This window comes from Parasaccharibacter sp. TMW 2.1891, assembly GCF_023337675.1.
Taxonomy (GTDB): Bacteria; Pseudomonadota; Alphaproteobacteria; order Acetobacterales; family Acetobacteraceae; genus Bombella; species Bombella apis.
The window spans coordinates 285,817-343,487 of the sequence record NZ_QORT01000002.1 but is presented as its reverse complement, the minus strand read 5'-3'; the positions used below and the strand labels follow the sequence as shown (position 1 = coordinate 343,487).

47 protein-coding genes (2 of these 47 only partly in view) are annotated in these 57,671 nt (G+C 60.6%); 24 read left to right on the top strand and 23 right to left on the bottom strand.

What is annotated here, in order from left to right; genetic code table 11:
* The 6 genes in view from DTJ15_RS07040 to rsmA are tightly spaced (at most 29 nt apart) and all read left to right on the top strand, a layout consistent with a single transcriptional unit that may run on beyond the window.
* Positions 1–253 carry the final stretch of an L-threonylcarbamoyladenylate synthase gene (locus tag DTJ15_RS07040; RefSeq protein WP_249109711.1) on the top strand. 800 nt of this gene lie to the left of the window's left edge, so the window shows 253 of its 1,053 coding nt (coding positions 801–1,053); its start codon lies beyond the left edge, outside the window; its stop codon occupies positions 251–253.
* Between the two features lies 1 nt (position 254).
* A complete protein-coding gene (locus DTJ15_RS07035) occupies positions 255–1,430 on the top strand; it encodes an LptF/LptG family permease (protein WP_249109710.1) in 1,176 nt (391 codons plus the stop codon).
* A gap of 29 nt (positions 1,431–1,459) precedes the next feature.
* Positions 1,460–2,578, top strand: coding sequence for an LPS export ABC transporter permease LptG (gene lptG, locus DTJ15_RS07030; RefSeq protein WP_081562877.1), 1,119 nt, complete (start codon positions 1,460–1,462; stop codon positions 2,576–2,578).
* Positions 2,578–4,998, top strand: a complete 2,421-nt coding sequence (locus DTJ15_RS07025) for an LPS-assembly protein LptD (protein ID WP_103765207.1) — start codon at positions 2,578–2,580, stop codon at positions 4,996–4,998. Before lptG ends, DTJ15_RS07025 begins: the two co-directional genes overlap by 1 nt.
* Positions 4,995–6,395 (top strand): peptidylprolyl isomerase, encoded by a 1,401-nt coding sequence (locus tag DTJ15_RS07020; protein ID WP_408610220.1) that lies wholly within the window; start codon positions 4,995–4,997, stop codon positions 6,393–6,395. Before DTJ15_RS07025 ends, DTJ15_RS07020 begins: the two co-directional genes overlap by 4 nt.
* The gene (rsmA, locus tag DTJ15_RS07015) at positions 6,392–7,243 is read left to right on the top strand and encodes a 16S rRNA (adenine(1518)-N(6)/adenine(1519)-N(6))-dimethyltransferase RsmA (RefSeq protein ID WP_249109709.1); all 852 of its coding nucleotides are present in this window, start codon (positions 6,392–6,394) and stop codon (positions 7,241–7,243) included. The genes DTJ15_RS07020 and rsmA overlap by 4 nt, the downstream gene beginning before the upstream one ends.
* A gap of 60 nt (positions 7,244–7,303) precedes the next feature.
* Here rsmA and DTJ15_RS07010 read toward each other — a convergent pair whose 3' ends face one another.
* From DTJ15_RS07010 to dnaG, 6 genes are all read right to left on the bottom strand, one after another.
* A complete protein-coding gene (locus DTJ15_RS07010) occupies positions 7,304–8,545 on the bottom strand; it encodes a cyclopropane-fatty-acyl-phospholipid synthase family protein (RefSeq protein ID WP_043557898.1) in 1,242 nt (413 codons plus the stop codon).
* Positions 8,546–8,778: 233 nt separating this feature from the next.
* Positions 8,779–9,399, bottom strand: coding sequence for a 50S ribosomal protein L9 (gene rplI / locus DTJ15_RS07005; RefSeq protein ID WP_043557897.1), 621 nt, complete (start codon positions 9,397–9,399; stop codon positions 8,779–8,781).
* A 10-nt stretch (positions 9,400–9,409) separates the two neighbouring features.
* Positions 9,410–9,694: a 30S ribosomal protein S18 gene (rpsR, locus tag DTJ15_RS07000; protein WP_043557896.1), complete on the bottom strand. Its 285-nt coding sequence runs from the start codon at positions 9,692–9,694 to the stop codon at positions 9,410–9,412.
* Positions 9,695–9,700: 6 nt separating this feature from the next.
* A complete protein-coding gene (gene rpsF, locus DTJ15_RS06995) occupies positions 9,701–10,150 on the bottom strand; it encodes a 30S ribosomal protein S6 (RefSeq protein WP_043557894.1) in 450 nt (149 codons plus the stop codon).
* A gap of 192 nt (positions 10,151–10,342) precedes the next feature.
* The gene (gene rpoD / locus DTJ15_RS06990; protein ID WP_043557893.1) at positions 10,343–12,286 is read right to left on the bottom strand and encodes an RNA polymerase sigma factor RpoD; all 1,944 of its coding nucleotides are present in this window, start codon (positions 12,284–12,286) and stop codon (positions 10,343–10,345) included.
* A 147-nt stretch (positions 12,287–12,433) separates the two neighbouring features.
* A complete protein-coding gene (gene dnaG, locus DTJ15_RS06985; RefSeq protein ID WP_249109708.1) occupies positions 12,434–14,287 on the bottom strand; it encodes a DNA primase in 1,854 nt (617 codons plus the stop codon).
* A gap of 127 nt (positions 14,288–14,414) precedes the next feature.
* Here dnaG and DTJ15_RS06980 point away from each other — a divergent pair, with 127 nt between their 5' ends.
* Both DTJ15_RS06980 and DTJ15_RS06975 read left to right on the top strand, forming a co-directional pair.
* Positions 14,415–15,353 (top strand): DMT family transporter, encoded by a 939-nt coding sequence (locus tag DTJ15_RS06980; RefSeq protein WP_249109707.1) that lies wholly within the window; start codon positions 14,415–14,417, stop codon positions 15,351–15,353.
* A gap of 82 nt (positions 15,354–15,435) precedes the next feature.
* The gene (locus DTJ15_RS06975) at positions 15,436–16,389 is read left to right on the top strand and encodes a DMT family transporter (RefSeq protein WP_081562871.1); all 954 of its coding nucleotides are present in this window, start codon (positions 15,436–15,438) and stop codon (positions 16,387–16,389) included.
* 67 nt (positions 16,390–16,456) lie between these two features.
* Here the strand turns inward: DTJ15_RS06975 and DTJ15_RS06970 are convergent, their stop codons facing one another.
* Positions 16,457–16,909 (bottom strand): GatB/YqeY domain-containing protein, encoded by a 453-nt coding sequence (locus DTJ15_RS06970; RefSeq protein ID WP_043557888.1) that lies wholly within the window; start codon positions 16,907–16,909, stop codon positions 16,457–16,459.
* 260 nt (positions 16,910–17,169) lie between these two features.
* On the opposite strand from DTJ15_RS06970, the gene carA reads away from it, so the two are divergent.
* The 4 genes from carA (at position 17,170) to DTJ15_RS06950 (ending at position 23,640) form a co-directional block, all read left to right on the top strand.
* On the top strand, positions 17,170–18,549 hold the full coding sequence (gene carA / locus DTJ15_RS06965; RefSeq protein ID WP_043557887.1) for a glutamine-hydrolyzing carbamoyl-phosphate synthase small subunit: 1,380 nt from the start codon (positions 17,170–17,172) through the stop codon (positions 18,547–18,549).
* 3 nt (positions 18,550–18,552) lie between these two features.
* The gene (gene carB / locus DTJ15_RS06960; protein ID WP_081562870.1) at positions 18,553–21,807 is read left to right on the top strand and encodes a carbamoyl-phosphate synthase large subunit; all 3,255 of its coding nucleotides are present in this window, start codon (positions 18,553–18,555) and stop codon (positions 21,805–21,807) included.
* Between the two features lie 139 nt (positions 21,808–21,946).
* Positions 21,947–22,420: a transcription elongation factor GreA gene (gene greA, locus DTJ15_RS06955; RefSeq protein WP_043557883.1), complete on the top strand. Its 474-nt coding sequence runs from the start codon at positions 21,947–21,949 to the stop codon at positions 22,418–22,420.
* Positions 22,420–23,640 carry a threonine ammonia-lyase gene (locus DTJ15_RS06950; RefSeq protein ID WP_043557881.1) on the top strand — a complete coding sequence of 407 codons (1,221 nt, stop codon included), beginning with the start codon at positions 22,420–22,422 and terminating at the stop codon, positions 23,638–23,640. The genes greA and DTJ15_RS06950 overlap by 1 nt, the downstream gene beginning before the upstream one ends.
* Positions 23,641–23,713: 73 nt before the next feature.
* Here DTJ15_RS06950 and msrB read toward each other — a convergent pair whose 3' ends face one another.
* A complete protein-coding gene (gene msrB / locus DTJ15_RS06945) occupies positions 23,714–24,121 on the bottom strand; it encodes a peptide-methionine (R)-S-oxide reductase MsrB (protein ID WP_043557880.1) in 408 nt (135 codons plus the stop codon).
* 203 nt (positions 24,122–24,324) lie between these two features.
* On the opposite strand from msrB, the gene DTJ15_RS06940 reads away from it, so the two are divergent.
* The 3 genes from DTJ15_RS06940 (at position 24,325) to DTJ15_RS06930 (ending at position 27,785) form a co-directional block, all read left to right on the top strand.
* Complete coding sequence (locus tag DTJ15_RS06940) at positions 24,325–25,629, top strand: murein hydrolase activator EnvC (RefSeq protein ID WP_192848455.1); 1,305 nt, start codon at positions 24,325–24,327, stop codon at positions 25,627–25,629.
* Positions 25,630–25,768: 139 nt separating this feature from the next.
* The gene (locus DTJ15_RS06935) at positions 25,769–27,283 is read left to right on the top strand and encodes a S41 family peptidase (protein ID WP_249109706.1); all 1,515 of its coding nucleotides are present in this window, start codon (positions 25,769–25,771) and stop codon (positions 27,281–27,283) included.
* Positions 27,284–27,287: 4 nt separating this feature from the next.
* Positions 27,288–27,785 (top strand): RNA pyrophosphohydrolase, encoded by a 498-nt coding sequence (locus DTJ15_RS06930; protein WP_043557878.1) that lies wholly within the window; start codon positions 27,288–27,290, stop codon positions 27,783–27,785.
* Here DTJ15_RS06930 and DTJ15_RS06925 read toward each other — a convergent pair.
* From DTJ15_RS06925 to DTJ15_RS06915, 3 genes are read right to left on the bottom strand one after another with little or no spacing between them, the layout of a single operon-like run.
* Positions 27,761–29,539: an ABC transporter ATP-binding protein gene (locus DTJ15_RS06925; protein ID WP_249109705.1), complete on the bottom strand. Its 1,779-nt coding sequence runs from the start codon at positions 29,537–29,539 to the stop codon at positions 27,761–27,763. The genes DTJ15_RS06930 and DTJ15_RS06925 overlap by 25 nt on opposite strands.
* Before the next feature lie 21 nt (positions 29,540–29,560).
* Complete coding sequence (locus tag DTJ15_RS06920) at positions 29,561–30,802, bottom strand: CCA tRNA nucleotidyltransferase (protein ID WP_249109704.1); 1,242 nt, start codon at positions 30,800–30,802, stop codon at positions 29,561–29,563.
* A complete protein-coding gene (locus DTJ15_RS06915) occupies positions 30,799–31,347 on the bottom strand; it encodes a DUF1285 domain-containing protein (RefSeq protein ID WP_249109730.1) in 549 nt (182 codons plus the stop codon). Before DTJ15_RS06915 ends, DTJ15_RS06920 begins: the two co-directional genes overlap by 4 nt.
* Before the next feature lie 233 nt (positions 31,348–31,580).
* Between DTJ15_RS06915 and DTJ15_RS06910 the strand changes: the two genes are divergently transcribed.
* From DTJ15_RS06910 to DTJ15_RS06890, 5 genes are all read left to right on the top strand, one after another.
* The gene (locus DTJ15_RS06910) at positions 31,581–32,621 is read left to right on the top strand and encodes a MoxR family ATPase (RefSeq protein ID WP_249109703.1); all 1,041 of its coding nucleotides are present in this window, start codon (positions 31,581–31,583) and stop codon (positions 32,619–32,621) included.
* Positions 32,622–32,654: 33 nt separating this feature from the next.
* Positions 32,655–33,575, top strand: a complete 921-nt coding sequence (locus DTJ15_RS06905) for a DUF58 domain-containing protein (RefSeq protein ID WP_249109701.1) — start codon at positions 32,655–32,657, stop codon at positions 33,573–33,575.
* The gene (locus DTJ15_RS06900) at positions 33,572–36,328 is read left to right on the top strand and encodes a DUF4159 domain-containing protein (protein ID WP_249109699.1); all 2,757 of its coding nucleotides are present in this window, start codon (positions 33,572–33,574) and stop codon (positions 36,326–36,328) included. The genes DTJ15_RS06905 and DTJ15_RS06900 overlap by 4 nt, the downstream gene beginning before the upstream one ends.
* Complete coding sequence (locus tag DTJ15_RS06895) at positions 36,325–38,430, top strand: glutamine amidotransferase (RefSeq protein ID WP_249109697.1); 2,106 nt, start codon at positions 36,325–36,327, stop codon at positions 38,428–38,430. Before DTJ15_RS06900 ends, DTJ15_RS06895 begins: the two co-directional genes overlap by 4 nt.
* 123 nt (positions 38,431–38,553) lie before the next feature.
* The gene (locus DTJ15_RS06890) at positions 38,554–39,255 is read left to right on the top strand and encodes an ankyrin repeat domain-containing protein (protein ID WP_249109696.1); all 702 of its coding nucleotides are present in this window, start codon (positions 38,554–38,556) and stop codon (positions 39,253–39,255) included.
* Between the two features lie 97 nt (positions 39,256–39,352).
* Here the strand turns inward: DTJ15_RS06890 and DTJ15_RS06885 are convergent, their stop codons facing one another.
* The 5 genes from DTJ15_RS06885 to DTJ15_RS06865 all read right to left on the bottom strand — a co-directional run bounded on the left by DTJ15_RS06885 (position 39,353) and on the right by DTJ15_RS06865 (position 42,535).
* Entirely contained in the window at positions 39,353–39,556 is a 204-nt protein-coding gene (locus DTJ15_RS06885; protein WP_043557871.1) for a hypothetical protein, read from the bottom strand.
* Positions 39,557–39,595: 39 nt separating this feature from the next.
* On the bottom strand, positions 39,596–40,681 hold the full coding sequence (locus DTJ15_RS06880; RefSeq protein ID WP_043557870.1) for a DNA methyltransferase: 1,086 nt from the start codon (positions 40,679–40,681) through the stop codon (positions 39,596–39,598).
* Positions 40,678–41,313 (bottom strand): ribonuclease HII, encoded by a 636-nt coding sequence (locus DTJ15_RS06875; RefSeq protein WP_249109695.1) that lies wholly within the window; start codon positions 41,311–41,313, stop codon positions 40,678–40,680. Before DTJ15_RS06875 ends, DTJ15_RS06880 begins: the two co-directional genes overlap by 4 nt.
* A 155-nt stretch (positions 41,314–41,468) precedes the next feature.
* On the bottom strand, positions 41,469–42,194 hold the full coding sequence (locus DTJ15_RS06870) for a DUF4339 domain-containing protein (protein ID WP_249109694.1): 726 nt from the start codon (positions 42,192–42,194) through the stop codon (positions 41,469–41,471).
* Between the two features lie 29 nt (positions 42,195–42,223).
* Positions 42,224–42,535, bottom strand: a complete 312-nt coding sequence (locus DTJ15_RS06865) for a CsbD family protein (protein ID WP_227449673.1) — start codon at positions 42,533–42,535, stop codon at positions 42,224–42,226.
* A 261-nt stretch (positions 42,536–42,796) separates the two neighbouring features.
* Here DTJ15_RS06865 and DTJ15_RS06860 point away from each other — a divergent pair, with 261 nt between their 5' ends.
* The 4 genes from DTJ15_RS06860 to DTJ15_RS06845 all read left to right on the top strand — a co-directional run bounded on the left by DTJ15_RS06860 (position 42,797) and on the right by DTJ15_RS06845 (position 52,510).
* Complete coding sequence (locus DTJ15_RS06860; RefSeq protein WP_103765216.1) at positions 42,797–43,993, top strand: efflux RND transporter periplasmic adaptor subunit; 1,197 nt, start codon at positions 42,797–42,799, stop codon at positions 43,991–43,993.
* Between the two features lie 55 nt (positions 43,994–44,048).
* Positions 44,049–47,237 carry an efflux RND transporter permease subunit gene (locus DTJ15_RS06855; protein ID WP_086431355.1) on the top strand — a complete coding sequence of 1,063 codons (3,189 nt, stop codon included), beginning with the start codon at positions 44,049–44,051 and terminating at the stop codon, positions 47,235–47,237.
* Positions 47,234–50,491 carry an efflux RND transporter permease subunit gene (locus tag DTJ15_RS06850; protein WP_249109693.1) on the top strand — a complete coding sequence of 1,086 codons (3,258 nt, stop codon included), beginning with the start codon at positions 47,234–47,236 and terminating at the stop codon, positions 50,489–50,491. Before DTJ15_RS06855 ends, DTJ15_RS06850 begins: the two co-directional genes overlap by 4 nt.
* A gap of 498 nt (positions 50,492–50,989) precedes the next feature.
* Positions 50,990–52,510, top strand: a complete 1,521-nt coding sequence (locus DTJ15_RS06845; RefSeq protein ID WP_043558323.1) for an efflux transporter outer membrane subunit — start codon at positions 50,990–50,992, stop codon at positions 52,508–52,510.
* Between the two features lie 342 nt (positions 52,511–52,852).
* Here the strand turns inward: DTJ15_RS06845 and rplQ are convergent, their stop codons facing one another.
* The 7 genes from rplQ to rplO form a co-directional block, all read right to left on the bottom strand.
* The gene (gene rplQ / locus DTJ15_RS06840) at positions 52,853–53,269 is read right to left on the bottom strand and encodes a 50S ribosomal protein L17 (protein ID WP_043557864.1); all 417 of its coding nucleotides are present in this window, start codon (positions 53,267–53,269) and stop codon (positions 52,853–52,855) included.
* A 44-nt stretch (positions 53,270–53,313) separates the two neighbouring features.
* The gene (locus DTJ15_RS06835) at positions 53,314–54,333 is read right to left on the bottom strand and encodes a DNA-directed RNA polymerase subunit alpha (protein ID WP_043558320.1); all 1,020 of its coding nucleotides are present in this window, start codon (positions 54,331–54,333) and stop codon (positions 53,314–53,316) included.
* 142 nt (positions 54,334–54,475) lie between these two features.
* Positions 54,476–54,868 (bottom strand): 30S ribosomal protein S11, encoded by a 393-nt coding sequence (gene rpsK / locus DTJ15_RS06830; protein WP_043557862.1) that lies wholly within the window; start codon positions 54,866–54,868, stop codon positions 54,476–54,478.
* A gap of 50 nt (positions 54,869–54,918) precedes the next feature.
* Complete coding sequence (gene rpsM, locus DTJ15_RS06825) at positions 54,919–55,296, bottom strand: 30S ribosomal protein S13 (RefSeq protein WP_043558318.1); 378 nt, start codon at positions 55,294–55,296, stop codon at positions 54,919–54,921.
* Positions 55,297–55,500: 204 nt separating this feature from the next.
* On the bottom strand, positions 55,501–56,079 hold the full coding sequence (locus DTJ15_RS06820) for an adenylate kinase (protein WP_043557861.1): 579 nt from the start codon (positions 56,077–56,079) through the stop codon (positions 55,501–55,503).
* A complete protein-coding gene (gene secY / locus DTJ15_RS06815) occupies positions 56,076–57,452 on the bottom strand; it encodes a preprotein translocase subunit SecY (protein ID WP_043557860.1) in 1,377 nt (458 codons plus the stop codon). Before secY ends, DTJ15_RS06820 begins: the two co-directional genes overlap by 4 nt.
* Before the next feature lie 94 nt (positions 57,453–57,546).
* On the bottom strand, positions 57,547–57,671 hold the final stretch of the coding sequence (gene rplO / locus DTJ15_RS06810; RefSeq protein WP_043557858.1) for a 50S ribosomal protein L15. 364 nt of this gene lie beyond the right edge of the window; only the last 125 of its 489 coding nucleotides appear in the window; its start codon lies off the right edge, out of view; it ends in the stop codon at positions 57,547–57,549.

The following is a 57,671-nucleotide window of genomic DNA, read 5'->3' as shown; positions in this document are numbered from 1 at the left end:
CTTTGGGGACACACAGGCTGAGACAGTTTCCTCCAGCCTCACCCTCAATCTCAGCCCCGATGGCAATGTGGAAGAAGCTGCCCGTCGCCTGTTTGCCAGCCTGCGCCAGCTGGACCAGTCTGCCAGTCGGCAGGGACTGGCCGGCATAGCCGTGGCTCCCCTGCCGGATGCCGGGCTGGGCCGTGCCCTGAAAGACAGGCTGAAACGGGCGGCCGCTCCCCGCCCGACGGATTCTGCCGCTCCCCCAACCTGACATGGCCCGGCTCCATGCAGGCAGGGGCGGGCGCCTCATAAAACCCGAAAGGCTCCTCCCCCTGCGGGAACGTTACATCCTCCAGCACCTGCTTCTGGGACTGGCCGCCCTGACGGGCGGAGCCACTGCCCTGATATGGCTGACCCAGTCGCTGCATTTCATCGGCATGATCGTCCAGCACGGTCTCTCCCTGCCAGCCTTCCTGCATCTGACCCTGCTGATGCTCCCCTCCTTCATCACCGTCATTCTGCCGGTGACCTGCTTCCTCGTCATTCTCTGGGTCTATCAGCGGCTGGACAGTGACCGGGAACTGACCATCCTCCAGGCTACCGGTCTGTCCCCTCTACGACTGGCCTGCCCCGGCCTGCTCTGCGCCGGTTTTGCCACTCTGACAGCTTATGGATTGAGCCTGTGGGGGGCACCTCTCGCCTATCATCACTTCCACCGGTATGAGCTGGAAATCCGCAACCGGGCGGCCGCCTTCCTGCTGGAAGAAGGGGTCTTCACCCCCATCTCGAAAGCCATGACCGTTTATGTCCGCGAACGCCGCAGCGATGACAGTTTTGGTGGTATCATGATTGAGGACAACCGGGTTCCGGCCAATCCCGTGACCATCCTTGCCGAGGATGGGCTGGCAGAGCCGCACGGCAATACGCTGCGCCTGATCCTGCATAACGGCTCCCGCCAGACACTCAACCGCCGGACCGGGGAACTGAGTACCCTGCTCTTCCAGCTTGAAACGCTGGATTTCGGCTCCCCACATGACCAGGCCCTCAGCCCGGACGTGGCGGAACTGACCATGTCCCAGCTTTTCCACCCACAGGGCGATCTGTCCCCCCATGCACGCAACAAGCTGCTCATCGAAGGCTGGACACGCCTGACCGGCCCGCTGGCCTGCCTGTCCTACGGCATGATCGGACTGCTCTGCGTGCTGCGGGGGCGTTTCAGCCGCCATGGCAACATCATCCGGCCAACAGTGGCCATCCTGAGCGTCGTGGGGCTGATGATCCTGTCCCTGATGCTCAAGAATCTGGCGGAAAGAGACCCATCACTCGTGCCCCTGCTATGGACGGAGGTTCTGCTGCCCATTACCCTCGGGGGAGGGCTTCTGCTGTGGGATGCCACCCGCCGTTACAGGCTGTCCGCCACCCCTGTTCCCTCCCCGGCCTCCCGCTAGCCCGACACGACAGAGAGCGCTGCGCCCCCATGGTCCATTCCGGTTTCTCTTTCACTCTTGCCCGTTATGTCGGCCGCCGGTTCGTCATGACAACGTGCCTGACCCTATTGGCCCTGACCGGACTGATCTCCCTGTTTGACTTCATCGACCTCCTCCGTCGGGCTGCCGCCCATCCAGAGGCTGGCCTCATGCGCGTGCTGGAAATCACCGCCCTGCATGTGCCATATTATGTGATCTATATCCTGCCCTTTGCCATATTGCTGGGGGGTGTGATCTGCTTCTCCCGTCTGGCCCGGTCTTCCGAACTTGTCGTAACCCGGGCGGCGGGAATATCCGCCTGGCAGGTTCTCACCAGCCCTGCGCTCTGTGCCGCGCTGATGGGACTTGCCGTCAGTGCCGGGCTGTCGCCCCTTTCCTCCTTCAGCTACGGGCTGGCGGCCCAGCTGGACAAGACATGGCTGCGGGGCCAGCACGACCATGACGGAACCCGTTTTTCCGATCTATGGATACGGGACCCCGGCAATCCGGCTGCCCATGGTGATGTCATTTTTCATATCGGCACACTCCAGCAGCAGGGCCGGACCCTGCGCGGGCAGGCCATCACCATCTTCCGGCTGGGTCATGACATGACACTCCAGCAGCGGATGGAAGTCTCCGAAGGTCTACTTGCGGATGGCTTGTGGAGACTCCATGGCGTTCTTGTCCTTTCGGATGGCCATCCCCCACAATGGAAAAATGACAGCCTGTTCCCCTCCGGAATCACTGCGGAAACCTTAAAACAGCGCACCCTTCCGGCTGATGCCCTGTCCCTCTGGGCATTGCCCGGAGTGATTAAACTGTTGCGTCATTCCGGTTTTTCCACGATACCTTATCGTCTCCACTTTCAAGGGCTACTGGCCCTTCCTATGCTGGCCGTCACCATGACGCTTGTTTCCGCCGGTTTTTCCATGCGCCCAGCCGGGCGGGGCGGGATCATGCGCATGCTGGGCGTTGGTGTCACCGCTGGCTTTGCCCTTTTTGCTGTCTCCAAAATAGCCGAGCAGCTGGGAAAGTCTGGAGCTCTACCCCCGTTCCCTGCTGCATGGGGTCCGGCGGGTGCCGGTTTGTGTCTTGCCGCAGCCCTGCTGCTGCACTTGGAGGATGGCTGATGCCACTGTCTGATGACTTTCCATTCCGCGCTGGAAAGCCCCGGTCACTGCTTAGCCAGGCCCTTGCAGGGACAGCCCTGGGGGCCCTGCTTCAGGTCATTCCTGCCTCTGCCCAGCCCGCTCCGCAGACCACTCCCGACAGCACGGCAGCCATGGCGGGCACAGCTCCCCGGGCAAAAGCCCCGAAGAATGCCCGCACTCTGCCCTCCAGCCCGACGACGGACAGTTCAGCAGATGGGCGTGTTTCCAGCTCAGACCCGGTGACGTATCTGGCCGACCATGAAAGCTACGATAAAACCGGGCTGCTCATTCTGGAGGGGAATGTCCGCCTCTGGCAGGGCGAGCAGACCCTCCGGGCTGATACGGTCACCTACGACCGGGCAGCAGGCATCATCAGGGCCATCCATCATGTAGCCCTGACACAGCCTGACGGGACCATCGCCTACGCTGACCATGTCGAGCTGGCCCACGGCATGAAAGATGCTGTCAGCTCCTCCATGTATGTCCGCATGCCAGATGAGGCCAAACTCTCCAGCAGCGGCATGCGCCGGAGCAACAGCCGCGTGACGGATTTCGCCAACCCCGTCTATACGGCCTGTCCCGTCTGTGCGGCTCACCCCGAGCGCTCACCCGTCTGGGACATCAAGGCCCATGGCATGACGCAGGACAAGGACAACCAGAACATAGAGTTCGACCGGGCCTGGCTGCATGTCCTTGGTGTGCCGGTCTTCTATTTTCCTTATCTGCCTGTCACGGATCCCAGCTCACAACGCCACAGTGGCCTGCTGAATTTCAATGTCAAACCCCATGACCATTATCTGGGTACGGTCTTCAGCCTGCCCTATTACTGGGTCATTGACGGACATCAGGACGCCACCTTCACACCGCTGGTCTCCACCAAATCCGGCCCGCAGCTTTCCACCATCTACCGCAACCGCCTGAACAACGGTTATATCCGTTTTGAGGGCGGGGTGGCTGATGACACCCTGCGGGGACGGCCCTTCTACAACGCCTTTGGCGAGCTCAGCAACGGCGGGAAAGAACACGGCGCACAGGCCTATATCGCCAGCCGTGGCGAGTTCAATCTCTCTCCGCACTGGCGGGTTGGCTTCAATGCCAATCGTGCCACCTCAGCCAACTACATGCGCGACTACAGCCTGCCAGGCTATGGCAACGACACGCTCAATTCCAACGCCTATCTGGAAGGCTTCGGGGTCGGCTCCTATCTCCGGCTGGATACGCAGGTCTATCAGGGGCTGAACCAGGGGCTCATCAACAACAGGGACCTGCCCTATTCCCTGCCCCGCTTCACCTATGAGTTCCAGGGAGAGCCGGACCGGCTCGGCGGGCGGCTGAGCATCCACACGACCGATTTCGTGGTCCTGCGCGAGCGTGGTGCCAACGACCAGCGTGGCGAGCTTGCCCTCCAGTGGGACCGCCCATGGACCAACCGTTGGGGACAGCAATGGGTGCTGACCGCCCGTGTTGACTCCATGCTCTACCACGCCACCCGCATGCATGAGCAGCCGCTCTATGAAAATGCAGGCTCCCATGTCCGGGGGCAGGCCCAGCCGACGGTGGCTGTCAAGGTCAGCTGGCCCTTTCTCCGCTCCTTTGCCAAAGGGCATGGCACGCAGGTTCTTGAGCCCATCGTGCAGCTGATCGCCGCCCCCAATACCGGTAATGCCCTGCACAGACAGCTCCCCAATGAAGACAGCTTCGCCTACGAATTCAACGATACGACGCTGTTTGCGCTGAACCGGTACATGGGCACCGACCGGCTTGATGGTGGCCTGCGGGCCAATGTCGGCCTGCATCAGAACTGGAGCTGGAATGGCCGCTCCATCGACATGCTGATCGGGGAGAGCTTCATCGAGCACCCCACCCGTGGTGGTCCGGCCTATCTTGCCTATTCTGGTGTCCAGCACACCTTCTCCGACCCTGTCGGACGGATCCAGATGACACCGTCGCGCTTTTTCGACCTGACAGCCCGCGGGCGCTTCAATCCCTACAGCCGGAGCTTCGATTACGGGGAAGGGCTCGTTTCTGCCGGGCTGCCTTTCCTGCGTGTGTCGGCCGGGTATGTCTATGAGCCGATAACATCATATTACTATTACTACACCCCGCATTTCAGACATCTGAACCCCACAATCCTGAACAATCCCTATCTCAGCAAGACAAGCGAGATCAGCGGGGGCGTCACGGGCCGGTGGAAACATGTCCATTTCGCCTACTACACACGGCGCAGTATTTCCCGTAAGGAATTTGTGGCGAATGGTGGGGTAATCGGCTACTCTAACGACTGTCTCACAACAAATTTCTATGTCTCCCGTCAGAACACCCGCATTGGGGGACGGCGCCCCAGACTGTCTGTCGGCTTCAGCATTTCACTCAGATCTCTCGGTACGTTCGGAAAATGATCTTGACCACGTCCTTCTGCTCCCGTCTCTCCCGCTCCACCCTTCTGCCCCTGACAGCCTGCGCCGCCCTGATGGTCGGCGGTGGCGCCGTGGCCGCCCGCCATGGGCAGGCCCCAGCCCAGAAGCAGGCAGCTGCGACCCCATCAGACCAGGCAGGTTCTCCCTCTGCCCTGACAGAAGACCAGATCATTGCGATCGTGAACGGGCAGATCCTCACACAGCGTGATGTGGAAGACCGGGCCCGGCTGTTTGCCGTTTCCACCGGGCTGCCCCTCACCCCCGAAATCATGGCACGGATGCGCAGCCAGCTCATCAACCAGCTGATTGATGAACGGCTGAAAATGCAGGAAATCCTTGGTCGGCACATCAATGTCGAGCCTGAACAGATTGCCGAGGCCATCCACACCATTGAGGCCCGCAATGGCATGCCGGAAAATGCCTTGCGGAACCGCCTGAAAGCGGATGGCATCTCCCTGACGACCCTGATCGACCAGCTGCGTGTCCAGATCGGCTGGATGCAGGTTCTCCGGGAAGACCTCGGCGTTCGCAGCCGTGTGACCCCCCTCCAGATCACCCAGCGTGAGCAGGCCCTTCAGAATGAAGCAGGCCGCCCGCAATATTTCATCAGTGAAATCTTCATCCCTGTCATTGATCCCCGTCATGATGAGACGGAACTCTCCTTTGTGAAGACCATCATCACACAGCTGCGCAACGGAGCTCCCTTTCCCATCGTGGCAGCCCAGTTCTCACAGGACCAGTCCGCCCTTCAGGGGGGCTCCCGCGGATGGATGCAGGAAGACAACATCGAGCCGGAAGTGCTTTCCGTCATCAGAAAAATGCCGGAAAATGCCATCTCCAACCCCATCAAGGTTCCCGGCGGTTATGCCATTGTCACTGTTCATGCCCGCCGGACCATCGGCAAGCAGATGGGGACACTCCTCAGCATGAGACAGGCTTTCTTCCCCTTCAGCTCTGCCCTGAATCCAGCTGAACCGACAGACCAGCAGAAGCTCTCCCTCCAGAAAGCTCTTCATGCGTCCCAGACCATCAAAAGCTGCAATGAGATGGAGAGCCTGAACACCTCCCTGGGCAATACCCGCCCCAGCAATCCTGGCCTTCAGGTCATGGAGCGTCTTGCGCCGCAGATGCGGCAGGTCGTGGAGAAAATCCCCACGGGGCATGTCTCCCGCCCGCTTGTGGCACCGGATGGCATTGCGCTCATCATGGTCTGCTCCCGCGAAGAACGCAATCTGGCACAGCAGACACCCGGCCAGATTGCCGACCAGCTGATGAATGAACGTGTTGAGCAGGCCTCCCAGCAGCTCCAGCGTTCCCTGCGCCGCCACGCCATCATCAAGCTCCGTCCGGCCGCCAAAACCGTATTGTCCCACGGATGACACCCGAGACTGCCCTGCCCCCCCTTCCTTCCCTGCGGGAGAGCATCCGGGCGCATGGGCTGGACGCCCTCAAGACACTCGGCCAGCACTTCCTGCTGGACCCCACGCTCTGCATGCGCATTGCCGCTCTGGGCGGCAATCTGACCGACAGTCACATCGTGGAGATCGGTCCCGGGCCGGGGGGGCTGACCCGGGCCCTGCTGCAATCCAATGCCAAAAGCGTTCATGCTGTTGAAATTGACCGACGGGCCTGGCCTCTCCTTGAAGAGCTTCAGACCCATTATCCAGACCAGCTGCACATCGTCCGCCAGGATGCGCTGAAGCTGGATGCGGCCCAGCTCGCCCCCGCCCCCCGACAGATCATCGCCAATCTGCCCTATAATGTCGCCACCCCTCTTCTTGTAGGCTGGCTACGACAGGCCGACCAATGGTCCCGCATGGCTCTGATGTTCCAGAAAGAGGTGGCTGAACGGGTCTGCGCCGCCCCCGGCACCTCCGCTTACGGGCGACTGGCCGTTCTTTCACAATGGTGCGCTGACTGCTCCATCGCCTTGACCCTGCCACCGGGGGCCTTCTCACCACCACCCAAGGTCCACTCAGCTGTGGCGCTCATCATCCCTCATGCTGAGCAGCCTTCTCCGGCCTTGTTCAAGGCCATGGAACAGGTCACGGCAGCCGCCTTCGGGCAGCGCCGCAAGATGCTGCGGGCTGCGCTAAAACCCATCAAGGGGGCCATACTGCTGGAAGAAACCGGCATCGACCCGACCAGACGGGCAGAGACGCTCTCCATTGCCGAATTTGACAGCCTCGCCCGCTGTCATCTCCAGCAAAAGCAGAACGATACATAAACAGAAAGCCCCCCATCATTTATATGGGGGGCTTTCTTCTTCACGGACCTATCGACAGGCTCAACCTCCCGTCTTCGCTCTGTCTTTTTCCCGCTGGGCATTTTCAGCCTCAAACATGTAATCACGAGTCAGCGGTACCGCTTCAATGCCCCGGGTGATCTGAAGCTGGAAGTTCATATGCCCCTGAATACGGAAGGCCAGCTCACTGGCCAGCAGATAAAGCTCGAACATCCGCACGAAACGGTCATCATACAGGGCCCGTATCTTTTCCCTGTTCCCATCAAAACGCTTCCGCCAGTGTGCCAGTGTCTTGGCGTAATGCAGGCGCCAGACCTCGCAATCCGTCAACCACAGACCTGTCTGCTCCAGTGCAGCCAGTGTCTCGCTCAGGGCCGGAGAATAACCGCCGGGGAAAATATATTTCGAAATCCACGGATTGGTCATGCCCGGCCCATCCATCCGCCCGATGGAATGAATGACCGCCACGCCATCCGGTTTCAGAAGCCGCTTGATGTGGTTGAAGAAGGTCTCATACTGCCGCACCCCGACATGCTCGAACATGCCGACAGACACGATACGGTCGAACTGCTTTTTCAGCGTCCGGTAATCCAGCAGCTCAAATGACACAAGATGATCCAGCTTCTCATCCTGTGCCCTCTTACGGGCCACCTGAAGCTGTTCAACGGACAGGGTAATACCCGTCACCTTTGCACCGTAATCCCGGGCAAGCGTCAGGGCCATGCCGCCCCAGCCACAACCAATATCCAGAACCTCCAGCCCCGGCTGATTCAGGTTCAGCTTGGCAGCAATGTGCCGCTTCTTGGCACGCTGAGCATCATCAAGCGACATGCCATCATGCTCGAAATAGGCGCAGGAATACTGTCTGTCCTTATCGAGAAACAGCTCATACAGGCTGCCATTGAGGTCATAATGATGAGCGACATTGCTGCGGGAACGCTTGAGCGAGTTCAGAGGGCGCAGCACACGGCTGACATAACGCAGCCTGCCGCTGATATCCTCACTCAACAACCCTCCACGCTCCACATTGGGTATGATGACCCACAGGACGTCCTCCAGCGAACAGCCATCAGGCACGACCGTGCCGTTCATATATTCTTCACCGAAGGCAAGCGCCGGTTTGAGAGCCAGTGCCCTCTCCGCTGCGGCTGTAAGGATCCGGACAGCAGCCCTGCGCCCCGGCCTTTCTCCCTGATACTGTCGCACCGTGCCGTCGCTATAGGTCACGGACAGGCTACCAAAATAAATGAAGCGCTTCAGCAGAGCATCAAGAACCGATTTCATGCGTTATTCCATCCTGATTCGGAACGAAACAGGTCTGTTGCTACCAACCCCCTGCTTCAACTGCTTTTTCAGACTTTGGCATAGTCCAGCAATATGGCAAGCCCCCCGGCATACTGGAAAAACGTCATCAGCTGAAAGGCGTCACTTTCTTCCCGCCCCCAAAAAGAAAAAACCCGGCAGGCGCCTTGCCTGCCGGGTTCTTCTGGACGATGTCCGAAAGGAATGATCGAAGATCAGCCCTCGTGACCAGCGCCTTCAGCAACTTCGCCCTCAGCTGCCAGAGCAGCGGACTCAGCCGCAGCCTCTTCAGCAGCCTGCTCGGCATGAAGCTCACCGAGGATGTTGTCCTCTTCCTCTTCATGACCAACGGCCTCACCACGGGCCTGACGCTCGGCCTCTTCCTCAGAACGGGCCACATTGACCGTGATCTGGATGGAAACTTCCGGGTGCAGGATGATGCGGGCTTCCACAAGGCCAAGAACCTTGATCGGCTCATCCAGCACAACCTGCTGGCGGGCCACTGTCAGGCCAGCAGCCGTAGCAGCGGCAGCGATGTCACGCGGTGTCACGGAGCCATAGAGGCTGCCGCTGTCACCAGCCTGACGGATCAGCGTCACGCTCAGGCCATGCATACGCTCGGAAAGACGCTCAGCCTCTTCACGCTTGCGGATGTTCTGGGCTTCCAGCTGGGCGCGCTCGTTATCAAAACGGGCACGGTTTGCAGCCGTGGCACGCAGGGCCTTACCCTTGGGCAGGAGGAAGTTGCGGGCATAACCCGGCTTCACACGGACGACGTCGCCCATCTGGCCGAGATTTTCCACACGCTGAAGCAGAATCAGTGATGTCTGGGACATGTCGTGCTCCTCAGTTTACAACGTAAGGGAGCAGGGCGAGGAAGCGGGCGCGCTTGATCGCCTGCGCCAGTTCACGCTGCTTTTTGGCCGACACTGCCGTGATGCGGCTGGGAACGATCTTGCCACGCTCGGACAGGAAACGGCTCAGAAGACGCACGTCCTTGTAGTCGATCTTCGGAGCGTTCGCACCGGAGAACGGGCAGGATTTCCGACGGCGGTAGAAGGGACGACGTGCCCCAACAGCCAGACGGCGGGAGGCAGGGTTGACTGCCGGTGTCGTGTTTGTGTCTGACATGGTTTCTTACTCCGCTGCAGCCGCGTTGTGATCGCGCGTCTCTGAGGAATCGTTATGACGACGGCCGCCACGACCGCTCTCATAACGCCCACCGCTGCGAGCCCCACCACGGGACCCACGGTCACCACGATCATCCTTGCGGGACAGGATCGGGGACGGTGTCTCATCGATCTCATCAACACGGAGTGTCAGCAGACGCAGGACATCGTCATGCAGGCCCATCTGACGGCTCATCTCGTTCATGGCCTCGACCGGGGCTTCAATCCCCAGCAGGACATAATGGCCCTTGCGGTTCTTCTTGATGCGGTAAGCAAGGGTACGCAGACCCCAGAACTCACGCTTGCGGATGGTCCCGCCGTGCTCGCCAAGAATACCGGAGATGTTCTCGACCAGGGTTTCAACCTGAGCCTGAGAGACATCGTTACGTGCAATCAGCACGGTCTCATAAAGTGGCATGAAAACTCCCTTCGGATAAGGTCAACCCGGACCAGCCCAGTGCTGGCCTGACCGCACTCCCCCAATGAAGGAGTGCCGGGTATAGCCGTTGCGCCGCCATAGCGCACGGCAGGGAAAGCGGCCTTTAAGCACGAAAACGGCCCAAAGGCAAGGAAAACCGGCAGAGCCCGAGGCCCTTACCGGCAAACCGGATCAATCATCAAGGAAGGAGCGCAGCTTGCGGCTGCGGCTCGGATGCTTGAGCTTGCGGAGCGCCTTGGCCTCAATCTGGCGGATACGCTCACGGGTCACATTGAACTGCTGGCCCACTTCCTCCAGCGTGTGATCGGTGTTCATGCCGATACCAAAGCGCATACGCAGCACACGCTCCTCACGAGGCGTCAGAGAGGCCAGAACACGGGTCGTTGCCTCACGCAGGTTCGTCTGGATGGCGGCATCCAGCGGAATGACGGCGGTCTTGTCCTCAATGAAGTCACCAAGATGGCTGTCTTCCTCATCACCGATCGGTGTCTCAAGGGAAATCGGTTCCTTGGCGATCTTGAGGACCTTGCGGACTTTCTCCAGCGGCATACCCAGCTTCTCGGCCAGTTCTTCCGGGGCGGGCTCACGGCCAATTTCATGCAGCATCTGCCGGGATGTCCGTACCAGCTTGTTGATCGTCTCGATCATGTGCACGGGGATACGGATTGTCTTGGCCTGATCGGCAATGGAGCGGGTAATCGCCTGACGGATCCACCATGTCGCATAGGTGGAGAACTTGTAGCCACGGCGATATTCAAACTTGTCTACCGCCTTCATCAGGCCGATGTTCCCTTCCTGGATCAGGTCAAGGAACTGAAGGCCACGATTGGTGTATTTCTTGGCAATGGAGATCACCAGCCGCAGATTGGCCTCAATCATCTCCTTCTTTGCCCGGGTGGAATCACGTTCCCCACGGGAAATGGTCTGATAGACCAGACGGAACTCATCCACCGGCAGGCCAGTTTCCTTGGCCAGGGCAGCCACTTCGTCCCTCATTTTCTCAAGGGCGGGGAGGTGCTTGCTTGTCAGGGTCTTCCAGCCTTTGCCGGGAAGCTGGCAGATGCCTTCGATCCAGTCCGGCGCCAGCTCCTGATGACGATACCGGTCCATGAAATCTTCACGGGGAATCTTGCATGTTTCTGCCAGACGCAGCATCCGCCCCTCAACGGCATTCAGCTTCTGCACATGAGCCTTCAGGGACTGGACCAGCTCCTCAATACGATTATTGTGCAGGCGCATCCGCTCCACAAGAGCGACAAGCTCCGTCCGCAGCTTGTTATATTTCTTCTCATCCGTATCGGACGGGGACCGCCCTTCCAGCAGGACCTTGAGACGCTGGCTCTGCATCTTTATCAGCTTCTGATAAAGCGGCTCGAAGGCTTCAAACAGCAGCATGATGTCCGGGCGGAGTTTTTCCTCCAGCGCAGAGAGTGACAGGCCACTCCCCTCGCTGCCACTGCCATCTCCATCACTGTCCTCAGACTCGTCATCCGGTTCGTTCTCTTCCTCGGATGTCAGGTCTTCCATATCCTCTGGCGATTCAGGGTCGCTCTGGCTGGCCTCAAGATCGATCACCTCACGCAGGAGCAGCGTCTCGTTCTTGAGCTGCTCATACCAGCCCAGGATGGACTGGAAGGTCAGCGGGCTGCGGCACAGCCCTCCGATCATCTCTCCACGCCCGGCCTCAATACGCTTGGCAATGGCAATCTCACCCTCACGGGAAAGGAGCTCCACCGCTCCCATCTCACGGAGATACATGCGGACAGGGTCATCCGTCCGGCTGGCCGCAACAGCATCGACATTACCACCATTCGCCTCGTCATCCGAGGCGTCGTCATTGCCAGAACGGTCTTCGCTACTGCCCTCTTCTTCCTCCTTGTCCACGCTTTCGACCACCTGTATCCCCATTTCGGAGAGGGCAGCCATGACGTCCTCGATCTGCTCGGAAGACATCTTGTCCTGCGGGAGGATGGCATTCAGTTCATCAAACGTGATGTGACCGGCAGACCGCCCCTTGGCAATCAGCTTCTTGACGGCCGAGGACTGCACATCAAGCGGAGAACTGTCCTGCTCTGGTGCATTCCTGTCTGATCCAGAGGCTGATTTTGTGGCCATGCGTCTCTCCGTCAACTTTACTCGAAAGCCAGTAATGGGGCAGCTTGGAATTGGTTAATCCAGCCCTCCAAGTCAAGGACCGGGGCACCAGAAAGTTGCGATTGCGTGCTTTATCCCGGGCATCGGGCTCAACGTCCATCCGCCACTTCAGCCGTCTTCCGGCTCCAGCTGCGGGCTTTCTCCCCGGCGGAGGGCAAACAGCACGTTCTGCTTGGCCTGCATCGCCGCCAGTAATGTCCGCTTCGTTGCCTCATCCGATTCGGAGGAAGAATTCAGAAGCTGCTCCACTGTCCGGCGCACCTCTTCTTCCACTGTTTCCTGAAGTGTCCTGAGATTTTCCAGCGCATAGAAATGCCACCAGAGCTTCATGACCGCCTGCATGCGGTCCTCATCATCCTCCACCCGCACCTGCCGGGGCATGGAACTGCTGCACAGTGCTGCCACCGCATCTGCCAGCCCCTGCCCGGCCATCCACTCCCGGCAGCTTTCCGCCGTCAGGGCACCGGTACATTCATCAGCCCAGCTCAACAGGGCCGTACGGATATCGGCGAGAGAGCCCGACAGGGCCAGCGCATTATATTCCCGGTCAATACCCGGCAATATGTCCGGATGCTGGAGCAGGATGGCCGTGAGAATGTTCAGCCGTTCACCACTGCCCTCCTCTACGGTGCGCTCCGCTGAGACCGGAATGACAGAGGCGGTCATGCTGTCCTGCTGCCCACGCCTCCCCCATCCCGGCTTCTGACGGCGATAGCGGGCGAAGAACATATCGTTCAACGTGCTGCGATATTCACCAGCCAGCACCTTGTCCGGAATCATCCGGGCTAGGGCATTGAGTTTCTCCCGCAAGGCCGCCCGCCGCTCGGGCGTCGGGTCACGCTCCTGCGCTGTCAGCAGGCCGAACAGCTCTTCTTCCATCGGGCGGGCAGCCGCAAGACGGCGCTCCATGCCCTGTACGCCCTCCCGCCGGAGAAGGGAATCAGGGTCATCTCCACCATCCAGACGACAGAACCGCAGGCTGCGCCCGACCTTCAGCAATGGCAGGGCAACCTCGCAGGACCGCAGGGCCGCACGCTGCCCGGCGCCATCACCATCAAAACAGATGATGGGCGTGTCCGTCATCCGCCAGAGCAGTTCCAGCTGCTCATCGCCCAGAGCCGTACCCAATGGCGCCACAGCCCCGGCAAAACCTGCCTGAGCCATGGCAATGACATCCATGTACCCTTCCACCACCACGGCCTTTGCGCCCTTGTGGATGGCCTGCCGTGCCAGATCGATATTGAAGAGTGTCCGTCTTTTGGAAAAGATTTCTGTCTCTGGCCCATTCAGATATTTGGGCTGGCCATCCCCCAGAACACGCCCGCCGAAAGAGATGATCCGCCCCTTCCTGTCCCGGATCGGAAACATGACCCGGTTGAAGAACAGCTCGCCCTTGGGATGCCCATTTTCATCGGTCCGCATCAGCCCGACCTGAACCAGCGTCGCCGCTGTAATGTTTTTCCCTTCCAGCGCCTTCAGCAGGGAGCGCCCGTCACCAGACCAGCCGAGCCCGAAACGCTCCAGCGTCTCTTCACTCAGGCCACGCTTCTGCAGGTAATCCAGCCCGGCACGACCTTCCGGCTGGTAGAGCCTGCTGCGATAGATGGCCTGGACCTCATCCATGACATCATGCAGGGTCTGCCGGACACGGGCCTTCTCGACCTGCCGCGGGTCATCAGCCGGAACCTCCATCCCGGCTTCCGACGCCAACCGCTCGACAGCCTCACGGAACCCGGCCCCCTCACTCTGCATGATGTAGCTGATCGCATCACCATGTGCGCCACAGCCAAAGCAGTGATAGTGATCATCATAGATGTAAAGCGAAGGCGTCTTTTCCCCATGAAAGGGGCAGCAGACTTTCCAGTTCCGGCCGGACCGGACCAGCTTGTTCCGCCGGCCGAACAGGGATGTAAGGGATGTCCGCTGGCGCAGTTCATCAAGAAACGCAGTGTCTATGGCCATGCACACACTGTGACACTCTCCCCCCCAAAAAGGAAGATGCTCCCGATTCCCCCTTGACGAAAGAACCCCAAACTTCAACACACGACAGGTCACACCCTCCATTCCAGAGCAGAGAGCGGGCCTTTTCATGACACGTTCCACCTTCACCGGCATTGCCTGCGGCGCCGCAGCAGGAGCATTGTGGGGACTGTCCCTCCTCGCTCCGGAGCTGATCGGCCCCTTCGCACCATTGCAGCTCGCGTCTGTCCGGTTCGTCACCTATGGGGTCATCGCCCTGCTGCTGCTCGCCCCGAAGCTGAAGACACTCCTTCCCCATCTGGGTGCTGCCGAATGGTGGGGCCTGCTGGGGCTCAGCCTGATGGGCAACATCATCTATTACAGCCTGCTCAGCACGGCCGTGCAGCTCTGTGGCGTAGCCATGCCCTCGCTGATCGTCGGTTTCATCCCTGTCACGGTGACCCTCGTGGGAGCACTGCGGCATGATTCCACCCTGCATGTCCGCCAGCTTGTCCCTTCCATGCTGCTCAGTACAGGCGGCATTGTCTGCATCGCCTGGCAGAATTTTCACAATGCCTCTCCCCAGCATCAGGGCGGCCTCTGGGTCCAGCTGGCCGGGCTGCTCATGGCGGCCTGTGCCCTGCTCAGCTGGACAGGCTTTGTCGTCAAGAACGCCAACTGGCTACGGCGGCTTGACCACATCACCCACAATGACTGGAACCTGCTGACAGGCCTCGTCACCGGGGCTCTCGCCCTGCTCATGCTGCCTCTGGCCTTCCTGCTGCCGCAGCATCTGCCCGCCACGGGCTGGGCGCATTTCCTCATGGTTGCCTGCGGGATGGGCCTGCTGGCCTCGGTCGTGGCCAATGCGTTCTGGAACAGCATGACACGCCTGCTGCCCCTGACGATGGTCGGGCAGATGATCCTGTTCGAAACACTCTTCTCGCTGATCTACGGCTTCCTCTGGGAGCAGCGTTTTCCCCGGCCTCTGGAGGCCTGCGCCATCGTTCTGGCCATCAGTGGGGTCATCTCCTGCGTCCGTGCCCATGGTCCGGCGAAGCACGGCTGAACACTCTTCCCTCTTGACGCAGGCACCATTACCTACAACACAGGCCCATATCGCATAATTAACAATTCAAGAATGAGCCTGCATGACACGTTCCATCCTCATGGGCACCGCTTATGGTGCCATGGCGGGAGCATTCTGGGGGATAACATTTCTCGCCCCGGAGCTTGTCGCCCCGTTCACGCCTTTTCAGCTGGCAACGCTGCGCTATCTGACCTTCGGGATCGTCTCCCTTCTCATCCTTCTCCCACGCCTGAAAACGCTGCTGCCACACCTTACCTTCAAGGCATTCCGGGCGCTCGTACTTCTCGCCATACTGGGCAGCGTGGGCTATTACAGCATGATGGGCGTGGCCATCCAGCTGAGCGGCGTAGCCATGCCATCCCTCATCATCGGCTTCATCCCCGTCACGGTGACACTGGCTGGCATCTGTCGCCATAATGCCGTTGTCACATTCCGCCAGCTCATCCCATCCATCCTGCTCAGCACGGCGGGCATCCTCTGCATCTCCTGGCAGAATTTCTTTGTCGGCTCCGCCCTGCATCATACCGGCCCGCTGCTACAGGCCGTCGGCCTGCTGATGGCCATCGGGTCCCTGCTGGGCTGGACACTGTTCAATGTCATCAACTCTGACTGGCTGAAAAAGCTGGATCACATCACGAGCGATGAATGGAACCTGCTGACGGGCGTCATGGCCGGTATCCTGTCGCTGGTCATTCTCCTGCCAGCCGCCTTCTTCTGGCCGGCGCACCTGCCCACGACCGGCTGGACACGCTTTATCCTCATTTCCTGCGGTGTGGGGCTGTTCTCCTCCACCATCGCCAATGCGTTCTGGAACCGCATGACCCATCTTCTGCCCCTGACGATGGTCGGGCAGATGATCCTGTTCGAAACGCTCTTCTCGCTGATCTACGGCTTCCTCTGGGAGCAGCGCCTGCCCACCATATGGGAAGCTGCTGCCTTCCTGCTCTCCGTCAGCGGCGTTCTGGCCTGTGTCCGGGCCCACAAGAACAACGAAGCCTCCCACTCCTACCACTGACACGAAAAACCCCGCCTGTTTCATCAGGCGGGGTTTTCACACTCCGGTCCGCAAAGCGGAAAAACCGTCAGCCGAGATGGGCCTTGACAAGACCGCTGGCCCGTCCGGCATCCAGTGCCGCACCGAAGCGACCTTTCAGCACACCCATCACCTTGCCCATGTCCTTCATGCCCTCGGCACCTGTTTCCTTCACGGCCTCGGCAATGGCTTCTTTCAGGGCATCTTCGGACAGTTCCGCCGGGAGATAGTTGCGGATGGTCTCGATTTCCGCCTCTTCCTTGGCGGCCAGTTCGGGCCGGTTGCCCTGATGGTACATGGCCGCAGACTCCGTGCGTGTCTTGATCATGGAACGCAGGGCCAGAAGGATATCATCCTCACTCACCTCCCCACTCTTGGCCCGGGCAGCGACATCAAGGTCCTTGATCTTTGCGGAAATGGCACGGATCTGCGCCACACGGTCAGACTGACCGGCCTTCATGGCTGCCTTGAGATCATCCATGATACGGGTACGGAGTGACATGATGGTTCTCTCTCTTAATGATGAGTTTATAAGTTCCATAAAGGAGCGTAAGAGGTACCAGCCCTGCACTGTCCTGTCGATATTGCAGGAGTCCACAGGGAGCAGTCACAGATGCGGGAAAAAACTTCCCACCATGGCTTGTATTCCAGCACCCTCCCTCCATATGGGAAAAAACTTCCCATCACGCTCTGGCTGCCCTATGAAGGGACAGGCCCATCCGGGTTCAGAACAGACAGGGCACGAGGCAGAGCAGCAGACAGATGAACGTCGATTCACTCATCAAGAAAGCAGGCGGTGCGGCTGAAATCGCCCAGCTTACCGGTGTCAGCACCGAGGCCGTGCGCAAGTGGCGGCAGGCTGGTATGATACCCACAAAACACTGGCCTGCCCTGCTTCATGTGCCGGGGATCACCCTGGCCGACCTGAACGAGACGTCAGAGGAGACATCCGCCATGACCCACCCTACCGATGACATGCCCCCCAGAGGCGCAACGGCCGTCCTCGTGCTGGCGGATGGCTCCCATTTCTGGGGCCGTGGTTTCGGGGCTTTCAATGACGGTGCCGCAGGCGAGCTCTGCTTCTCCACCGGCATGACGGGCTATCAGGAAACACTGACAGACCCCTCCTTCGCCGGACAGATCATCACCTTCACCTTCCCCCATATCGGCAATGTCGGCACCAACGGGGATGATGACGAGGCCCCCACCATGGCGGCCCTCGGCCTCGTGGTGAAAGAAGATGTCACCGCCCCGGCCAGCTGGCGGTCCATCCAGCCACTGCAGGACTGGCTGAAAGCCCACGGGCGGGCCGGCATCAGCGGTGTGGACACACGGGGCATCACCCGCCTGCTGCGGGACAAGGGGCCGCAGAACGCCCTGCTTTTCTACCCGAAAGATGGCCGCTTCGACCTCGCCGCCCTGCGCCAGAAGGCTGCAGAATGGCCCGGTCTGGAAGGGATGGACCTCGTGAAGGAGGTTGCCCAGCCCGCCCGCAGCTGGACGAAAACCACATGGCACAACACCCGCCCCGAGCGGGCCGTGAAACGCCGTGTCGTGGCTCTGGATTACGGAGCAAAAGACAACATCCTCCGCAGCCTCGTTGCTGCTGGCTGTGAGGTGCATGTCCTCCCCGGCACCGCCACGGGTGAGGAGATCCTCGCCCTGAAGCCGGAAGGCGTCTTCCTCTCCAACGGTCCGGCCGACCCCGCCGCCACGGCCGTCTATGCTGTCCCGGCCATCCAGGCCGTCATGGAGGCGGACATTCCGGTCTTCGGCATCTGCCTCGGCCACCAGCTTCTGGCCCGGGCACTGGGCGGCACGACCTACAAGCTGGACCGTGGCCACCGTGGGGCCAACCAGCCGGTGAAGGACCTCACGACGGGCCGGGTGGAAATCACCAGCCAGAATCACGGCTTCGCCGTGGATGAGAAGTCCCTGCCCGATACCGTCAGGGTGACGCATGTCAGCCTGTTTGACGGCTCGAACGAAGGACTGGCTTCCACCGTGAAGGAAGCCTTCTCCGTCCAGTACCATCCGGAAGCCAGCCCCGGCCCGACCGACAGTTTCTACCTCTTCGAGCGGTTTGTCGCCGTGATGGACCGCCGCGCCGCAGCCCGCACAACCAGCAAGGCAGGAGCCTGACCCATGCCCAAACGCACAGACATCCGCTCCATCCTCATCATCGGTGCTGGCCCCATCGTCATCGGGCAGGCCTGCGAGTTCGACTATTCCGGCGCACAGGCCTGCAAGGCCCTGAAGGAGGAAGGCTACCGTGTCATCCTCCTGAACTCCAACCCGGCCACCATCATGACCGACCCCGGTCTGGCTGATGCCACCTACATCGAGCCCATCACGCCGGAATTTGTCGAGCGCATCATCCTCAAGGAGAAGCCCGACGCCGTCCTGCCGACCATGGGTGGCCAGACGGCCCTGAATGCCGCCATGGCGCTGGACAAGTCCGGCTTCCTCACCAGGCACGGCGTGGAGCTGATCGGCGCACGGGCTGACGTGATCGACCGTGCCGAGGACCGCCTGAAGTTCCGTGAGGCCATGGATGCCATCGGCGTGGAAAGCCCCCGCAGTGCCATCGCCCACACGCTGGACGAGGCCCGCACGGCCCTGGAGCATATCGGCCTGCCCGCCATCATCCGTCCGTCCTTCACCATGGGCGGCTCCGGCGGTGGTATCGCCTATAACCGGGAGGAATTCTCCCAGATCGTGGCCAGCGGGCTGGATGCCTCCCCCACCACCGAGGTGCTGATCGAAGAATCCGTCATCGGCTGGAAAGAGTACGAGATGGAAGTGGTCCGTGACGTGGCGGACAACTGCATCATCGTCTGCTCCATCGAGAACATCGACCCGATGGGCGTCCATACCGGGGATTCCATCACCGTGGCCCCGGCCATGACGCTGACGGACAAGGAATACCAGCGGATGCGTGATGTCTCCATCGCCTGCCTGCGGGCCATCGGCGTGGAGACGGGTGGTTCCAACGTGCAGTTCGGCGTGAATCCGAAGGATGGCCGCATGGTCGTCATCGAGATGAACCCCCGCGTGTCCCGCTCCTCCGCCCTGGCCTCCAAGGCTACCGGCTTCCCGATCGCCAAGATCGCCGCCAAGCTGGCCGTGGGCTACACTCTGGATGAGCTGACGAACGACATCACCGGCACCATCCCGGCCAGCTTCGAGCCGACAATCGACTATGTCGTCACGAAGATTCCCCGCTTCACCTTCGAGAAATTCCCCAGCACGCCGGCCCTGCTCTCCACCTCCATGAAATCCGTCGGTGAGGCGATGGCCGTGGGCCGCAGCTTCGCCGAATCCCTCCAGAAGGGCCTGCGCTCCATGGAGACGGGCCTGACAGGTCTGGACCCTGTGGAAGCCCCCGGCGATGGCTCCCCGGATGCCTACCGTGCCGCCCTCTCCGAGCCACGGCCGGAGCGCATCCTCATGGCCGCCCAGGCCTTCCGGGCCGGTCTCTCACTGGAGGACATTCAGGAAGCCTGCCATTTCGAGCCGTGGTTCCTCCGCCAGCTGGAAGGCATCATTGCGACGGAACGTGAGATCGAAGCGAACGGCCTGCCGGATGACGCCATCAGCCTGCGCCAGATCAAGGCCCAGGGCTTCTCCGACCAGCAGCTTGCCCGCCTGAGCGGCAAAAGCGTGAAGGACGTCGTCGCCCTGCGCACAAAGCTGGACGTGCTGCCCGTCTATCGCCGGATCGACACCTGTGCAGCCGAGTTCTCCTCCGACACGCCTTACCTGTATTCCACCTATGAAGGGGGCTTCGGCATCCCGGACTGTGAGAGCCGCCCGACGGACAAACAGAAAATCGTCATCCTCGGCGGTGGCCCCAACCGGATCGGTCAGGGCATCGAGTTCGACTACTGCTGCGTCCATGCCGCCTACGCCCTGCGTGAGGCCGGTTTCGAGACGATCATGGTCAACTGCAACCCGGAAACCGTCTCCACGGACTATGACACGTCCGACCGCCTCTATTTCGAGCCGCTGACGGCCGAGGACGTCATCAGCCTCGTGAAGAAGGAGATGACGAACGGCACCGTTCTGGGCTGCATCGTGCAGTATGGTGGGCAGACCCCGCTGAAGCTCTCCCGTGCGCTGGAGGAAGCGGGCATCACCCTGCTGGGCACCCCGGCCGATGCCATCGACCGTGCCGAGGACCGGGAACGCTTCCAGGCCATGCTGCGCAAGCTGGGCCTGCGCCAGCCCCGCAACGGCATCGCCCGCACCCCCGACGAGGCCCTGAAGATCGCCGAGGAAGTCGGCTATCCGGTCGTGGCCCGTCCCTCCTACGTGCTGGGTGGCCGTGCAATGGAGATCGTCTATGACAGGGCCGGTCTTTCCCATTACCTCAACACCGTCCTGCGTGCCGCCGGTGAGGATGTCTCCACCGGGCCGGTCCTGCTGGATCACTACCTGAATGAGGCCATCGAGGCCGACGTGGACTGCATTGCCGATGGTCATGATGTCTATGTCGCCGGGGTGATGGAGCATATCGAGGAAGCCGGAATCCACTCTGGCGACTCTGCCTGCTCCCTGCCGCCCTACACGCTCTCCCCGGCTCTGGTGACGGAGCTGAAGGCCCAGACCGAAGCCATGGCCCGTGAGCTGGGCATCCGTGGACTGATGAACGTGCAGTTCGCCATCAAGGATGACGAGGTGTTCGTTCTGGAGGTCAATCCCCGTGCCTCCCGCACGGTGCCTTTCGTGGCCAAGGCCACAGGTGTGCCGGTCGCCAAGATCGGGGCCCGGATCATGGCCGGAGCCAGACTGTCCGAGTTCCCGCTGGAAGGCCGGTCCGTCGCCCCACATGTGGCCGTCAAGGAAGCGGTCTTCCCCTTCAACCGCTTCTCCGGCGTTGATACGATCCTCGGGCCGGAAATGCGCTCCACTGGTGAGGTAATGGGGCTGGATGCCAACTTCGAGATGGCCTTTGCCAAATCCCAGCTGGCCGCAGGCGTGAAACTCCCCCGGACAGGCACCGTCTTCCTCTCCGTCCGGGAGAGCGACAAGGCCCATGTGCAGCCACTGGCCCGCAAGCTGGTGGAGATGGGCTTCACCATTCTTGCCACCCGTGGCACGGCGGACCGGCTCAAGGAAGCCGGTATTCCGGTCACCCGTGTCAACAAGGTGCTGGAAGGTCGCCCACACTGTGTGGATGCCATCCACTCCAACGAGGTGCAGATGGTCATCAACACCGCCCAGGGTGGCCAGTCCGCCCGGGACAGCTTTGACATCCGCCGCTCCGCCCTGACGATGAACGTGCCCCATTACACGACCATCGCCGGTGCCCGGGCAGCAACCTATGCCATCTCTGTCCTGAAGCAGAAGGAGCCGGATGTGGCGCCGCTGCAATCCTATTTCCACGGCGCCTTCTAAGAGAAGGCTTGCAGCACGCATGGCGTGCTGGTTATCCTGTCCGCCACAGCGTATGCCGCCCCGCCCTTTTCCGCTCCATGTGGAAGGGGGCGGGGCGGTGTGCCATTCATCTCTTTGTACCAGTGCGAGGATTCCCTCCATGCAGAAAAGCCCCATGACCGCCCAAGGACTGAAACGCCTTGAGGATGAGCTGCGCCAGCTCAAATCAGAGGAACGCCCCGCCGTCATCCGGGCCATTGCAGAAGCCCGCTCCCACGGGGACCTCTCCGAGAATGCGGAATACCACGCCGCCCGGGAGCGTCAGTCCTTCATCGAGGGGCGGGTGCTGGAGCTGGAGAGCCTGATCTCCACGGCCGAGGTGATCGACCCCACGACCCTCTCCGGCAGCCGCATCCAGTTCGGTGCCACGGTCGAGCTGGTGGATGAGGAAACCGACAAGGAAAGCACCTACCAGATCGTCGGCGCTCACGAAGCTGACATCAAGCAGCACCGCATTTCCATCTCCTCCCCCCTTGCCAAAGCCCTCATCGGGAAGGAAGCTGGGGACAGCGTTTCCGTCCCGGCACCGGGCGGGGACCGTACCTATGAAGTTCTGAAAGTGATCTACAAATAATGCCGGACTCTGCTTCCAAGACCAGCCTGACCTTCAACGACGTCAAAGACGCCCAGAAGCGCATTGCCGCCACCATTGCCCGTACGCCCACGATCAGCAATGTGGCCCTTTCCCGGCTGACGGAAGCAGAGATTATCATCAAACTGGAAAATCTTCAGGCCATTGGCTCCTTCAAGGAGCGTGGAGCGGCCAACCGCATGGCCCTGCTCACGCCCGAGGAACGCAAACGGGGTGTCATCACCGTCTCGGCAGGCAACCATGCCCAGGGCGTAGGGCGGCAGGCCAGCCTTCTGGGCGTGGAAGCCACCATCGTCATGCCCCGTTTCACCCCCGCCACCAAGGTGGCCGCCACCCAGAGCTGGGGAGCCAGAGTCGTTCTGGCGGGCGAGAATTTCGACGAGGCCGTGAAAACGGCCGAAAAAATCCGTCAGGAAGAAGGCCAGACCCTCATCCACCCCTTCAATGATCCTGCCGTCATCGCCGGACAGGGCACCTGCGCTCTGGAAATGATTGAGGATGCGCCCGATCTGGACGCCATCGTGGTGCCGATCGGTGGAGGTGGCCTCATGGCCGGTTTCGTCACGGTACTGAAAGAACTCAGCCCGAAGACGAAGCTCTATGGCGTGCAGGTGGAAGGCTATTCCCCACTGGGAGCCTATCCTGAACCGCTCCGCTCCGTTCCCGGCGGGTCAACCATTGCCGAGGGCATCGCCGTCGTCCAGCCGGGCCATCACTGCCTGGATGTCATTGGCAGGAACCTTGATGGCGTGTTCGTCGTCAACGAACTCCAGGTCGAAAGCGCCATCACGACGCTGGCCGAGAAGGCCCGTCAGGTGGGCGAAGGGGCCGGAGCCACGCCACTGGCCGCCATTCTGGCCAATCATGACCTCTTCAGGGGCAAGAAGGTGGGCTTTCCCATCTCCGGCGGCAACATCAATGCCCGCATCCTTGCCCATGTCATCCTCCGCTCCCTGCTGAGAGAAGGACGCATCCTGCGGCTGATCTTCCAGATTCCCGACCGCCCCGGCCTGCTGGCCGCCATCTCCGAGAAGATTGGCAGCTATGGTGGCAACATCATCGAGGTCTCCCATCACCGCCTCTTCGCCGCCCCTTCCGTGCAGACGGCAGAGCTGGTGGTGATGATCGAAGCCCGTGACACGGAACATGCCCTGGAAATCGAGCGGGAACTCTCCCGCCATTACCACGTCGAACGGGACTGACCCCCGGAACGTCCTCTGAAGCAGAAGGGAGTGGTCCCGCCCGTGTGAGACGGGGCCACCCCCTTTTTTGCGTTCAGGCTCCCTCTTCGTCCGGGACGAAATGAAGGGCCAGACCATTGGTGCAGTAACGCAGCCCCGTGGGCGGGGGGCCATCAGGGAAGACATGCCCCAGATGACCGTGACAGCCTGCGCAATGTATCTCCACCCGCACCATGCCGAGACTGCGGTCCTCACGCTCGCCCACCGCCCCGGGCACAGCCCGGAAGAAAGACGGCCAGCCTGATCCGCTCTCATATTTCGCCGTCGAGCTGAACAGCCTCTTCCCGCAGGCGGCACAGTCGTAATGACCGGGCCGTTTCTCACCATTCAGCGGGCTGGAACCTGGCGGCTCGGTTCCATGACCATGCAGGACATGCTTCTGCGCTTCACTGAGCGGCCCACAGCCACAGACGGCTGCTTTTTCAGATGTCTGGTCTTTCATCTCCACTCCTCTCCGGGGCACCATCCCGCCCCTCCGGCTGGACAGACAGCCCATTCTCCGCCACAAAAGACATACGAAAACCGATCATCACATCTGTCCCGCATGTCCCTGTCACTCATTCCTGCCTGACTGATCTCATGCTGTCAGATGTGTTTTTCAAGCCCCATACCATCCCACCCGGAAAGGGATTCCCAGGCAGGCTCATGCTCCCGAAACGCACCAGCACATCCCTCGCCCTCTGCTGGCTGCTGCCTTGCCTGTTGCTGACCTGCCTTGCCGACCAGCATCAGGCCCATGCCGCCCCGGACCAGGCCGGTACTCTGTGGGGATCAAACACGCCCATTCCCACCACGGAGGCTGGCATCCGCAAGGCACGGGCTGCACGGCGGAATCTTCAGCAGCTTCTAGCCCAGAAAGCCCAGCTGCTCCAGCAGAAGGAAGAAGAAACCCGCAAGGCTGAAGCCCAGGCGCATCTCAGTGCCCGTCAGCTGGCCCGCCTGCGCCAGAAGCAGGCCAGACTGGCCCGGCAGCACATGCTCGTGGAACGTCACCTCACAAAGGTTTCAGCTCAGCTGGACCAGCTCAGTACGGGCAATGACCAGCTGAAAGCCGAAGAAAACACCATTCTTCTGGATGAAGCCACACGTCTTCCTGCCCTCCAGCAGATGAACACCACGCCAGAACTCGCCCTTCTTATGCCACCAGACAATCCAGCCATCAGCCCTGCAGTTCCTTTTGCCCTTCTCGCCCTGCGCCACCAGCAGAACCGGGACGCCATGGCAGACAACATCCAGCGGCAGACCCATCTCCAGAGAGAGCAGATGCGGCTGACAGACCAGAGCCGTACCATCACAGCACAGGAAACCCGCCTCCAGACCAGCCAGAACGAGGCAGAAAGCCGGGCCGAGCAGGCGGCCATAAAATCGGAACAGGCCCAGCAGACCCTGCTGAAGCAGCAGGCTCTACTGACACAGGCCCGCCAGAGCACGGAGGCCCTGACAGCCATCATCACCGTCCTGGCCCGGCAGGAAGCTGAAACACGCCGCCGCCTGCGGGCCCAGAAGGCCCGGTTCCACAAGCTGCACCAGCGCCACAAGGAACAGGAAGTGGAGCAGCAGGACCGCAGCTTCAACCCCGGCAAAGGGCTGATGCGGGGCTCTGCACGGGCCCCTGTGCAGGGGCGCATCGTCACACGCTGGGCACAGCCTACCGAGGCTGGCCCCGCCACGGGGCTGACCTACCAGACGGCTCCTTCCGCCCCTGTGACCGCCCCCTGCACGGGCCGCCTGCTCTTCAGCGGGGCCTTCCGCTCCTTCGGCCCCATGGTGATTCTGGACTGCGGGCAGAAACAGCGACTTGTTCTGGCCGGTCTTGGCACGCTCCAGCTACAGAGCGGCCAGTCCGTCCAGCAGGGGGGCGTGATCGGCCAGATGCCCACCCGGGACCCTCTCCTCTTCGTACAGCTGCGGCAGGGAACAAAGCTCATGGATCCGGCCCATTTCTTCTGAGGCCATGCTGAGTCCTGCCGGGAGTTTCACCCGTGCCGAAAACACTGTAAGCTGCCTCCATCATGTCTCCGGGCCAGGGCCCTCTCATATTGATCGCAGCGAACCGCCTGTCTTCTAAATGTTAAGGAATAGACCGACCATGAACTTCCGCACTGGCCTTATGCTGGGTCTTGCCTGTTCAGCCATGGGTGTTGCCTCTGGTGCCTTTTTTGCCAGTCGCCCGTCACTCGTCCCCCCCGCCTGGGCGCAGGAGATCACACACAAGGACAGCAACACGCCGGCCAACAGCAGCGACAGCAACAATGCTGAAACCGTCCGTATGCTGACACTGCTGGGCACGGTGATGGACATTGCCCATTCGGAATATGTCTCTCCCCTTCCCAACAAGAAGCTCATCCGCAATGCCATTGACGGAATGATCAGCAATCTGGACCCTCACTCTTCCTTCATGGATGCCCAGCAGCTCAAGGACATGCAGGATGAGATGTCCGGCCAGTTTGGTGGGCTTGGGCTACAGGTGCAGGGCGATGCCGGGCATGTACGGGTCGTCTCCCCCATTGATGGCACACCGGCCGCCAAAGCGGGCATCCAGTCCGGCGATGTCATCACCATGGTGGACAACAAGAGCATCGCCAACCTCACGCTGGATCAGGCCGTCCGCAAGATGCGGGGCAAGCCGGGAACGCAGATCACCCTGACCATCCTGCGCCCAAAAACTGGCAAGCAGCAGAACCTGACCCTGACACGGGAGATCATCCATGTGCAGATCGTCCGTTCCGCCCTCTATGGGCAGACGGGCTATATCCGCCTGAGTGAATTTGATGATTCGCTGGAAAAGGAGATGCGCAAGGCTTACGGCAAGCTGGTCCAGTCCGTCGCCAAGACGCCCGGCAAGACACTGAACGGCCTCGTGCTGGACCTCCGCTCCGACCCCGGCGGGAAGCTGGACCAGGCCATCGCCGTGGCCCGTGACTTCATCAAGGATGGAGAGATCGTCTCCATCCGTGGCCGCCACCCCGAGGGCAACCAGCATTGGGATGGTGTCGGCAAGGACATCACCCACGGCCTGCCCATCATTGTCCTGACCAACGCCGGCTCGGCCTCTGCCAGCGAGATCGTGGCCGGTGCGCTGAAGGACCATCGCCGGGCCATCATCATGGGAGACCGGACCTTCGGCAAGGGGTCCGTCCAGACGATCATCCCCATTGCCGACCAGGGGGCCATCCGGCTGACAACCGCCCGTTATTACACGCCGTCGGGCCGGTCCATCCAGGGGCTGGGCATCACGCCGGATGTGCCCGTTCTGGCCAGCCGGGATGATGACAGCCTCTTTACATACCATGAGGCCGACCTCGCCCACACCATCACCAACACGGATAGCAAACTGCCCAAGGAGGCCCCACGGACGGACCTGCCCGCTTTCGCCAAGACCGTGGAACGTCTGCCCCCTGCCAAATGGCCTGCCTTCGACCCCACGAAACCGGAAACGGACTTCCAGCTCCAGCAGGCCCTGCATTTCCTCAATGCCCAGACTGGCGGGGCTGATGCAGCCCATGAGGCCGCCCTGCTCGCCCATCCACAACTGCCGCCACAGTCCCACGACACGGCCCCTGATGAGGCCAAGGACGACAGTGCAGCAAAGACGAAGAAATAAGCCCATGTCCCTGCGTGAAACACTGGCCTACCGCCCCAATGTCGGCATCGTCCTCTTCAATGGAAAAGGCGAAATCTTCATGGCCCGCCGTGCGGACCTGCCGGGGGACATCTGGCAGTTTCCGCAGGGCGGCATTGATGAGGGCGAAGAGCCGGAACAGGCCGTCTGGCGGGAAATGAAAGAAGAGATTGGCACAAACAACGCCACCATGATCGGTAAGCGGGATGGCTGGTTTCTCTACGACCTGCCGGACCACCTTATCGGCAAGGCCCTGCACGGGAAGTATCGGGGGCAGAAACAGCAGTGGTTCCTCTTCCGCTTCACCGGCCAGGACAGCGACATCAGGTTGGACACGTTTGAGGAAATCGAGTTCACCACATGGCGCTGGGTGCCGCCGGAGGATGTCCTGAGCGGCAGGTACAATCTGGGCTTCAAGAAGGACGTCTACGAACGGCTCCTGCCCGACATTCTTGCCATCTACCGGGCGGCGTCCAGAGCCTGAGCCTTCACCAGCCGGGCGTAAAGTCCGGCCCTGGCCATGAGCTGGGCATGGGTGCCCGTCTCGACAATCTGGCCCTGATCCAGCACCACGATGTGATCGGCACTCTGTACGGTGGAAAGCCGATGCGCCACGATGAGCGTCGTCCGCCCCTGCCGAAGCTGGGCCAGAGCCTCCTGCACACGGGCTTCATTCTCTGAATCCAGCGCACTCGTGGCCTCATCCAGCAGCAGCAGGCGGGGGTTACGCAGCAGGGCACGGGCCAGCATGATGCGCTGTCTCTGCCCACCCGAGAGCCTCTGCCCACCGGGACCGATGATGGTTTCCAGCCCTTCCGGCAGATCATGCACGAAATCCAGTGCCGCCATCCGGCAGAGTGCCTCCACCTCCTCCCGTGTCGCAGAAGGACGGCCAAGATGGATGTTCTCCCGCACGCTCATGTCGAACAGGGCCGTTTCCTGACTGACATAGGCCAGATGATCCCGCAGGCTGGCCAGCGTGAGGGACCGTATGTCCACCCCCTCCAGCGTGATCGTCCCTTCCGTCACGTCAAAAAGACGGGGGATCAGAGCCAGCATGGTAGATTTCCCCGCCCCGCTCGGCCCGACCAGAGCCACGCTCTGCCCCGGCCTCACATCCAGAGATATATTTTTCAGGGCATGATGCCCATCCTGAAAACGATAGGATACATCCCTGAACACAAGGTGCCCCGGCCCTTCCGGCAGGGGCCGGGCCTCCGGCTGTTCCTGCACGCTGGCCGGTTCATCAATCACGGCAAAGATACGTCCCAGCCCGGCCAGTCCTTCCTGCATGGAGGTGTTGAGCGACCCCAGGGCACGCAGAGGACGTGAGGCCGCAAACAGGGCGGCAATGAAGGCCGTGAAGTCCCCCAACGTGGCCCCGCCCGTGGCGGCACGCCAGCCCGCAAACCCCAGCACGAAAGCGATCGCCACACCACCGATGACCTCCAGCATCGGGTCCAGACGGGCACGGTTGCTGGCAATACGGAAGAACATGTCATGCAGCCTGTCGAGAGCCGAACCGATGCGGTGATGCTCATGCTCCTCCATCCGGTAGATGCGTATCTGCCGGGACAGGGAGAAGCTTTCCGTCAGCAGGGCCGAGGCTTCCCCGACCTGCTCCTGCATCCCGCCGGAGGCCCGGCGCACCCGCCGCCCGAGCTTCTGCACGGGAATGATGGCCAGAGGATACAGCACGACCGCAATCAGGCTCAGTTCCCAGTCCGTCCAGATCATGGAGGCGACAAGCCCGATGATGGTGATGACGTCCCCCAGCGCATTGACCGAACGTGTCAGGGCTTCCCTCATGGCGAGGGCATCCGTGGTGAAGCGGGCCGCCCAGCGGGCGGGAGCCTCTCTTTCAATCCGGGCCACATCCGCCTTCAGGGCATGGGTGAACATGCGTTCCTGAAGACGCCGCACGACCTGAAGGACCAGTGCCTGCACGCAGACATTCTGCCCATACTGGGCCAGAGCCTTGGCCCCCGTCACGACCACAACCAGCAGGGGAATCTGATACAGGATGCGGGGATCATGTGCCGTGAACATGTCGATCGCCCGCTTGATGACAAGCGGATAGGCCGCCGTCAGCAGGGCCATGACGACCGTCAGCACGAACACGGCCAACAGCATGAGCCGGTGCCGGGCAATGTCCTCCCGCCAGAGCCTCCGCATCAGGGGGAAGGTTGCCTCATACGCTGTCCTGTCCGCAGGGTGCCTGCCTGTCTGCTGTGTCATGCAGACCTTCTAGCAGCCCCCTCAGGAAGGGGAAAGCTGGTGGCTCACCCAGTCCCGACATGCCCCGGCATCGGGACGGCAACCCTGTGTGAGCCACCAGTGCTGCGTCTGTTTCAGCCACCGCCCCATTTCCGGCCCCGGTTTCACACCCAGAGCAATCAGGTCCCGCCCCGCCAGAGGAAAAACGGGCTGCTCCACGGTTTCCAGCCGGTGCCGCAGCTCATTCCAGCCCTCATCGGGCCGTCCCAGCTCCTGCGCCTGCACCAGCCAGCTTCGCAGCAGCAGGATGGACCTGTCCTGCTGGAAAAGAGCCCGCCGGATACCGTCATCATCCAGCGTGACCGCCAGTTCCGGCCCGTATCTGGCAAAAGCGGCCAGCATATCCCGGCTCTCATTGGAGAGTTTCAGATGGGCACCGACATCCGCCATGCCCTGCCCGTCCCCTCCGCCGGGTGGATACAGAACGGCAAGACGATGCAGCGGCTCGGCAGGATCACCACAGGCCAGAAGACGCTCCAGATCAGACAGGGGCGCATGATGCGGCAGCAGCACGGCAAGGGTGCCCGTTTCCTCCATCAGCTCCAGAGTCCGCAGAAGCTGCGGGCCTGACAGGATTTTCAGCAGCTCCATCGCCACACGCTCAACTGAAAGGCGGGTCATCGTCTCCCGCAGGCGGATGATGGCCTGACAGGCCTCGCCATCCGGTTCGCCACGGCCATAACGGGCAAAAAAGCGGAAAAACCGCAGGCACCGCAGGGCATCCTCCTCGATGCGCCGTGCCGCCTGCCCGACAAACCGTACCTTCCCGGCCCGGAGATCATCCAGTCCGCCGAAATAATCATGCAGCTGCCCATCCTGATCCAGCGACATGGCGTTGATCGTGAAGTCCCGCCGCTGCGCATCTTCCTCCCAGTCATCCGTCCAGGCGACGACAGCATGGCGGCCATCGGTACTGACATCACGCCGCAGGGTGGTGATTTCATAAGGGTGATGGTCAATCACCGCCGTGATGGTTCCATGCTCAAGGCCGGTCGGTATCACCCTGGCACCGACCTCTTCCAGCCGCCGCCGGGCCTCTTCCGGTGGAACCGGGCTGGCCAGGTCAAGATCATGCACGTCACGGCCACAGAGCAGGTCCCTCACGCAGCCCCCCACCAGCCGGGCCTGCGGCAGAGCCTGCCAGATACGGGCCAGCCCGGCGTGACCGGGCACATCGGACAGGACTTCCAGAAGGGTGGCCGGAGATGGTGTCCTGCTGGTCACACGCACGGCTCCTCAAGGTCATCCACGGTCTCATCCGGCAGGCGGGAAAGCGGGAAGAACATCCCGTGGCTCCAGACTCCCAGGCAGGGTTCACCTCCCACGCAGCCCGGAACGGCCAGAGCCGCCAGCTCGAAAAGGACCGCCCGGCTGATGCGGGCCAGAATGGGCTTCCCTCCTGCTCCAGTCCTCATATGAATGTAGGGCACGGTCGCTCCATCAGCCGGGCGATCCCAGTCACACAGAAGGGGATGTTCCGCATCCACGCAGAAGACCTCATCCAGATTGGTCCGCAGACACAGTGTCTGCGTCTTTTCCGAACAGCCCCTGAAATCCAGTTCCACCGCCAGAAAGGGAACGTCATCCACCTGTATGACGCCAGCCTCGGTCGGCGTCCGCAGCCAGTAACGCCCCTGACGGTCCCGGTCGAGGCAGGAGGCGAACAGGCAGAGCATGGCCTTGCGCCGGATGGGCGTCCCCCGGTACAGCCATGTCCCGTCCCGCCGGATATGGAAAGGCAGGTGCAGGACCATCTCGTCCTCGGACATCACGGCCTCATCCGGTCCCTCCAGCGGGGGCACCGGTCTCTCATAAGGCTTGATGCTCATGATCTCCTCCCTTTCCGTCCTTCCATCACGATGGACCTGCATGATGGTGTGCCACTTTCCTGCGACCCTCTCTTTTTAAAAGGGCCTCTTACATGGTAGCTTACCGCCTGCCCCAGAGTTGGGAATGATCCCGGCCTGTTAAAACCCCCCTACCCTCTGTTTCCGAATCTGTAATGACCCAGCATCCTTCTGCCTCCGGCCCGACATCCTCCCCCCAGGACAGGGCGTTCCACCATGATGACACGGTCCGTGCCTTTGATGGGCTGGCCCCCAGGCTGAAAACGCTCGTACAGGAAATTGGCCGAATCGTCCTCGGGCAGGAAACGGTCATCGAGCATGTCCTCACAACCCTGCTGGGGGGGGGCCATGCGCTGCTGCTCGGGGCGCCGGGGCTGGGGAAGACGCTGCTGGTCAATACCTGCGCCCATGTTCTGGGGTTGGAAGACAGCCGCATCCAGTTCACGCCAGACCTCATGCCCTCCGACATCACCGGGGCAGAAATCCTGGAGCAGGATGAACAGGGCAGGCGCCATTTCCGCTTCCTGCCCGGCCCCCTCTTCGGGCAGCTGGTGCTGGCGGACGAGATCAACCGCGCCAGCCCCCGCACCCAGTCCGCCCTGCTTCAGGCCATGGCGGAGAGGCACGTCACGCAGGGTGGCAAAACATGGCCCCTGCCCAAGCCATTTCATGTTCTGGCCACCCAGAACCCCATCGAGCAGGAAGGAACCTACCCCCTGCCAGAAGCCCAGCTTGACCGTTTCATGATGCGTATTCCGCTGGATTTTCCGGCACGGGAGGCCGAGCGCCGGATGCTGCTCCAGACCACAGGGGCCACGAAACGGAAGGCTGAACGCATATTTTCCACCGCAGAGCTTCTGGCCACCCAGAAACTCGTCCGCACGCTGCCGGTCGGGGAAACGGTCGTGGAAGCCATCCTGACCATTGTCCGGGGCCTGCGGCCACAGGATGAAACAGCCAGTGCCGAGGTCCGTCAGTCACTGGATTACGGCCCCGGCCCTCGTGCTGCCCAGGCCCTGATGATTGCCAGCCGGGCACGGGCCATGCTGCATGGCCGTCTCTCCCCCTCGATGGAAGATGTCCGTGTGCTGGCCGAGCCTGTTCTGGCTCACCGCCTGGGCATCAGCTTCGCCGCCCAGACGCAGGGTGTGGATGCCCGGCAGCTCATTGCCGCCCAGCTGAAGCGCCTCGGCTAGGCCGGGCTCCCAGGCGGTTCCCAGAGTACGGACATGGCCAGCTCACCCTCCTTCTTCCAGCGGTTTTTTGGCACTCGCAAAGGGCGTGATGCCGCCCCGCAGCCTGTCTCCCTGCCGGAGCTGGTTCTCTCAGCCCGAGGGCTGGCAAAGCAGCTGCGCAGTGGCCCTCACGGCAACCGCAGAGCCGGGGACGGACATGAATTCTGGCAGTTCCGTCCCCATCAGCCAACAGAACCAGCCTCCCTGATCGACTGGAAACAGTCTGCCCGCTCGCCGGAACCAAACCTGCTCTGGGTTCGGGAGCGGGAGCAGCATGCCCCCCGGCCACTTTTCATCTGGGTTGACCCCTCTGCCTCCATGCGCTGGCGATCTGCCAACAGCCTGCCCAGCAAACATGACACCGCTCTGGCTGATGCCCTGGCCCTTGGCCAGGCAGCCCTGCTGGGCGGTGAGGATGTGGGCATTCCTGGCTTCCGGTCCCGTTTTTCCGGTCATCAGGCCTTGCCCCGTCTCGCCCATGCTCTCATGCAGCTTCCTCCCCGTGACGATACTGGCAGGGATGCGGTCCTGCCCAGCCTGACAGCTGTTCCCCCTCATGCAGCTCTGCTGCTCGTCAGTGACTTCCTTTGGAAAGAGGCCACCGTGCAGCATTGCCTGGCGCCGCTGGCCACCCATCCCGGCCACATCGCCCTGCTGGCCGTGCTGGACCCACAGGAGCATCGCCTGCCCTTCAGCGGGTCTGTCCAGTTTACCAGCTGCGAGGCTGAACCGGACCTGACACTCCCGGCCACGGAGAACCTGCATGAGGCCTATCAGGCCCGATTGACCGAACATTTCAGCCAGCTTGAAAAGATCGAAAAGGGACAGGCGCCCTTCTTCCGCCTCCATGTCACCGACCATCCTGCCCTGCCTGTCCTGGCGGACTGCCACACCTTCCTGCGGGGGCGGGCATGATCCTTCTCTCCCCTTACCTGCTGCTGTTCCTGCTCCTCCTGCCTGCCCTGTGGTGGCTGGTCCGGGCCATTCCTCCCCACCCCCGGCAACAGCGTTTCCCCTCTCTCATCCTGCTCCGCAGGCTCTCGCCTGTCCGGCAGGATGCCGCACGCACGCCGCTCTGGCTCCTGCTCCTGCGCATGGTTGCCCTAGCTCTGCTCGTTCTGGCCTTTGCCCGGCCACTCCATCTCCCCGGACAGGACCAGCAGACCCCGCAGAAACTGGTTCTCATTCTGGATGATGACTGGGCGGCTACCCCACACTGGGATGACCGCAGGAAAAATGCCCTCGCTCTGGGAGAAGCCACACTCCGCTCCGGCGGGCGGGTGACCCTGCTGCTGAACACGCCAGAGGCGGACGGCCACATGCCTCGCCCCTTCCAGCCCGGTGACCGCACTGCCCTGCAACAGTTTCTTGCCGGTCTGTCTCCCCATACATGGCCTGGGGACCGGCAGACCCTCGCCCGCCAGCTTCAGGCGCTCGCCCCGGACCTGCATGGAGCAACGGTCATCGCACTTTCCAATGGCCTGGCACAGCCGGGGGATGAGGCCCTGCGTGCCGCCCTTCAGCCTGCCCACCGGACCGAAGATGTACGCTGGCCCCGCTGCGACCTCATCCGTCTTTCCATCCGGCAGGAAAGCCAGCTGACGGCACAGGCGGAAACACTCCCCGACTGCCCGGAGCAGACACGCCGCCTGCTGGGCATGACGCTGGAAAAAGACGGACATTTCGCCGTCCAGGCCGATACGCCACTTCCCACCGGAACCTGGCGTACCCTGCCTGACCCGGACCATTTCGATGCCTTCAGCCTGCCATCCGTTTCCGGTCCGGCAGGCATGGTGCTTCTACCCGGCAGGATGGACCAGCACCGGGTTGGCCTTCTGCACATCAATGGTGATGATGCACCGCTGACAGGTAGCGGCTTCTACCTGACCCGTGCCCTGCAGGCTGTCATCCCCTATCAGGAGGGCACTGTGGACAGTCTCCTGCCCCGCCACCCGGACATCATCATCGCCACGGATGGCACACTCTCCGATGCGGGGCTGAGCGACATACTCGGCTGGGTCCGCAAAGGAGGCATCCTGATCCGCTTCGCAGGGCCGGAACTGGCCCGCCAGAGCCAGCAGACCATGAAAGACGATGACGCTGCTCTTCTGCCCGTGCCCCTCCTCTCCGGCATGAGGCAACTGGGGGGCCCCATGTCGTGGGGCAGCCCGCAGAAACTGGCTCCCTTCCCGGCAGACACTCCTTTCGCTGGGCTGACCATCCCCGAAGACGCCACCGTATCCCGTCAACTTCTGGCCCAGCCCACGGGTGACCTGTCCCGGCATGTCTGGGCCACGCTGACCGATGGCACCCCCCTCGTAACTGCCCGGCAGGAAGGCGGCGGCCTGATCGTCTTCTTCCACATCACCCCGACGGCAGACTGGTCCAGCCTGCCACTCTCCGGCCTTTTCCCCCAGATGATGGAACGTCTCATCACCCGTACTCCCATCATGCAGACAAAGACAGGCACCAATCACACCACCTCGGACGCCCTGGCGCCATGGCGGGTCCTGACTCTCGACAAGACCCTCGTACCGCCATCCCCCGCCATCCGCCCGCTGCCCAGCACGACAGAACAGCCTGTCGATGCCCTCCATCAGGCCGGATTCTACGGAGGGGCTGCCCAGCATCACCCACTCAATCTGGCAGACCATCAGCCCCCTATGGCAGATGAAGCCGCTCTCGGTCCGATCAGGGCAGCAGGGCAGGCCACGCCAGAACAGCCCCTCTGGCCACCCCTCATGCTGCTGGCCCTCGGGCTGATCCTGCTGGACCTCTACCTCTCCCTCGGTCGGGCCGGACTGTTCCGCATGGCCCGCAACGCCACTCTTTCCCTGGGAGCCGGGCTGCTCATCGTGACGCAGTTGCAGGCCGCTACGACGGGGCAACCAGCCTCGGCCCCGCAGGCTCCTGTTCCTCCTGCGGCTCTGGCCATCCGTCTGGCCCATATCCAGACCGGTAACGCAGACACGGATGAGGCAGTCCAACAGGGGCTTGAAGGGCTGACGCACTTCCTCAACCAGCGCAGCACCACACATCTGGACAGTCCCGTAGGGGTCGTGCCGGGACAGGATGATCTGGCCTTCTATCCTCTCCTCTACTGGCCTGTCATACCCGGCACCCATCTGGATCCAGCCGGGAAAACAGCGCTTGCCCATTACCTCCAGCACAATGGCATGATCCTGATTGATGAGATGGGCGCAGGCAGCGCCATGGACGGTACGGATGGCCAGGCTACCCGCACCGCCCTCAGACAGGCCATGGAGGGACTGCCCATCCCACCGCTTGCCAGACTGACCGACCAGCACACCCTCTCCCATACCTTCTATCTGCTGCACGATTTTCCCGGTCGCATTGCTGGACAGCCCGTCTATGTCGCCCGGCAGGGAAACAATGATGACAGCGAAACCGTAAGCCCTGTCATCATCGGCAATGCAGACTGGGCCCATGCCTGGGCCATTGACCAGAATGGAGAGCACCCTTTCGCCGTCATTCCTGATGGCGAAAATCAGCGGACACTGGCCTACCGCTTTGGTTTCAACACCATCATCTATGCCCTTACCGGCAACTACAAGAACGACCAGCGCCATTATCCAGAGATGCTGAAACGTCTCAGGAACGGGGATGATGACAACCCTGATGACGCTGATGAAAGTGAGGCTCCATGACGGACGCCCTGTCTTCCATCATCTGGGCACCATTCCTGCCCCCTTGGCTGCTTGCAGCACTGGCGGGCCTATGCCTGCTCCCTGGTCTCTATGGTGCCCTGCGCGGAAGGCGGGACGTCCCCTGGCGGGTGGGTGCCATCCTGCTGGGGCTGCTCTGGCTGGCCAACCCCCGGCAGATACACCCCCACATGCAGACCCAGCCACAGGATGCCCTCCTCGTGGTGGATGTTTCCCCTTCCATGGACATCGGGCAACGGAAAGCCCTCGTCCAGCAGGCTCGTGCCCAACTGCTGCGCCAGGGCCGGGCACTGCATGACCTGACAATCCATGAGCTGGAAGTTTCTGGCGGGCATGGCCAGGGCACACGCCTTTTCGACGCCATGGACCATGCCGCCCTCTCCCTGAACAATCCGGCAGGCATCTTCCTGCTCACGGACGGAATGGATCACGACATTCCCGACCAGCTTCCCCCGTCCCTCAAGGACATGACAGGCCGCATCATTCCCCTGCATCTCCTGCTTTCCGCCAGAGGGGAGGAAACGGACCGGCGGCTGCGGGTTCTCAGTGCCCCCCCTTATGTCATCATCGGCCAGACGGCCCATATCCGTGTTCAGGTCGATGATCTGGGAACGCCTGGCGGGCAGCCTGTCGATATTCTGGACCATGGCCCTGACGGCCAGACGAACATCCTCGCCCATACGAAGAGCGGCCAGCCCGTGGAGCTGGATGTCCCCGTCACCCATGCCGGGCTTACCCTGAAGGAGCTCACGGCCTCCCCCCTGCCGGGTGAAGCTTCCCTGCGGAACAACAGTACCATCATCCAGCTTCAGGGCGTGCGGGACAGGTTGCGTGTCCTGCTTGTTTCCGGTGTACCCAATCAGGGGGCCCGTGTCTGGCGCACCCTGCTGAAGGCCGATCCATCTGTTGATCTGGTCCACTTCACCATTCTGCGATCCCCCGATACGGAAGATGATACCCCCCTCTCCGACCTCGCCCTGATCCCTTTCCCCACGCATGAGCTTTTTGCCCAAAAGATCAACAGCTTCGACCTCATCATTCTGGATGGCTTCCGCAACCAGAACATTCTGCCGGAGAGTTATCTGGAAAATATTGCCCGCTATGTCCGCAAGGGTGGTGGGCTGCTTGTGGTTGGTGGGCCGGAAATGACACAGCCGGGCACGTTGCAGGATACACCTGTCGGCGCCATCCTCCCTGCCCATGTCCCCTCTGAACAGGGTATCATGACACAGCCCTTCTCCCCCAGACGGACCGCCCTCGGGCTGTCCCATCCCGTCACGCAGGCCCTGCCGGAACAGGGCCCCTGGGGCAAAGAATGGGGCCCATGGTACAGGGCACTCCGTACGGACCAGACGCAGGGCCGTACCCTTCTGGCCACACCTTCAGGGGCACCGCTGCTGGTGCTGGACCAGAAGGGACAGGGGCGTGTGGCCATGCTTCTCTCAGACCAGATCTGGCTCTGGTCCCGTGGAGAAAAAGGTGGAGGACCACAGGCCGAACTGCTGCGCCGCCTCTCACACTGGCTGATGAAGGAGCCGGAACTGGAAGAAAACCAGCTGGACGCCCATATCGAGCAGGGGCAGCTGCATGTCAGCCGCACCAGTCTGGCTCCTCTGGCCAATGTTCAGGCTGACATCATCGACCCGGATGGCCATCATGCTGTCCTTCCCCTCTCCCCCGTGCCGGGGCGTGACGGTATCTGGACAGGCAGCCTGCCCCTGCCATCACGGCCTGAGCAGAATGGCCGGATATGGACCGTCCAGCAGGGCGGGCTGAGCACGACCGTGGCCCTGCCTGAAACCAACCCGCTGGAAGACCAGGACCTGCGCAGTACCGCCACAAGGATGGCCTCCCTCGTGAGCCGCTCCGGTGGTGGCCTGTTCTGGCTCGGAACAGGGACCATCCCGGAGATCAGACAGGTCGCCGAAGGCCATCCCCTGCATGGAACAGGCTGGGCAGGGCTGCCCCTGCATCAGTCGGCCCTTGCAGCGGGCGGATCCAGCACGGCTTTTCTGCCAGGATGGCTGGCCCTCATCCTCATTCTTGCCATGATGGGCCTTGGCTGGTGGCGTGAAGGACGGTAAAACGGCAGCAGGCCATGCTGTGGTGCCGTCACCCTGTGAAATTGACAGGCCCTGCCACTGCCTGACATGATGCCTGCGGCCTGTCCCCCGTAGCTGGTAGAAAAGAAAGCACTGTTCCCGATCATGCGTCCATTGAGTTCATTCCTGCCCCGTCTCGCTTTCGCCATCGGTCTTTCGGCTGCCTCCGTTGTGGTTCTGCCACACCGGGCCCATGCCCAGTCCGCCGATGAAGCCGAGGCCGAGCAGGAAGCCATGGACGCCCAGAAACAGGCCGAGGCCCGCAAGGATGCACGACGTGCAGCGCCACCTTCGGCCCTGCCCGGCGCAGAGACGGACAGCGGCGACAACAGCCATGCCCGGATGGACATCAACCCGACAGCCGCCCTGTTTGATGCCATCAACCGTGGGTCACTCATCGGCGCCAAAGAGGCCCTCAGCCGTGGTGCTGACATCAATGCCCGCAACGTGCTGGAGCAGACGCCTCTGGACCTTGCCATAGACCTTGGCCGCAATGACATCATGTTCCAGCTGCTTTCCCTGCGGACCTACAACCCCGATGGCAAGCTCATCACCAGCGCCACGCATGATGAGAGCAGCAACCATATTACCGTCAATGGCCAGGCCAGCCTTGCCGCACGTGCTCCTGCGCCTGTTGTGGAAAATCCGGGCCAGCCCGTCCCCTCGGTCGGCTTTCTGGGCTTCGGGGGGCCGGCAGCCCCTCCGGCACGGACTGGAACAGCCCATGCCCCACAGCGCAGGCCCCACGCTATCGTGCATCGCACATCCCATCCGCAGAAAGCTCCAGCCCCTCGGACTGCGCCCTGAGCCTCTTCCTTTGCTTTCACAAAGCATGACTGATCATGAAAAAAGCCCTTCCCGTGGTCTGACGGAAAGGGCTTTTTTCATGGCAGCTGCCGGATGGTCACGATGAAGCCATTAGCGGCAGAGCGCTATAATAGATGATGGAAATGCCCGCCAGACAGATGAGAAAAATCAGCAGGTCCCAACAGAAACAGACAAAAGCGGACTTCTTCTGCGGGCGCATGATGATGAAATGAAACAGAATGGCAAAAACCAAAGCTATGACGGCAATGACCAGCCCGGTATGTGTCTCCAGAAAATCCATGCGTCGTCCCTCCCCTTCACATCTCTGAAAAGCCGTTTTTCAGGCAGTTCGGCGCAGCAGATGTGTCTCCTGCCGCAATGTATCAATGGACAGGAACTGCCCGTCCCGTTCAAAATACCAGAAGGTCCAGCCATTGCAGGAGGCCGCATTGGTCAGCAGGGCCCCCAGCTTGTGAATGGATCCCCGATGCTGGCCGGATACCAGCGTTCCATCCGGTGAGACACGAGCCTTCAGCCGCTTCTGCCGATCATATACCACCGTACCGGCGGGCAGGCTGCCATTCTCCACGAAAGACCCGAATGGAATGCGGGGCATCTCCCGTTTGGCCGGAGTGATCTCCAGCTGGTCTGCTGGCAGAACTTCCACCCGCTCCAGCCGGGCTTCTGCTGCCTTGATGTAATCCGGATGCCTCTCAATGGCGAGATAACGGCGCCCCAGCTTTTTGGCCACGGCTGGGGTAGTCCCTGTCCCGCAAAACGGGTCCAGCACCACATCATCTTCTACCGTTGCGGCCAGCAGGGTCCGGTGCAACAGACTTTCCGGCTTCTGGGTCGGGTGCAGCTTCAGCCCGTGATCATTCTTCAGCCGTTCATTCCCCGTGCAGAGAGGCAGGTACCAGTCCGACCGCATCTGAAGGTCCTCATTGAGTGCCTTCATCGCCTGATAGTTGAAACGGTATTTGCTCTCCGGCCCCCGGGCAGCCCAGATCAGCGTTTCATGGGCATTGGTAAAGCGACGCCCCCGGAAGTTGGGCATGGGGTTCGACTTGCGCCAGATGATGTCATTAAGAATCCAGAACCCCAGGTCCTGCATGATCGCACCAAGACGAAAAATATTGTGATAGGAGCCGATCACCCAGATGGTTCCGTCCTTGTGCAGCAGACGGCGTGCCTCACCCAACCAGGCACGGGTAAATTCATCATAAGCCTCATAGCCCGTGAATTTGTCCCAGTCATCATCCACGCCATCCACCACGCTCTCATCCGGGCGACGAAGCTCTCCCCGCAACTGAAGGTTGTAGGGAGGGTCAGCAAACACGCAGTTCACGCTGGCATCCGGAAGTGTCTTCATCACCTCCACACATTCCCCGCGTAAAATCCTGTTCAGGGGCATATCCGCTTTCATGCTGCGTGAACCTTTGCTGCGATCATCTGTCTCACAGGGGCAAAACTGCGCCTGTGATGGAGGGTTATCCCCTCTTCTTTCAGTCCCGTCAGATGATGTGCCGTGCCATAACCAGCATTCCGGTCCCAACCATAATTACCATGGCGCATGGCGAGACGGGTCATCAGCCTGTCCCGCACGACCTTCGCCAGGATGGAAGCTGCCGCAATGGACAAACTCCGGCTGTCACCCTTGACGACCGTCTCCACACGGCAAGGCAGGGATGGTGCCCTGTTGCCATCAATCAGGGCAACGGCGGGCCATTCTCCCAATGCCTCGGCCAGACGGACCATGGCCCGCCGCATGGCCAGATGGCAGGCCTGACCAATATTCAGCCGATCAATCTCCGGGACGGATGCCGCACCAAGAGCCGCACAGACCGTATCATCCTCCAGCAGAGCGGCATAAGCCTTCTCCCGGCGGCGGACCGTCAGCTTTTTTGAGTCATCCAGCAGTCCGGACAGCAGAGGAGATGGTGGCGCACGGAACACAACCGCAGCCGCCACGACCGGCCCAGCCAGAGGGCCACGGCCGACCTCGTCCACACCGGCTACAAGCCCGTCATACTGTTCTTCCAGGCTGTAATCCGGCATCGGGTCCTTCTTCCACTCGCCTCACACGGCACATCATCAACGTGAGGCCGATTCTGAATCACTCCGAGTCGAAAGGAAAGACCTTTTTTGAAATAAAATGAGTCAATAGGAAAAATTATGCCCCGCTGGCCGGACAGACAGAAGCCGTCTGGCCATCAGAGCTCCACATGCCCGTTCTGGTCCGGACTTCCATCAGAAGATGCCCCGGACCCTCCATCACCATGAGACGCCTGACCATCCTGCCGGGGAAGCTCACGAGGGGACGAAGCAACCGGTTTTTCTGCCTGTTTCAGCTTCAGGAGCGGTTCAAAACCCGGTGGAGGATTGGAGAGAAGAATTCCGGCTTCCAGGAACCCCAGGAAAAGGCAGGCAGCAAACAGCCCCACCCCACGGCGCAGCACTTTCATGCGGCACCAGAAATAACCCGGCAAGAACAGCCACCACCAGAAAGAAGGAGGTTTCATCCCAGCCCGGGCCAAGGTCTGGCGGTCCTTTATCAGCGTCAGAAACAGGATGACGTAAATACAGACACCCGTTACCGGCCGGTCCGGCGTGACCGCCCAATGTGTCCGCTGCCCGACAACGAGAAGAAGAAGGTCAACCAGCCCGGGAACCAGCATCAACCAGGCCCAGACGGACGACACCGCTCCCGCCACTCCTTCGTCCCGTGTGGATGACCGCCCACCCACGGTGACAAACAGCCGCACACCGGCGGAAGGCGACACAAGCCCAGCCTTGCTGGCCGGACGCCACTCATTCCCGAAACCCGGATGCCAGACGAGGGTTTGCGGCCGAATATGACGATGAATGATCAGCCGCACCATCTCGCTCTGCGATACTGGCCCAACCTCCCGACCATCCCGTTCGTAATACCAGTGCATGAACCCTCTCCGGCCTCCTGTTCCCTGTTTCAGCCACGCTTCCTGAAGAAGAGGCGTCCGATCACCAGCCCAACAAGGGAAACGATCCCTAGGGCAACGAAAGGACGCTCCTGAATGAAAGCGGCTACAGCCTCCAGGCGGCTTTCATTGGCATCGTAGAGATCCGCAAATTCATGTTTGGCACGACCACCCAGCTGGTCAATCTTCCCACCGGCCTGCATGGCAGCATCACCAGAGATCGCACCGACCGTGTCCTTCAGCCGACCTTTAGCTTCCTGCACGAAACCCTCGGCCTTCATCGACGTTGTATCAACCATTCCATCGCTCCCAATCAGCGCCATGCATTTCCATGCACCGTTTCACCTGTGGGCCCCAGTGCACTGCATGACGGGGCCACCCCGCAGATATGTAACCCTCATGGATTTTCTTCAAGAGGGGGACAGCCGTCCTCCTCCCTCAGGAGGAAGGTATTTTTGTGACTGCCGAATGTTTAGGTGCAATTCTGGCCAAGCATCTTTAATATGCGCCGGACTTTCTGACATAATGTCGATGACGTGCATGTCATGCACCGTTTCCCCAGCCTACAGGAGTGCCCTGCGACCATGAGCGCCGCCCCAGCTTCAGAAACCCGGCAGCCCGGCAGGGGGAAAAAATGGTGGATCATCGGGGCTGCCCTGGTCGCCATCCTGCTTTTCCTTGTCCTGCGTCCTCATGCCGGTGGTGGGCAGACCACCATGGCCCATGGCGACGTCGCCCAGGCCGTAGCCGTGGAGGCTGCCCACCGGGCCGATGTGCCGGTCATTCTCCAGCTGCTCGGTACGGTTGTCCCCATCACCAACGTCACCATCACACCCCGTGTCAGCGGGCACATACTGGCGGTCTATTATCAGGAAGGGCAGCACGTCCACCGTGGGGATGAGCTGGAACTGATCGACCCCCGCCCCTATGAGGCCACGCTGCACCAGTACATGGGCACCCTGGCCGCCGACCGTGCGCAGCTGGCCAAGGCCCGTGTGGACAATGCCCGCTACCAGAAGCTGATAAAGCAGAACTCCACATCGGCCATGCTGGCACAGGACCAGGCCTTCACCGTCCAGCAGCTTGAAGGGCAGGTCGCTTTTGACGAGGCCAATGTCCGCAATGCCGCACTGAATGTCCTGTACTGTCACATCGTCGCCCCGGTGGATGGCCGGGTGGGTATCCGTGCCCTGGATGCCGGCAACTATGTCACGGTCGGGCAATCCGGCGGGCTGACAACCCTGACCCAGATGCAGCCCATTTCCGTCATCTTCACCCTGCCGCAGAACAGCCTGCCGGATGTGCAGGACCAGCTGAACAGCCATCCCAGCCTGACCGTAGAAGCCTGGAGCAGCGACAACACCCGCCGCCTCGCTACCGGGACGGTCAATGCGCTGGACAGCCAGATTGATACGGCTACGGGGACCGTACGCCTGCGCGGCATCTTCCCCAACGAAACGGAGCGGCTTTTCCCCAATGAGTTCGTCAATGCCCATCTCCTCGTCCAGACACTGAAAGACGCCCTCGTCGTGCCCGGCAATGCCATACAGACAGGCCCTGACGGTGCTTTTGTCTATGCCGTACAGCAGGACATGACCGTGGCCATCCGCCTCGTGAAGACAGGCTATAACGATGACCACCACACCGTCATTCTTTCCGGTCTCCAGGAAGGGGACCAGGTCGTGACAGATGGCGTCAACCATCTGCGCCCTGGCAGCAGGGTCACCATTGCTGCCGGGCCCGGTTCCTCCCCGAACCCTGCCACCACCCAACCGCACTGATGCCTGCAAGGATGCCCACGCCCCTTTCCTGCCCGCCGACCGGAAGCCCGAGCCCGTGAATCCCTCGCGCATCTTCATCGAACGTCCCGTTGCCACCAGCCTGCTCATGCTGGCCATCATGCTGGCCGGTGTGCTGGGGTACCACTTCCTGCCCATCTCGGCCCTGCCGGAAGTGGAATATCCCACCATCACGGTCTCCACCTTCTATCCCGGTGCCAGCCCGGACGTGATGAGCACCTCCATCACCGCCCCGCTGGAAACACAGCTGGGACAGATGGCCGGGCTGGACCAGATGACCTCACAGTCCTCCGGCGGCGCCTCCGTCATCACGTTGCGCTTCGGGCTGAACATGAAGATGGACATTGCCGAGCAGGAAGTGCAGGCCGCCATCAACAATGTCGGCTCCCTGCTGCCCAGCGACCTGCCTGCACCCCCCATCTATGCCAAGGTCAACCCGGCGGACACGCCTGTCATGACGCTGGGCATCACCTCCCGCATCATGCCGCTGCCGGAGGTGGAGGATTACGTCAACACACGGCTTGTCCAGAAGATCAGCCAGATTTCCGGCGTCGGGCTGGTGACGCTCTCTGGAGGCAACCGCAAAGCCTACCGGGTGCAGATCAATGTTCCAAAGCTGACCTCCTACGGCATTGCACTGGATACGGTCCGGACCATCATCGGCACAGTCAACGTCAACTCTCCAACAGGAACCTTCGATGGTCCCCAGCACGCCACCTCCCTGCGGATTGACGGGCAGATACAGTCTGTCGAACAGCTGATGGACCAGGTCATCGCCTATCAGAACAATGGGCCCATCCGCCTCCGTGATGTCGGGCGCGTGGTGGAGGGCGCAGAAAACAGCCAGCTTGCCGCCTGGGCCAACAGGACACCGGCTCTCATCCTCAACATCCAGCGGCAGCCCGGTGCCAATGTCATTGCCGTGGCGGACAATGTGCTGGCCATCCTCCCCCGCCTGAAACAGGAACTGCCACCGGGCATCGACATCATCCCCCTGACCGACCGCACGACCACCATCCGGGCGTCCGTCAAGGATGTGGGGTTCGAGCTTGTTCTGGCCATGCTGCTCGTCGTGGGGGTCATCTTCGTCTTTCTCTGCAATGTTCCGGCCACCATCATTCCGGGTCTCTCCGTCCCCCTCTCGCTGATCGGCACCCTGTCGGCGATGTACATGCTGGGCTTCTCGCTGGACAATCTGTCCCTCATGTCCCTCACCATCGCCTCCGGTTTTGTGGTGGATGATGCCATCGTGGTCATCGAGAACATTTCCCGCTTCGTGGAGGCTGGGGACGACCGCTACACTGCGGCCCTGAAGGGCGCAAAGGAAATCGGTTTCACCATCATCTCCCTGACCGTCTCCCTGATCGCCGTCCTCATTCCCCTGCTCTTCATGAGTGACGTGGTAGGCCGTCTCTTCCACGAATTCGCCATGACGCTGGCCATCACCATCACCATCTCGGCCCTGGTCTCCATCACGCTCGTGCCCATGATGTGCGCCCGGATGCTGAGCGAGCATGGCCCCACCAGACATGGCCATACCCGCCGTGAAGGTCGCCTGGCCATGTTCGCCCGAAAAACCGGCCAGATGATGGACTGGTGCATCCGCCATTATGACCATGCTCTCGGCATCGTCCTGCGGCACCAGCCCCTGACACTGCTCACCACGCTCGCCAGCCTCATCATTACCGGCCTGCTGGCCTGGTCCATCCCGAAAGGCTTTTTCCCCCCGCAGGATACGGGAGTGATCCAGGGTATTTCCATCATGCCAGCCAACATCTCTTTTGAAGGCATGAAGAAAAAGCAGGCCGAACTGGGAGCGCTCCTCCTCCAGAACCCGGATATTGTCAGCCTCTCCTCCTTCATCGGGATTGACGGCCAGAACATGACACTCAATTCCGGCCGTTTCCTCATCAATCTCAAGCCCAAAGAGATGCGGACCCACTCACTGGCAGAGATACAGGCCGGACTGGAAAAAGCCGCCACGGCCCTGCCGGGAGTTCACCTTTATACCCAACCCGTACAGGACCTCTCACTGGAATCATCCGTTTCGGCCATGCAGTACCAGTTCCTGCTGGAAACACCCGATTATGATGACTTCTCCCTCTGGGTGCCCCGCTTCCTTGATGCGCTGAAACATGAACCCTCTCTGGGAGGGGTCACCTCCGACCTTCAGGCGGATGGTCTGACCGCCATGCTGACGCTGGACCGGACCAACGGTGCCCGCTACTCCATCACCCCGCAGACGGTTGACAACCTGCTCTATGACAGTTTCGGCCAGCGGCAGGTGTCCACAATCTACACGCAGTCCAACCAGTACCGCGTGATTCTGGAGACGGACCCACGCTTCCAGAAACATGAAAGCAGCCTCTCCCAGCTCTATCTGCCCGGCATCTCTTCGGAGGCCGGAGGCAGCACGAGCGGCCCCAGCCGCCAGCCCACATCGGGACTGGTCCCGCTCCTCCAGGTCACGAGCCTTTCCCGCATCGTGTCTCCCCTGCTCATCACCCATTACGGGCAGTTCCCCGCCACGACGATCTCCTTCAATGTCGCACCGCATCATGCGCTGGGGGAGGCCACGACAGCCATTGACCATATCCGCCAGAAGATAGGCCTGCCCGCCACATTCCAGACAGCCTTCCAGGGGACAGCAGCCGCCTTCCGGAATTCCCTGACCAATGAGCTGGGGCTGGTCGTTGCTGCCATCGTGGCCGTTTATATCGTGCTGGGTGTGCTGTATGAGAGCTTCATCCACCCCGTGACGATCCTTTCGACCCTGCCCTCGGCGGCCATCGGTGCCCTGCTCGGGCTGTACGCATTCGGTATGCCGCTGGACATCATGGGCATCATCGGCATCGTGCTGCTCATCGGCATCGTGAAGAAGAACGCCATCATGATGATCGACTTCGCCCTCCAGGCCGAACGTCAGGACGGGCTGGCACCTCCCGAAGCCATACGCCAGGCCGCCCTGCTGCGCTTCCGCCCCATCCTCATGACAACCCTTGCTGCCCTCTTTGGGGCGCTGCCGTTACTTCTCAGTGTCGGGACAGGGGCGGAGCTGCGCCGCCCACTGGGCGTGGCCATCGTCTTCGGGCTGATGCTGTCCCAGCTTCTCACCCTTTTCACCACACCTGTCATCTATCTCTTCATGAACCAGTGCAGCCTGAGGGTGAAGCGCTTCTTCCGGACCTCAGCCGATGACAGCGGCCTGCCTGCCGATACACCGTGAGTCTGATCCGCCTCTTCGTCACCCGGCCTGTCGGCACCATCCTCATGACACTGGCCATGTTCCTTGCAGGCTGCATCGGCTATGTGAACCTGCCTGTCTCCGACCTGCCTGATGTCGATTTTCCGGTTGTCATGGTCATTGCCAACCAGCCGGGCGGGTCTCCCTCCGAAATCGCCAGCACGATTGCCGAACCACTGGAGCGCCACCTTGGCGCCATCGCTGGAATCCGGGAGATCACCTCCCAGTCCACCGTGAACCAGACCCGGATTCTTCTCCAGTTCGATCTGTCCCGGGACATTGACGGGGCTGCCCGGGATGTACAGTCCGCCCTGCGGGCCGCACGGCAGGACCTGCCCACCACCCTGCGCAACGACCCAAGCTACATGAAGGCCAACGCAAACGGGCCGCCCATCATGGTCCTTTCGTTGACTTCACCCACCCGCACGCCGCAGCAGCTCTATGATTTTGCCAACAATGTCATCATGCCCGGCCTCAGCCAGGTCGAAGGGGTAGGCAATGTGGACATCCATGGCAGTGCGCTGCCTGCTGTCCGGGTGGAAATCAACCCCCTGCGCCTCTTCCGTTACGGCATCGGCTTTGAGGACATCCGGGCCGCCCTGACCTCCGCCAACGCCCATACACCAAAGGGCTTCATAGAGCTTCAGGGGCAGCGCCTCATCCTTGCCACCAACGACCAGGCCACGAAAGCAGGTGCCTACCGGTCTCTCATCATTGCCTACCGCAACGGCCAGCCTGTGCGTCTCTCCGACGTGGCTGATGTCGTGGACAGTGCAGAGGACCTCCGACAGGCCGGTTATGTCAACGGTGAGCCGGACATCATCTGTACCGTCTATCCCCAGAGCGGGGCCAATGTCATCAGAACAACCGATGGACTGAAAGCCCGCCTGCCCCAGCTGCGCACGGCCCTGCCGGGCAATACGAAACTGGACCTCCAGCTGGACAGGTCCATCACCATCCGGGCCTCTCTGGCCGATACGCAGCGCACGCTCATCCTGTCCGTCATTCTGGTCGTGTTCGTGGTACTGCTCTTCCTGCGGGACGGTATTGCCGTCCTCATCCCGGCCATTACTGTTCCCGCCTCCATCGTCACCACATTCGCCCTGATGGATCTCCTTGGTTATCAGCTCGACATCATGTCGCTCATGGCCCTGACTATCGTGACCGGCTTTGTGGTGGATGATGCCATCGTCGTGCTGGAAAACATCACCCGCCACCGGGAAATGGGCAAGACAGCCCAGCAGGCTGCCATAGAAGGCACCGGAGAAGTCATTTTCACCGTCATTTCCATCACACTGTCGCTGATCGTCGTGTTTGTGCCCATCCTGCTCATGGAAGGGATATCCGGCCTGTTCTTCCACGAATTTGCCATGACGATCATTCTGGCACTCTGCGTCTCCATGCTGCTCTCCCTCAGCCTGACCCCCATGCTCGGGGCCCTGCTGCTCGCCCCGGGGGACAGATACCGCCCCAGTCTGGTCCGGCGAGGCCTGCGCTGGTGTGGGGCCAGACTGGATGATGGCTTCCGGATGCTGACAGCAGGCTACATGAGGTCACTCCATGCCATCATGCGCCATCCCGTACCCGTACTGCTCTCCCTGCCTCTCAGCCTGCTGCTGGCAGGCTGGCTCTTCGTCATCCTGCCGAAGGAACTGTTTCCCCAGCAGGATGAAAGCATGCTCATGGGACGGCTGGTAGCTGACCAGGACATTTCCTTCCATGCCTTGCAGGCCCTGACCATCCGGGTGGAAAAGCGGCTGGCAAAGGACCCGGATGTCGTCAGTGTCATTGGGGGGCCGGGCAAGCGTTCCGCCAACTCCGTGAATCTCTTCGTCACGCTGAAGCCAAAAGCCGAACGGAACGATGATATTTCCGCCACGGTCAGCCGGCTGAATCACATATTCCGACACAGGGCCGGTTTTTCCATCAGGTTGCGCCTGCCCAGCATGATCGGCGGGGGGGCACGATCAACAGACGGCGCTTATCAATACAGCCTTCAGGGCGACTCTGCGGAGGAGCTGTATCAATGGACACCCCGGGTCGTGACGGCGCTCTCCCACCTGTCCCTGCTCTCGGACGTGACCTCCGACGTGGAGGAAGGTGGCCGTGGCATCACGCTGGCCATCAACCGGGACATGGAGGCCCGCTACAGCATCACACCACAGCTTGTCAGCAACGCCCTGTACGACGCCTTTGGCCAGCGGGCTGCCTCCATCATCTATGAGCCCCTCAACCAGTACCGTGTCATCATGGAAGCTGCGCCCGTTTTCTGGGCCGATCCCGCTTTTCTGGAACAGATGCGTGTCAGTATTACAGGGGGAACGGCCAACGGGGCCTATGCGTCCAACAACATCCGTGTCCGGGCCAGCAGCCGCCCTGCCACCATGTCGCAGAGCCAGCTTTCCTATCTGAATTCCGTGGCCAATGCTCTGGCCGGTGGCCGGTCAGCCTCCAATGGTTCGGCTGTTACCACCAGCAGCGAAACCATGGTCCCCCTGCCATTGCTCGGACCGCTGAAAGCAGTCAATGCGCCGCTTGCTGTCAACCATCAAGGCCAATTTGTCGCCACGACCATCTCCTTCAATCTGGCACCGGGGGCCAGCCTGGGACCCGCCATACAGGCGGTGGAAGGCACCATGGTCCGCCTTCACCTTCCCCACACCATACAGGGGGGATTCACCGGCAACGCCGCCAGTCTGAAAAAATCCGTCAGCCGGGAGCCACTCCTGATCCTCACAGCACTGGTAGCCGTCTATGTCGTGCTGGGCATCCTGTATGAAAGCCTGATCCACCCACTCACGATTCTCTCCACACTGCCTTCTGCCGGTGTGGGGGCTCTGTTGACCGTTGATCTGTTCGGGCAGCCTTTTTCACTTCTGACCCTGATCGGCGTCATTCTGCTCATCGGCATCGTCAAGAAAAATGCCATCATGCTGATCGACTTTGCCACCCATGCCCGCCATCAGGGCAAGACGGCAGAGGAAGCCATTCTCACAGCCAGCCATCTGCGTTTCCGCCCTATCCTCATGACAACGGCAGCCGCTGCCCTCGGAGCTGTTCCACTGCTTGTCGGTGGTGATTATGGCAGTGAAATGCGCCAGCCCCTTGGCCTCGCCATCCTGGGGGGGCTCTGCCTCAGCCAGCTTCTGACACTCTATACGACACCACTTGTCTATCTATCACTCGACCGGCTGAGCCACAGGGTGCAGCGTTCACTCTTCAGGAAACATACATGACGTAATCTGCCCTCCGTATTGGAAAAACAAAAATCTCCTCCAATACGCCATGACAGATGTGATTGAATCATTCTCAGGAGAGAAAATTGCTTCAGAAAGACTGAAATACCTGATGGTTGTATGCATCGTATCTTATATATTCTTTTTTTGGATCAAACAGATGAAGAAATCATAAATTCAGCCATGCGTGGGGACCGACAGACCTGTGACGGAAGGAATAGGCATCCACATACAGACCTGTCATCACACCACATTCAGACAGGCTGAGCCTGTTAAAAATTCTACTGCACATCTTTTGCCATCCTGGCTCAGTCATGCAAAACATCACATCCTGCCTTTCTTTCCCCACAAGATACCGCTAGCACCTTACCGGGCTTCCCTCAGCTCGCTGATATTCTTTATTCCAAAAACGTAATAATGCTCATGAACGTGCCTCCATCTGATATAACACCTCCTCACACAACACATTACCTTATCTATCATCACGCCCGGATTTTCATGTCGCTTCCCTTTCGTGCCCTTCGCTCTGCCGTTCTGACAACAGGCCTGCTTGCTACACTGGGGGGCTGCATGGTCGGGCCGGATTATCACCGGCCAAAAGCGATCATCTCCTCACGCTTCAAAGAAGCCCCTCCACCTGAGGGCTGGACAAAAGCCAATCCGGCCATGAGCAACATGCCCAAGGGAAACTGGTGGACCGTTTTCAATGATCCCACGCTGAACGGACTGGAGGAGGAAGTCAGCCGTTCCAACCAGAGCCTGAAGCAGTATGAGGCGCAATACCGCAAAGCACGGGCCATGATCGACTCCGTGCGGGCCAGCCTTTTCCCTACCCTCAACGGCAAATTCGGCTTCAACCGCAATTCCAGCGGGGGCAGGACCATCAGCGGCCTGAATGCCGAACCCCATACCTTCGTCAACACCACCAACACCTGGACCATGGGGCCCAGTGCCAGCTGGACGATTGACGTCTGGGGCATGATCCGGCGGCAGATAGAACAGCAGGTCAGCTCGACACAGTCCAGCGCAGCCCTGCTGGCCAACATGCAGCTCTCCTACCAGCTGGAGTTGGCCACCGATTATATGAACCTGCGTTATCAGGACAGCCTGATTGACCTCTTCACACGCAATGTCGGCCTGTATCAGCATAATCTGGAGATTCTCAGCAACCAGCTGGCCGCCGGTGTCGCCGACCCCACCAGCGTGCTACAGGCCAAATACCAGCTGGAATCAACCCAGGCCAGTCTGGCCAACGCCCATGTGGCCCGTGCCCAATACGAGCATGCCATAGCCGTGCTGATCGGCCGTCCTCCGGCTGACCTGACCATTCCCCATGCACCGCTGCCCTTCACGCTGCCACCCATTCCACAGTTCCTCCCCTCCGACCTTTTGCAAAGGCGACCAGACATCGCCCAGGCCGAGCGGGAAATGGAAGGATACAATGCTGAAATCGGGTACGAGATCGGGGCCTTCTATCCGCAGATCACCCTGTCAGCCAGCTATGGCTACAGCGGAAATCCTATCCAGCATCTGATCCAGCTGGCAACACGCACATGGTCGCTCGGTGCAGCCGCCAGCGAGACCCTCTTCAATGGTGGGGCCCGTTCCGCTGCCGTACGGGAAGCCGAAGCCGACTACGACAACGCTGTTGCCAATTACAGACAGGTCGTGCTGAAGGCCCTGCAGGATACGGAGGACCAGCTCTCCAACCTGCATTATCTCGGCGACCAGATGACCTACCAGAATCAGGCTGTAGAGAGCGCACAGCGGGCCGTGGAAGTCTCCATGAACGAGTATCTGGCCGGAACACAGATATACACCACTGTCATCACGGCGCAGCAGACAGCCCTGCAATATGAAGAATCCCGCCTTCAGATACAGCAGCAGCGCCTCAACAGTGTCATCCGCCTCATCACCGATATTGGTGGCGGCTGGAGCACAGACCAACTACCCAGCAAGGATTCCCTCCAGACTGACAATCCCTTCCTGCCCAGCTTCATCCAGAAAGACAAAAACTGACCGCATCAAAAAAGGCGCCCTCTCCTCTGGGGAGAGAGACGCCTTTCCATGAGGACATGATTCTGTCCCGTGCCTTCAGGAAGGCTGCTGCTCCTGACAAGGCTTCTTCTTTCGGCCCAAAAGTATCCCTACGAAAAAAGCAAATCCAGTCCATCCCCAAGGATGGTCCATTACCAGATCCTCAATTACGTCCTGCACCATCCCCAGAATCGGGCTGCTTACGTCTTTCAGATTAGAACTCATGGCATTACCTGCTTTTCTATCGGGTACTCTTACCCCGTGAAAAAAGGCCGATGCCTGATGGCACCGACCTTTCCTTTATTCTCCCATTGGAGAAAAAGCTCAAGCAGCTTCCTGATCTTCTTTCTGAACAGGGCCGCTATCTTTGCCCTTGGCCTCGACATCACGCTCGACCAGCTCAATCACGGCCATGTCGGCATTGTCGCCATAGCGGACGCCAGCCTTCAGCACACGGCTGTAGCCACCTGCACGGCCTGCATAACGCTTGCTCAGCTCAGAGAAGAGCTTGGTGACGATGGCATCATCACGCAGCTGGGCAAAAGCCTGACGGCGTGCATGAAGTGTGCCACGCTTGCCCAGCGTGATCAGCTTCTCGACAACCGGGCGAAGCTCTTTGGCCTTCGGCAGAGTCGTGGAGATCTGCTCATGCTTGATGAGCGCAACAGCCATGTTGCGGAACATCGCAGCGCGATGAGTGGAGGTGACGCCAAGTTTACGTCCGCTCAGATTATGACGCATGTTGTTTCCCTAATCCTTCTACCCGAACTTCCCAGCCGGGGTTCTTAGAATGTCTCGTCGAGACGCCGGGCCAGATCCTCAATGCTCTCCGGCGGCCAGGCCGGGACATTCATCCCCAGCGAAAGCCCCATGCCTGTGAGCACTTCCTTGATCTCATTCAGCGACTTACGACCAAAATTCGGAGTCCGCAGCATTTCCTGCTCGCTCTTCTGCACGAGGTCGCCAATATACACAATATTGTCGTTCTTCAGGCAGTTTGCGCTACGCACGGAAAGCTCAAGCTCATCCACCTTACGCAGAAGGTGACGGCTGAACGGCAGATCATCCTGCGGCTCTTCATTCTGAACCGGACGCGGCTCATCGAAATTGATGAAGAGCTGAAGCTGATCCTGCATGATGCGGGCAGCCAGTGCCAGTGCGTCTTCCGGAGTGACGACTCCGTTTGTCTCGACACTCAGCAGCAGCTTGTCATAGTCGGTGACCTGTCCAACACGGGTCGGCTCCACCTTGTAAGACACACGCTGCACCGGCGAATAGATCGCATCAATGGGGATCAGCCCGATCGGTGCATCATCCGGACGGTTGGCAGAAGCAGGGACATAACCCTTGCCCATGTTCACCGTGAATTCCATGCCAAGCTTGACATCATCGTCAAGCGTGCAGATCACCAGCTCCGGATTCATGATCTCAATGTCATGGCCCGTCTGAATCTGCCCAGCCTTCACTTCTCCCGGCCCTGTTGCCGTGAGAACCATACGCTTCGGGCCCTCACCATGCATGCGCAAAGCAAGCTGCTTCACATTCAGCACGATGTCGGTCACATCCTCACGCACACCCGCAACGGATGAGAATTCGTGAAGGACCCCGTCAATCTGGATGGCCGTAACAGCAGCACCCTGAAGGGAGGAAAGAAGAATACGACGCAGGGCGTTGCCCATCGTCAGGCCAAAGCCACGCTCAAGCGGCTCTGCAACGATGGTTGCCATACGGGAAGGAACCGGGCCAGGCTCGACTTCAAGCTTCTCCGGTTTGATGAGAGACTGCCAATTTTTCTGGAGAACCAAGATCATGGCCTTTCAAACAACGAAGCCCGCCACAGGATGGCGGTGCCAGGCCCGCACTGTCGTGCGGTACGAACTCACCAAGGTCAATCTGGCTGCACCATCCATTCGTGACAGCCAGACCTACCAGATTTTTGCGTCCAGATCAGACGCGGCGACGCTTGCGCGGACGGCAACCGTTATGCGGCACCGGCGTCATGTCGCGGATGGATGTGATCGTGAACCCGACAGCCTGAAGGGCACGCAGAGCGCTCTCACGCCCTGAACCAGGACCGGAAACCTCAATCTCCAGCGTTTCCATGCCGTGCTCGCGGGCCTTGCGCCCTGCATCCTCGGCAGCAACCTGAGCTGCATACGGGGTGGACTTGCGGGAGCCCTTGAAACCCTGTGCGCCGGAGGAGGACCAGGCGATGGCGTTGCCCTGGGCATCAGCAATCGTGATCATCGTGTTGTTGAAGGTGGAAAGAACGTGAGCAACACCGGAAATGATGTTTTTACGTTCCTTCTTACGGATACGCGGTGCGGCAGCCTTGGCCATAGTATGCTTGTCCTATTAAATCTGCGATAGGGTGAAAGAAGCGGCGCCTATCAGCGCGTTGCCTTCTTCTTACCTGCAATGGCAACAGCCTTACCCTTGCGGGTACGGGCGTTGGTATGCGTACGCTGACCACGAACCGGCAGACCACGACGATGACGCAGGCCACGATAGCAGCCAAGGTCCATCAGACGCTTGATGTTCATCGCCGTCTCACGACGGAGATCACCCTCCACACGATAATCGCTATCGATCAGGTCACGAATCTTCGTCACCTCATCATCAGACAGCTCATTCACGCGCTTGGCATTGTCGATACCGAGCTTCTCACAGATAGCCTGTGCGCTCGAAGGACCAATGCCATAAACATAGCGCAGACCGATGACCACCCGCTTGTTGGTCGGAATGTTTACGCCGGCAATACGTGCCACGCCAATTCTCCCATCCACACGGCCCAAAGCCGTGTTTACAAAAATCTTTGTCTGACCGGACCATGGCCGCTCACCGGCGTCGGTCCCCAGAACGATTCCAGCCCCACCATCAGGGCCGTACGCTCACCTTATGCTGGGCGAATATACTGCCCTGCCAGACAAGTCAAACCATAAAGATCACTTTTTCGTGATCAGCTCATTCATTCAGGAGCCTGCCCGATCGAGAATGGCATCAATCGCCCTCCCGACTGTTTCGACATCCTGCATACCATCAATGCGGTTCAGACGACCGTTCTGCTCATAATAGGGCAGGATGGGGGCCGTCTGCTTCCGGTACATCTCCAGCCGGGCATGGATCACCTCAGGATGATCATCAGCCCTGCGAGAGCCATCTTCATGCTGCCGTTCAGACAGACGCTTCACCAGCGCTTCCTCACTGACCTCCAGAAGAATGACCGCATCAATCTTAAGCCCCTGCTCCTTCAGCATGGAGTCCAGAATCTCTGCCTGGCTTTCAGTCCTCGGGAAACCATCAAGGATGACACCCTTTCCACAGTCAGGCTGAGCGATACGGTTTTCAATCATCTGAACGATGATCGGATCAGGAACAAAATGCCCCTTCTCCATCAACGCCTTCACCTCCACACCAATCGGTGACTGCGCCTTCACCTCGGCACGAAGCATGTCCCCTGTTGAGATCTGCTTCATGCCCCGGCTGTCTTCAAGACGTTTTGCCTGTGTCCCTTTGCCCGCACCCGGCGGGCCAAGAAGAATGATGTTCACCGTAAGTTCCTTCTTTCCTTACCCGCCCGGCCACGGGCTCCCTTCCGGCCACGCTGCTTGCGGATGAGCCCCTGATACTGATGGGCCACCAGATGGGACTGGACCTGTGTGACCGTATCGATCGTCACGGAGACAATGATGATCAGACTGGTTCCCCCAAAATAGAACGGCACATTATATTTGTTGATCAGGAACTGCGGCAGCAGACAGACCAGCACCATGTAGGCGGCACCGATAGTCGTCAGCCTTGAGAGAATCCGGTCAAAATAACGGGCCGTATTCGCACCCGGCCGGATACCCGGTACAAAACCACCCTGCTTTCTCAAATTCTCAGCCGTCTCTTCTGGATTGAAGGTTACCGCAGCATAGAAATAGGAGAAAAAGACGATCATGAAGGCATAGAATGCCATGTAAAGTGGCTGCCCCTGGGAAAGCCACTGCCCGACATGCCCCAGAAATCCACCATTGTTATGCATGAAGCCTGACAGCGTTGCCGGCACCAGCAGAACGGATGATGCAAAGATCGGCGGGATGACCCCAGCTGTATTGACCTTCAGCGGCATGTGCGTGGAATCGCCACCATAAATGCGGTTACCCACCTGCCTCTTGGGATACTGGATCACGACACGCCGTTGTGCCTGCTCCATGAACACGATGAAGGCAATGACAGCCAGCGCCAGCAGCAGGAAAACCACGACAAAAACCGGAGACAGCGCGCCAGTACGTCCCAGCTCCAGCAGGCTCCCCAGCGCATGAGGCAGGTTGGCCACGATACCCGAGAAAATGATCAGGGAAATACCGTTCCCGATACCCCGGGAGGTTATCTGCTCACCCAGCCACATCAGGAACAGGGTTCCCGTTACCAGCATCACGACATAAGAGACGAGGAAAGTCGGACCCGGCGAGATGACAGCACTGAGCCCTGCCTGCGTATGCATGCTGCTCAGCCCCATGGCAAAGCCATAGGCCTGCACGATGGCGATCAGCACCGTCAGATAACGGGTATACTGGTTCAGTTTTTTGCGCCCACTCTCCCCTTCTTTCTTCAGCGCTTCCATGGAAGGCAAAGCCGTGGAAAGAAGCTGGATGATGATGGATGCACTGATGTAGGGCATGATGTTGAGAGCAAAAATGGTCATGCGCCCCAAAGCGCCACCCGTGAACATGTCAAACATGCCCAGGATGCCACCCTGCTGCTCCCCAACAAGCTGCCCCAGCACAGAGGCATCAATCCCCGGAACCGGGATGAATGTTCCCAGTCGATAAACAATCAACGCACCCAGCGTGAACCAGATCCGTTTTTTCAGCTCCGTCGCCTTCGCGAAGGCACCCATATTCAGGTTACCGGCCAGCTGTTCTGCGGCAGAAGCCATCTCCCCGTCCTTTCATGAAAACAGCGCCACCGCACATCGTACGGGACGCTGTTCACTAGTTCACCGTCGTCCCAGCAGGCTGGGCAGGACAGGCTCAGGCTTCAGCCTGAGCATCCTTCTTTGCGGCCAGAACCTTCACAGAGCCACCGGCCTTCTCCACTGCAGCCACAGCAGCAGCAGAGGCACCGGACACTTCAAAGTTCACGCCTTGAGACAGTT

Bases quoted from the DNA above. Each gene is read 5' to 3' on its own strand.
- rplQ (WP_043557864.1), bottom strand. From the start codon at position 53,269: ATGCGTCATAATCTGAGCGGACGTAAACTTGGCGTCACCTCCACTCAT.
- rpsR (WP_043557896.1), bottom strand. From the start codon at position 9,694: ATGTCAGACACAAACACGACACCGGCAGTCAACCCTGCCTCCCGCCGT.
- rpoD (WP_043557893.1), bottom strand. From the start codon at position 12,286: ATGGCCACAAAATCAGCCTCTGGATCAGACAGGAATGCACCAGAGCAG.
- secY (WP_043557860.1), bottom strand. From the start codon at position 57,452: ATGGCTTCTGCCGCAGAACAGCTGGCCGGTAACCTGAATATGGGTGCC.
- DTJ15_RS07025 (WP_103765207.1), top strand. From the start codon at position 2,578: ATGCCACTGTCTGATGACTTTCCATTCCGCGCTGGAAAGCCCCGGTCA.
- DTJ15_RS06875 (WP_249109695.1), bottom strand. From the start codon at position 41,313: ATGCCGGATTACAGCCTGGAAGAACAGTATGACGGGCTTGTAGCCGGT.
- greA (WP_043557883.1), top strand. From the start codon at position 21,947: ATGCAGAAAAGCCCCATGACCGCCCAAGGACTGAAACGCCTTGAGGAT.
- DTJ15_RS06940 (WP_192848455.1), top strand. From the start codon at position 24,325: ATGCTCCCGAAACGCACCAGCACATCCCTCGCCCTCTGCTGGCTGCTG.
- DTJ15_RS07035 (WP_249109710.1), top strand. From the start codon at position 255: ATGGCCCGGCTCCATGCAGGCAGGGGCGGGCGCCTCATAAAACCCGAA.
- DTJ15_RS06845 (WP_043558323.1), top strand. From the start codon at position 50,990: ATGTCGCTTCCCTTTCGTGCCCTTCGCTCTGCCGTTCTGACAACAGGC.
- DTJ15_RS06925 (WP_249109705.1), bottom strand. From the start codon at position 29,539: ATGACACAGCAGACAGGCAGGCACCCTGCGGACAGGACAGCGTATGAG.
- DTJ15_RS06880 (WP_043557870.1), bottom strand. From the start codon at position 40,681: ATGAAAGCGGATATGCCCCTGAACAGGATTTTACGCGGGGAATGTGTG.
- DTJ15_RS07020 (WP_408610220.1), top strand. From the start codon at position 4,995: ATGATCTTGACCACGTCCTTCTGCTCCCGTCTCTCCCGCTCCACCCTT.
- DTJ15_RS06895 (WP_249109697.1), top strand. From the start codon at position 36,325: ATGACGGACGCCCTGTCTTCCATCATCTGGGCACCATTCCTGCCCCCT.
- lptG (WP_081562877.1), top strand. From the start codon at position 1,460: ATGGTCCATTCCGGTTTCTCTTTCACTCTTGCCCGTTATGTCGGCCGC.
- DTJ15_RS06950 (WP_043557881.1), top strand. From the start codon at position 22,420: ATGCCGGACTCTGCTTCCAAGACCAGCCTGACCTTCAACGACGTCAAA.
- DTJ15_RS06890 (WP_249109696.1), top strand. From the start codon at position 38,554: ATGCGTCCATTGAGTTCATTCCTGCCCCGTCTCGCTTTCGCCATCGGT.
- DTJ15_RS06900 (WP_249109699.1), top strand. From the start codon at position 33,572: ATGATCCTTCTCTCCCCTTACCTGCTGCTGTTCCTGCTCCTCCTGCCT.
- DTJ15_RS06935 (WP_249109706.1), top strand. From the start codon at position 25,769: ATGAACTTCCGCACTGGCCTTATGCTGGGTCTTGCCTGTTCAGCCATG.
- carB (WP_081562870.1), top strand. From the start codon at position 18,553: ATGCCCAAACGCACAGACATCCGCTCCATCCTCATCATCGGTGCTGGC.
- DTJ15_RS06870 (WP_249109694.1), bottom strand. From the start codon at position 42,194: ATGCACTGGTATTACGAACGGGATGGTCGGGAGGTTGGGCCAGTATCG.
- msrB (WP_043557880.1), bottom strand. From the start codon at position 24,121: ATGAAAGACCAGACATCTGAAAAAGCAGCCGTCTGTGGCTGTGGGCCG.
- rsmA (WP_249109709.1), top strand. From the start codon at position 6,392: ATGACACCCGAGACTGCCCTGCCCCCCCTTCCTTCCCTGCGGGAGAGC.
- DTJ15_RS06970 (WP_043557888.1), bottom strand. From the start codon at position 16,909: ATGTCACTCCGTACCCGTATCATGGATGATCTCAAGGCAGCCATGAAG.
- rplI (WP_043557897.1), bottom strand. From the start codon at position 9,399: ATGTCCCAGACATCACTGATTCTGCTTCAGCGTGTGGAAAATCTCGGC.
- carA (WP_043557887.1), top strand. From the start codon at position 17,170: ATGAACGTCGATTCACTCATCAAGAAAGCAGGCGGTGCGGCTGAAATC.
- DTJ15_RS06910 (WP_249109703.1), top strand. From the start codon at position 31,581: ATGACCCAGCATCCTTCTGCCTCCGGCCCGACATCCTCCCCCCAGGAC.
- dnaG (WP_249109708.1), bottom strand. From the start codon at position 14,287: ATGGCCATAGACACTGCGTTTCTTGATGAACTGCGCCAGCGGACATCC.
- rpsK (WP_043557862.1), bottom strand. From the start codon at position 54,868: ATGGCCAAGGCTGCCGCACCGCGTATCCGTAAGAAGGAACGTAAAAAC.
- DTJ15_RS06975 (WP_081562871.1), top strand. From the start codon at position 15,436: ATGACACGTTCCATCCTCATGGGCACCGCTTATGGTGCCATGGCGGGA.
- DTJ15_RS06930 (WP_043557878.1), top strand. From the start codon at position 27,288: ATGTCCCTGCGTGAAACACTGGCCTACCGCCCCAATGTCGGCATCGTC.
- rpsF (WP_043557894.1), bottom strand. From the start codon at position 10,150: ATGCCACTTTATGAGACCGTGCTGATTGCACGTAACGATGTCTCTCAG.
- DTJ15_RS06885 (WP_043557871.1), bottom strand. From the start codon at position 39,556: ATGGATTTTCTGGAGACACATACCGGGCTGGTCATTGCCGTCATAGCT.
- DTJ15_RS06860 (WP_103765216.1), top strand. From the start codon at position 42,797: ATGAGCGCCGCCCCAGCTTCAGAAACCCGGCAGCCCGGCAGGGGGAAA.
- DTJ15_RS06905 (WP_249109701.1), top strand. From the start codon at position 32,655: ATGGCCAGCTCACCCTCCTTCTTCCAGCGGTTTTTTGGCACTCGCAAA.
- DTJ15_RS06980 (WP_249109707.1), top strand. From the start codon at position 14,415: ATGACACGTTCCACCTTCACCGGCATTGCCTGCGGCGCCGCAGCAGGA.
- DTJ15_RS06865 (WP_227449673.1), bottom strand. From the start codon at position 42,535: ATGGCGCTGATTGGGAGCGATGGAATGGTTGATACAACGTCGATGAAG.
- DTJ15_RS06915 (WP_249109730.1), bottom strand. From the start codon at position 31,347: ATGTCCGAGGACGAGATGGTCCTGCACCTGCCTTTCCATATCCGGCGG.
- DTJ15_RS07010 (WP_043557898.1), bottom strand. From the start codon at position 8,545: ATGAAATCGGTTCTTGATGCTCTGCTGAAGCGCTTCATTTATTTTGGT.